General features: G+C 52.1%; 53 protein-coding genes, 1 tRNA gene and 2 pseudogenes (2 of these 56 running past the window's edge). 26 read left to right on the forward strand and 30 right to left on the reverse strand.

Translation table 11 applies throughout. The annotated features are described in order from the left end of the window. From ABLV12_RS00280 to ABLV12_RS00300, 5 genes and pseudogenes are all read left to right on the forward strand, one after another. Positions 1–21: the 3' end of a LysR family transcriptional regulator gene (locus ABLV12_RS00280; RefSeq protein WP_016809684.1), read on the forward strand. It extends 876 nt beyond the left edge of the window; the window shows 21 of its 897 coding nt (coding positions 877–897); its start codon lies off the left edge, out of view; the stop codon is at positions 19–21. Positions 22–110: 89 nt separating this feature from the next. Next, positions 111–836, forward strand: a complete 726-nt coding sequence (actS, locus tag ABLV12_RS00285; protein WP_004105542.1) for an amidase activator ActS — start codon at positions 111–113, stop codon at positions 834–836. Between the two features lie 80 nt (positions 837–916). Then, positions 917–990 (forward strand) — tRNA-Gly (locus ABLV12_RS00290). Between the two features lie 163 nt (positions 991–1153). Beyond that, a pseudogene (locus tag ABLV12_RS00295) lies at positions 1154–1219 on the forward strand (DUF4102 domain-containing protein); the annotation flags it as partial. A 26-nt stretch (positions 1220–1245) separates the two neighbouring features. After that, a complete protein-coding gene (locus tag ABLV12_RS00300; RefSeq protein ID WP_335269744.1) occupies positions 1246–2139 on the forward strand; it encodes a LysR family transcriptional regulator in 894 nt (297 codons plus the stop codon). A 68-nt stretch (positions 2140–2207) separates the two neighbouring features. Here the strand turns inward: ABLV12_RS00300 and tal are convergent, their stop codons facing one another. The 5 genes from tal to ptsP (ABLV12_RS00325) form a co-directional block, all read right to left on the reverse strand. Further along, entirely contained in the window at positions 2208–3158 is a 951-nt protein-coding gene (gene tal, locus ABLV12_RS00305) for a transaldolase (protein ID WP_064397413.1), read from the reverse strand. A gap of 84 nt (positions 3159–3242) precedes the next feature. After that, the gene (locus tag ABLV12_RS00310; protein ID WP_001515338.1) at positions 3243–4496 is read right to left on the reverse strand and encodes a class II D-tagatose-bisphosphate aldolase, non-catalytic subunit; all 1254 of its coding nucleotides are present in this window, start codon (positions 4494–4496) and stop codon (positions 3243–3245) included. A gap of 9 nt (positions 4497–4505) precedes the next feature. Beyond that, entirely contained in the window at positions 4506–5609 is a 1104-nt protein-coding gene (locus tag ABLV12_RS00315) for a PTS fructose transporter subunit IIC (protein WP_348866706.1), read from the reverse strand. Positions 5610–5776: 167 nt separating this feature from the next. Beyond that, positions 5777–6097: a fructose PTS transporter subunit IIB gene (locus tag ABLV12_RS00320; RefSeq protein ID WP_001515335.1), complete on the reverse strand. Its 321-nt coding sequence runs from the start codon at positions 6095–6097 to the stop codon at positions 5777–5779. Positions 6098–6157: 60 nt separating this feature from the next. Continuing rightward, positions 6158–8668 (reverse strand): phosphoenolpyruvate--protein phosphotransferase, encoded by a 2511-nt coding sequence (ptsP, locus tag ABLV12_RS00325; RefSeq protein WP_064397262.1) that lies wholly within the window; start codon positions 8666–8668, stop codon positions 6158–6160. Between the two features lie 362 nt (positions 8669–9030). Between ptsP (ABLV12_RS00325) and ABLV12_RS00330 the strand changes: the two genes are divergently transcribed. From ABLV12_RS00330 to ABLV12_RS00340, 3 genes are read left to right on the forward strand one after another with little or no spacing between them, the layout of a single operon-like run. Continuing rightward, complete coding sequence (locus ABLV12_RS00330) at positions 9031–9696, forward strand: HAD-IA family hydrolase (protein ID WP_064397264.1); 666 nt, start codon at positions 9031–9033, stop codon at positions 9694–9696. Next, positions 9697–11691 carry a transketolase gene (tkt, locus tag ABLV12_RS00335; RefSeq protein ID WP_064397266.1) on the forward strand — a complete coding sequence of 665 codons (1995 nt, stop codon included), beginning with the start codon at positions 9697–9699 and terminating at the stop codon, positions 11689–11691. It begins immediately after the preceding gene. 56 nt (positions 11692–11747) lie between these two features. Continuing rightward, positions 11748–12488, forward strand: coding sequence for a phosphatase (locus ABLV12_RS00340; RefSeq protein WP_004105529.1), 741 nt, complete (start codon positions 11748–11750; stop codon positions 12486–12488). A 97-nt stretch (positions 12489–12585) separates the two neighbouring features. Here ABLV12_RS00340 and ABLV12_RS00345 read toward each other — a convergent pair whose 3' ends face one another. The 6 genes from ABLV12_RS00345 to ABLV12_RS00370 all read right to left on the reverse strand — a co-directional run bounded on the left by ABLV12_RS00345 (position 12586) and on the right by ABLV12_RS00370 (position 19676). Beyond that, on the reverse strand, positions 12586–12975 hold the full coding sequence (locus tag ABLV12_RS00345; protein ID WP_001515329.1) for a fructose PTS transporter subunit IIB: 390 nt from the start codon (positions 12973–12975) through the stop codon (positions 12586–12588). After that, positions 12972–13826, reverse strand: a complete 855-nt coding sequence (locus tag ABLV12_RS00350) for an AraC family transcriptional regulator (RefSeq protein WP_032729062.1) — start codon at positions 13824–13826, stop codon at positions 12972–12974. The genes ABLV12_RS00345 and ABLV12_RS00350 overlap by 4 nt, the downstream gene beginning before the upstream one ends. 1 nt (position 13827) lies before the next feature. Beyond that, on the reverse strand, positions 13828–14847 hold the full coding sequence (locus ABLV12_RS00355) for a fructose-specific PTS transporter subunit EIIC (protein WP_049591598.1): 1020 nt from the start codon (positions 14845–14847) through the stop codon (positions 13828–13830). A gap of 23 nt (positions 14848–14870) precedes the next feature. Further along, entirely contained in the window at positions 14871–17372 is a 2502-nt protein-coding gene (gene ptsP, locus ABLV12_RS00360) for a phosphoenolpyruvate--protein phosphotransferase (protein WP_063444333.1), read from the reverse strand. Positions 17373–17808: 436 nt separating this feature from the next. Beyond that, positions 17809–18798 carry an aldo/keto reductase gene (locus tag ABLV12_RS00365; RefSeq protein WP_064397271.1) on the reverse strand — a complete coding sequence of 330 codons (990 nt, stop codon included), beginning with the start codon at positions 18796–18798 and terminating at the stop codon, positions 17809–17811. A gap of 26 nt (positions 18799–18824) precedes the next feature. Then, positions 18825–19676: an aldo/keto reductase gene (locus ABLV12_RS00370; protein ID WP_049095056.1), complete on the reverse strand. Its 852-nt coding sequence runs from the start codon at positions 19674–19676 to the stop codon at positions 18825–18827. Between the two features lie 427 nt (positions 19677–20103). Between ABLV12_RS00370 and ABLV12_RS00375 the strand changes: the two genes are divergently transcribed. The 11 genes from ABLV12_RS00375 (at position 20104) to ABLV12_RS00425 (ending at position 29403) form a co-directional block, all read left to right on the forward strand. Next, the gene (locus tag ABLV12_RS00375) at positions 20104–20568 is read left to right on the forward strand and encodes a PTS sugar transporter subunit IIA (RefSeq protein ID WP_064397274.1); all 465 of its coding nucleotides are present in this window, start codon (positions 20104–20106) and stop codon (positions 20566–20568) included. A gap of 59 nt (positions 20569–20627) precedes the next feature. Further along, on the forward strand, positions 20628–20909 hold the full coding sequence (locus tag ABLV12_RS00380; protein WP_064372026.1) for a PTS sugar transporter subunit IIB: 282 nt from the start codon (positions 20628–20630) through the stop codon (positions 20907–20909). Between the two features lie 11 nt (positions 20910–20920). Beyond that, a complete protein-coding gene (locus ABLV12_RS00385) occupies positions 20921–22312 on the forward strand; it encodes a PTS galactitol transporter subunit IIC (RefSeq protein WP_148720823.1) in 1392 nt (463 codons plus the stop codon). A gap of 78 nt (positions 22313–22390) precedes the next feature. Then, entirely contained in the window at positions 22391–23902 is a 1512-nt protein-coding gene (locus tag ABLV12_RS00390) for an FGGY family carbohydrate kinase (RefSeq protein ID WP_064397276.1), read from the forward strand. Continuing rightward, positions 23902–24936 (forward strand): zinc-dependent dehydrogenase, encoded by a 1035-nt coding sequence (locus ABLV12_RS00395; protein WP_196551369.1) that lies wholly within the window; start codon positions 23902–23904, stop codon positions 24934–24936. Before ABLV12_RS00390 ends, ABLV12_RS00395 begins: the two co-directional genes overlap by 1 nt. A 180-nt stretch (positions 24937–25116) precedes the next feature. After that, on the forward strand, positions 25117–25860 hold the full coding sequence (locus ABLV12_RS00400; protein ID WP_064372022.1) for a GntR family transcriptional regulator: 744 nt from the start codon (positions 25117–25119) through the stop codon (positions 25858–25860). A gap of 5 nt (positions 25861–25865) precedes the next feature. Further along, positions 25866–26705: a class II aldolase gene (locus ABLV12_RS00405; protein ID WP_064397280.1), complete on the forward strand. Its 840-nt coding sequence runs from the start codon at positions 25866–25868 to the stop codon at positions 26703–26705. Between the two features lie 43 nt (positions 26706–26748). Further along, complete coding sequence (locus ABLV12_RS00410; protein ID WP_064372020.1) at positions 26749–27021, forward strand: HPr family phosphocarrier protein; 273 nt, start codon at positions 26749–26751, stop codon at positions 27019–27021. Positions 27022–27091: 70 nt separating this feature from the next. Further along, a complete protein-coding gene (surE, locus tag ABLV12_RS00415; protein ID WP_064397282.1) occupies positions 27092–27877 on the forward strand; it encodes a 5'/3'-nucleotidase SurE in 786 nt (261 codons plus the stop codon). Between the two features lie 57 nt (positions 27878–27934). Continuing rightward, complete coding sequence (locus tag ABLV12_RS00420) at positions 27935–28990, forward strand: galactitol-1-phosphate 5-dehydrogenase (RefSeq protein WP_064397415.1); 1056 nt, start codon at positions 27935–27937, stop codon at positions 28988–28990. Positions 28991–29046: 56 nt separating this feature from the next. Next, positions 29047–29403: a hypothetical protein gene (locus ABLV12_RS00425; RefSeq protein WP_148720820.1), complete on the forward strand. Its 357-nt coding sequence runs from the start codon at positions 29047–29049 to the stop codon at positions 29401–29403. 175 nt (positions 29404–29578) lie between these two features. On the opposite strand, the pseudogene ABLV12_RS00430 reads toward ABLV12_RS00425, so the two are convergent. Together ABLV12_RS00430 and ABLV12_RS00435 are read right to left on the reverse strand one after the other, a co-directional pair. Beyond that, positions 29579–29749, reverse strand: a pseudogene (locus tag ABLV12_RS00430) (alpha/beta hydrolase); the annotation flags it as partial. Positions 29750–30055: 306 nt separating this feature from the next. Next, entirely contained in the window at positions 30056–31426 is a 1371-nt protein-coding gene (locus ABLV12_RS00435; RefSeq protein WP_064397285.1) for a P-loop NTPase fold protein, read from the reverse strand. 123 nt (positions 31427–31549) lie between these two features. Between ABLV12_RS00435 and ABLV12_RS00440 the strand changes: the two genes are divergently transcribed. From ABLV12_RS00440 to arsC, 6 genes are all read left to right on the forward strand, one after another. Further along, positions 31550–31771, forward strand: coding sequence for a hypothetical protein (locus tag ABLV12_RS00440; protein WP_064397287.1), 222 nt, complete (start codon positions 31550–31552; stop codon positions 31769–31771). A 1157-nt stretch (positions 31772–32928) separates the two neighbouring features. After that, positions 32929–33807 (forward strand): DUF4041 domain-containing protein, encoded by an 879-nt coding sequence (locus ABLV12_RS00445; RefSeq protein WP_348866707.1) that lies wholly within the window; start codon positions 32929–32931, stop codon positions 33805–33807. Between the two features lie 78 nt (positions 33808–33885). After that, entirely contained in the window at positions 33886–34458 is a 573-nt protein-coding gene (locus tag ABLV12_RS00450) for a GIY-YIG nuclease family protein (RefSeq protein ID WP_348866708.1), read from the forward strand. Between the two features lie 563 nt (positions 34459–35021). Continuing rightward, positions 35022–35372 carry a transcriptional regulator gene (locus ABLV12_RS00455; protein WP_064397295.1) on the forward strand — a complete coding sequence of 117 codons (351 nt, stop codon included), beginning with the start codon at positions 35022–35024 and terminating at the stop codon, positions 35370–35372. A gap of 51 nt (positions 35373–35423) precedes the next feature. After that, positions 35424–36716, forward strand: coding sequence for an arsenite efflux transporter membrane subunit ArsB (arsB, locus tag ABLV12_RS00460; RefSeq protein ID WP_064397297.1), 1293 nt, complete (start codon positions 35424–35426; stop codon positions 36714–36716). A gap of 13 nt (positions 36717–36729) precedes the next feature. Beyond that, positions 36730–37155: a glutaredoxin-dependent arsenate reductase gene (gene arsC / locus ABLV12_RS00465; RefSeq protein WP_064397299.1), complete on the forward strand. Its 426-nt coding sequence runs from the start codon at positions 36730–36732 to the stop codon at positions 37153–37155. Between the two features lie 34 nt (positions 37156–37189). On the opposite strand, the gene ABLV12_RS00470 is transcribed toward arsC, so the two are convergent. Both ABLV12_RS00470 and ABLV12_RS00475 read right to left on the reverse strand, forming a co-directional pair. Further along, complete coding sequence (locus ABLV12_RS00470) at positions 37190–37726, reverse strand: N-acetyltransferase family protein (protein ID WP_348866709.1); 537 nt, start codon at positions 37724–37726, stop codon at positions 37190–37192. A gap of 176 nt (positions 37727–37902) precedes the next feature. Continuing rightward, the gene (locus ABLV12_RS00475) at positions 37903–39162 is read right to left on the reverse strand and encodes an MFS transporter (protein WP_348866710.1); all 1260 of its coding nucleotides are present in this window, start codon (positions 39160–39162) and stop codon (positions 37903–37905) included. A 214-nt stretch (positions 39163–39376) separates the two neighbouring features. Between ABLV12_RS00475 and ABLV12_RS00480 the strand changes: the two genes are divergently transcribed. Then, the gene (locus tag ABLV12_RS00480) at positions 39377–39889 is read left to right on the forward strand and encodes an AAA family ATPase (protein ID WP_004105449.1); all 513 of its coding nucleotides are present in this window, start codon (positions 39377–39379) and stop codon (positions 39887–39889) included. A 58-nt stretch (positions 39890–39947) separates the two neighbouring features. Here the strand turns inward: ABLV12_RS00480 and ABLV12_RS00485 are convergent, their stop codons facing one another. The 15 genes from ABLV12_RS00485 to alsE form a co-directional block, all read right to left on the reverse strand. Next, positions 39948–40388 (reverse strand): nucleoside 2-deoxyribosyltransferase, encoded by a 441-nt coding sequence (locus tag ABLV12_RS00485; protein ID WP_348866711.1) that lies wholly within the window; start codon positions 40386–40388, stop codon positions 39948–39950. Positions 40389–40588: 200 nt separating this feature from the next. After that, positions 40589–42238 carry an OFA family MFS transporter gene (locus ABLV12_RS00490; RefSeq protein ID WP_016809697.1) on the reverse strand — a complete coding sequence of 550 codons (1650 nt, stop codon included), beginning with the start codon at positions 42236–42238 and terminating at the stop codon, positions 40589–40591. A gap of 374 nt (positions 42239–42612) precedes the next feature. Next, the gene (locus ABLV12_RS00495; RefSeq protein ID WP_004105443.1) at positions 42613–43770 is read right to left on the reverse strand and encodes a sugar diacid recognition domain-containing protein; all 1158 of its coding nucleotides are present in this window, start codon (positions 43768–43770) and stop codon (positions 42613–42615) included. Then, positions 43767–44942, reverse strand: a complete 1176-nt coding sequence (locus ABLV12_RS00500) for a glycerate kinase (protein WP_160887150.1) — start codon at positions 44940–44942, stop codon at positions 43767–43769. The genes ABLV12_RS00495 and ABLV12_RS00500 overlap by 4 nt, the downstream gene beginning before the upstream one ends. A 13-nt stretch (positions 44943–44955) precedes the next feature. Continuing rightward, positions 44956–46326 (reverse strand): MFS transporter, encoded by a 1371-nt coding sequence (locus tag ABLV12_RS00505; RefSeq protein WP_023321586.1) that lies wholly within the window; start codon positions 46324–46326, stop codon positions 44956–44958. 76 nt (positions 46327–46402) lie between these two features. After that, positions 46403–47281 carry an SMP-30/gluconolactonase/LRE family protein gene (locus ABLV12_RS00510; protein WP_004115225.1) on the reverse strand — a complete coding sequence of 293 codons (879 nt, stop codon included), beginning with the start codon at positions 47279–47281 and terminating at the stop codon, positions 46403–46405. 13 nt (positions 47282–47294) lie between these two features. Then, positions 47295–48632 (reverse strand): MFS transporter, encoded by a 1338-nt coding sequence (locus ABLV12_RS00515; protein ID WP_016809701.1) that lies wholly within the window; start codon positions 48630–48632, stop codon positions 47295–47297. Positions 48633–48767: 135 nt separating this feature from the next. Next, entirely contained in the window at positions 48768–49958 is a 1191-nt protein-coding gene (locus ABLV12_RS00520; RefSeq protein WP_004105426.1) for a thiolase family protein, read from the reverse strand. An 11-nt stretch (positions 49959–49969) separates the two neighbouring features. Then, positions 49970–50704: a 3-oxoacyl-ACP reductase FabG gene (gene fabG / locus ABLV12_RS00525; protein ID WP_004105424.1), complete on the reverse strand. Its 735-nt coding sequence runs from the start codon at positions 50702–50704 to the stop codon at positions 49970–49972. A gap of 2 nt (positions 50705–50706) precedes the next feature. Then, a complete protein-coding gene (locus ABLV12_RS00530) occupies positions 50707–52308 on the reverse strand; it encodes a CoA-transferase (protein WP_348866712.1) in 1602 nt (533 codons plus the stop codon). Then, a complete protein-coding gene (locus ABLV12_RS00535) occupies positions 52305–53861 on the reverse strand; it encodes a class I adenylate-forming enzyme family protein (protein WP_160887156.1) in 1557 nt (518 codons plus the stop codon). The genes ABLV12_RS00530 and ABLV12_RS00535 overlap by 4 nt, the downstream gene beginning before the upstream one ends. Positions 53862–54110: 249 nt before the next feature. Next, a complete protein-coding gene (locus ABLV12_RS00540) occupies positions 54111–54500 on the reverse strand; it encodes a VOC family protein (protein WP_004105420.1) in 390 nt (129 codons plus the stop codon). 1 nt (position 54501) lies between these two features. Then, positions 54502–55836: an L-fucose:H+ symporter permease gene (gene fucP / locus ABLV12_RS00545; RefSeq protein WP_004105419.1), complete on the reverse strand. Its 1335-nt coding sequence runs from the start codon at positions 55834–55836 to the stop codon at positions 54502–54504. 36 nt (positions 55837–55872) lie between these two features. Beyond that, the gene (locus ABLV12_RS00550; protein ID WP_016809705.1) at positions 55873–56814 is read right to left on the reverse strand and encodes a ribokinase; all 942 of its coding nucleotides are present in this window, start codon (positions 56812–56814) and stop codon (positions 55873–55875) included. Between the two features lie 11 nt (positions 56815–56825). After that, on the reverse strand, positions 56826–57140 hold the final stretch of the coding sequence (gene alsE, locus ABLV12_RS00555) for a D-allulose 6-phosphate 3-epimerase (protein WP_004115216.1). The gene runs 375 nt beyond the window's last position; 315 of the gene's 690 nt are visible here — the last part of the coding sequence; its start codon lies beyond the right edge, outside the window — the gene reads right to left on this strand; the stop codon is at positions 56826–56828.

A 57140-nucleotide genomic window follows, 5' to 3' on the forward strand; every position in this document is an offset into this window, starting at 1 on the left:
CCGTTTAATACTTCTGTATGAAGGGTAGCGATTGGGGATTGCCTTAGGGACTGGTATGATAATCGCCTCTGGTTGAGAGGTGAATGTACGTGTTAAGCGCAGGACGCCTGATGAGAAAACGCTTTGTTATTGCAATAATGTTGCTGAGCAGCCTGATCGTCGCGGGGTGTTCCAGCTCATCCGATTCCGGGTCCACCTACACCGTGAAGCGCGGCGATACGCTGTACGCTATTTCACGTTCCACTGGCACCAGCGTCAGGGATCTCGCCCGTCTCAATAATATTTCACCTCCCTATACCATCGAGGTTGGGCAAAAGCTGAAGCTGAACAGTGGTTCAGGGGCCACGGCGAAGGCGGGGGCATCCGGCAAGAAATCCTCCGCGAAGCGCACCGCTGCCGTGACGCCATCTTCGGCGGTGCCGCAATCCTCCTGGCCGCCGGTCGGGCAACGCTGCTGGCGCTGGCCGACCAGCGGCAAAGTTATACTGCCGTACTCCACCAGCGATGGCGGCAATAAAGGTATCGATATTGCCGGTAAGCGCGGCCAGCCGGTGTATGCGGCAGGGGCGGGCAAAGTGGTGTACGTGGGTAACCAGCTGCGCGGCTACGGCAACCTGATTATGATTAAACATAATGAGGACTATATCAGCGCCTATGCACACAACGACAAGCTGATGGTGAATAACGGCCAGAGCGTGAAGATCGGCCAGCAGATTGCCACCATGGGCAGCTCGGATGCGGATTCCGTGCGCCTGCACTTCCAGATTCGCTACCGGGCGACGGCGATCGACCCGCTGCGCTATTTGCCGCCGCAGGGCAGTAAGCCTAAGTGCTAAAAGGTTATTTTATCGACAGTTAGCCTGTTATGGGCTTGTCAGCGGGTGCGTAAGGTCTATAATGACCCTCGCACCTCCTCGCGGGCGTAGTTCAATGGTAGAACGAGAGCTTCCCAAGCTCTATACGAGGGTTCGATTCCCTTCGCCCGCTCCAGACTCAAGTCTCCTGAAGTCCACTCAACTCAATTTTCCCTTGATAAATCAGCAGTTATAGCATTCTATTAGTCTATTGAACTCAATTGTACTCCCCCAGGGTCAAGCTCAATGTGGGGGTATGGATGGGGGTATAATTGTACCCCCTGCTGAGAGGTACCCCAATGAAGCTGACTGCTCGTCAGGTTGAAACTGCTAAACCCAAAGAGAACCCCTGGAAACTGGCCGATAGCGTTGGTTTTTAAGGAAATCGCCGATGCTCAAAGAAAATTTCAACGAACTGCAAATCTTTCTTGTAGTAGCAAGGGAGCGAAGTTTCACCAAAGCGGCGGGTAAACTGGGCGTTTCTCAGTCTGCACTCAGCCACGCGATGAAGGCCCTGGAGGAAAGGCTGAATATACGCCTTCTGACCCGTACGACCCGAAGCGTTGCCCCTACAGAAGCCGGTGAGAGAATTATTGCCTGCCTTGAACCGCGTATTGCCGATCTCGAGCAGGAGCTGGAATCGCTGGTTCAACTGAACGGCACCGCCTCTGGCAATATCCGTTTATCTGCCGGGGAGCATGCTGCGCGAAGTCTGGTATGGCCGAAGCTAAAACCCTTCCTCAGGGAATATCCGGAAATCAATGTTGAACTGGTGGTTGATAACGGCTTTGTCGATATTGTTGAGGGGCGTTTTGACGCCGGGATCCGCCTGGGCGAAAGCGTGGATAAGGACATGATTGCGGTAAGAATTGGGCCGGATATGAGAATGGCTGTGGTAGGAGCGCCGTTTTATTTCGCTGCAAATCCTGCACCTGAAACGCCGCACGAGCTGCAAAATCATCGGTGTATCAATATGCGCCTGCCGACAGCCGGTGGGCTTTACCACTGGGAGTTTGAGAAGGAAGGGAAACCGCTACGGGTCAGAGTGGAAGGGCAGGTCACGTTTAATCTGCAGGCAGAAAGGATTGATGCGGCGTTATCTGGTTTTGGCATTGCCTGCATACCTGAAGACAGGGTGCAGGATTATATAAAGTCAGGAGAGCTTATTCAGGTTCTGCAGGACTGGTGCCCATCTTTCCCCGGATACTATCTTTACTACCCGAGCCGTAAGCAGCATCCGCCCGCTTTTGCGCTGATGATCGATGCACTTCGCTATGTGGAATAATGGGTCCGATATTTACTGCGGACCCGTCTAAGAATCAACTACCTGCATAGGATATTTGCAAGGGGAGCTTACAGATATTGACTCAGCAGTGCCTCAAGACTGTTCTGGTCCACGGCAAACAGGCGAATACCTTCGGCGAGCTTTTCCACTGCCATCGCATCCTGATTATGAGCCCAGTAGAACTCAGCCTCGGTCATCGCTGTGGGCTTCGCCTGGATTTCACCTTCATACGTCAGCGGCATTGGTACCGCCCCCTGAGTTTGCTGCAACTGCGCCAGCAACGCCGGGGAAACGGTCAGACGATCGCATCCGTTAAGCGCCAGCACCTGTTCCGGCGTACGGAAACTGGCCCCCATCACCACGGTGCGGTAGCCGTGCATTTTATAAAAGCGATAGATCTTCTGCACTGATTCGACACCCGGATCGTTCTCGACGGTGAAGGTGGTATCAGGGTTGTTTTTCTTGTACCAGTCGTAGATACGGCCCACAAACGGGGAAATCAGGAAAACATTGGCATCGGCACAGGCTCTGGCCTGGGCAAAGGAGAACAGTAGCGTGAGGTTACACTGGATACCCTCTTTTTCCAGCGTTTCTGCGGCACGGATCCCTTGCCAGGTGGCAGCAAGCTTAATCAAAACCCGATCTTTACCAATACTTTTCTCTTCATACAGTGCAATAATTTCCCGCGCTTTAGCAATACTGGCCTGGGTATCAAACGAGAGGCGAGCATCCACTTCAGTTGAAATACGACCCGGAACGTTTTTCAGGATCAGCACCCCGATACTCACCGCCAGGTAATCGGCAATATCCGCAGGCTGTACCGGCTTTCCATTCTGGCGGGACTTCACCGCCGCGACGGCATCTTTCACCAGTTTCTGGTATTGCGGAAGCTGCGCCGCTTTATAAATAAGCGAAGGGTTGGTGGTCGCATCTTCAGGCTGGTAAGCCATAATGCTGTCAATATCCCCGCTGTCGGCAACAATTGTGGTTCGCTGCTTTAGTTGTTCAAGCTGATTCATGGCATAAACCTGTATTTCATAATTGGGCAGCAAATAGCAAGGAGGGGCCAGAGCCCGCTCCTTATTGCTAAGCTGGATAGGTGGTTATTTTGCCTGCGCGACGCGGGTGGTCAGGCCTGGCATATTGAAGCACTCTGCTTCGTTCTGGATCATATCTTTAATTTTATTAACCACATAACGCTCGGGTTCGACACCAAACGACTTCAGATTAGCAAACATGGTCTGCATCTCTTTGACTACCGCTGGTTTTTCGTAGTTGTAGTGGCCGCTGAGTTCGAGAATCTCTTTCAACAATTCCGGCTCGTTAAAGATCTGTTCCTCGGACTTATTTTTGTGCTCATCGGTCATCCATTTTTCCCATTTGTGGCTCAGCACGCACTCGCGGGTCAGGACGGTTTTTAAATCAGATGCTGACTTGATAAAGCCTTTCGCTGCCAGATCTTTCTCGACTTCCGCCAGCTTCAGATAAGCGCGGGTTTCAATGGTGCCGTAGGCTGGGGCGACGTTCATTGCCGTGATGCCCAGACCTGGATGTTTCAACAGGATCTCATCCGGAAGATAGTCACCATTATGCTCTTTCAGACCGACGCCGTGACGGGTGCTGATAGCCGAAAGCTCTGCGGACTGCTTATCATTAAAATGGCCAACGTTTTTGGTCAGGCGGGTCAGGGTTCCGGTCTGACCAACGATAAACAGCGGCTGCGGTAGCGATTCGGCAGCAAGACGCTTATTCAGCTCGATAATAAACCCTTCATAGGCGCTTACGTCGGTCAGGCCGCCATTGGTCTCTTCAGTTCCGACTTCATAGAAGAACTCCTTCAGGTTATTTGCCTTACGGTACTCTTCGCAGAAGCGGATCAGCTCAACGGTACGACTCAGCACCAGTTCGATATCAATGACTTTACCGACGACATACGGGTCTTTTGTCGGGTCGATATGCAACAGGTCGAAACCGGCGTCCATATCTACCTGATAAGAGCGGCGCGCCAGCGCCATCGCTTCGGCTTCCGGAATATGGTCTTTACGTTCTTTATCACGCTGCCATGGGCCACCATGGTCACGACAGAGGAAGTAATCACCGTCGAAGCCGACTTTTTCCGCCATCGCTTTCAGGTCGGCGGCAAAGCGAAATTGATCCCAGTTGTTAACGTAACCCGCGCCAAACTCATCTGCATCAACCTGGTTGCGGCTGGCAATAAACATCAGCGGCAGGTCTTTTTCTTTACCCAGCTCAAAACAGGCCTGAATTAATGCCGGAGACATGGGGCCAATTCCCAGCATTGTTGATTTTCCACCGTTAACAATATAATCGACGTACTGTTTCATTGTGTTTTTCATGATGACTCCTCAGACTTTATTCATATCAGAAGTGATTGTTTTTTTAGCCGACTCTTTTTTTACCGGCTCGCTTATGTTGGGGCGCAGAATATATAGGCAGATTGCGGTGACAATAACGCCGATAACCATATCGATGGCATACCATACAGGTGCTTTATTGACGCCTGCGATAGCAATTAACCCGCCGTGGGGAACCATAGATTCAACGCCGTGAACCATTGCCAGGCCGGCACCGACAGCGCTGCCGATAATTATTGATGGCAGAACGGTCTTCAGGTTTTTAACGGCGAAAGGAATGGCGCCCTCGGTAATGCCAATTAACCCCATAAAGGCAGCAGAGGTTCCCATTCGTCTTTCATCTTCAGCCCATTTACGTGGTGAAATAAAAGTAGAGAGAGCAATGCCCAGTGGCGGAATAGCGCAGGCAACACGGTAAGCGCCGTTAGGACCATAAATACCTTCAGCCATTAATGCGAGAGTAAATGCCGTTGCGGTTTTATTTACCGGGCCACCCATATCAAAGGCTGCCATGGCACCGACAATCAGACCAAGTACCAGTCCACTGCTTCCCTGCATATGGGAGAGCATGGAAACCAGCCATTTCATGGCAAAACCGATGGGTCCAATCAGTACATACAGATAGAGCATGCCGACGATGACGCTTGAGACGATAGGAATAATCATGATCGGCATAACCGGCATCAGCACCTTACCGACTTTCCAGCCTTTTACCCATTTAGCCACGTAGCCGCTGAGAATACCGAGCAGCATCGCCCCCAGAAAACCGGTTACCACGTGGTCTGTGCCCAGCGGCGTGCTGGCCATAAAACCGGTGATTAAACCCGGAGTCAGCCCCGGTTTACCGGCGATAGAGTAGGAGATATAAGCCGCCAGCACCGGGATCATCATTCCGAGGCCCGCGCTGCCGATAGCGCCGAGGTTTAATAAGAATGGGTTGGTCACCACCATGCCTTTACCCGCGACCGGCTCACCCCCAATCAAGGAGAGTGCCAGGCAGATACCGCCGACCACCACCACCGGCATCATATATGACACCCCGGTACTGAATGCTTTAACTAAATCATCCTTGATGACTTTCATTTTTTCCGACATTTTCATCCTCCAGGACCCTTTATTTTTATGATGACTGCGATATTCAGGCACAATCATCCCCGGACGCGTTTGCGTCGTAATTTAAATAAAGAGTTCGCAGAAATTTAATTAACGTTATTATTCACCGGTACCGAATGTCGAAAGTAAATAAGGACCGGTGGGTTGTTTTATTGCACCAGTTTTTCAGCCCGGTCAATAATCGCTGCTGGATCGCGAACCACTTCTGCCGGGTTCAGCGAAATAACCAGTCCGGCGTCTTCTTTTTCTTCAAAACGCTCGACGCCTTCTATACCAATAGCAATCGCCAGAATAACCACGTCCGCTTCGGCAATCTCATCTTCGCTTAATTCATTTTCAATTCCCATGCCGCCCTGAGTTTCGACCTTGACGTCATAACCTCTTTTTTTGCACTCCTGCTCGATAGCTTCCTGTGCCATATAGGTGTGGGCGACACCGGTAATGCATGCTGCGACTCCGACAATCTTCATGAGTGACTCCTGATTTTTTATTTGGCTGTGGTTTTAAACATTGCTTAATAAATCCTGATTTCATACGGCCAAAGTATTGGCCATCAGGTTGTAGAGTACGTTGACGTTTTCGGCCTGTTTTATTTCATTGCGGAAATCCTCTTTCATTAGCTTTCGGGCAAGCGTGGAGAAATATTTCATATGCTCATTAGGGTCGGCGGATTTACTCACCGTCAGCATGAATACGGTTTCGACTTCCTGATCGCCCCACATAATGGGCGACGCAAGGGTTGCCATACTGATGGTGGAGTAGTGAATATGGTCTGACTTGGTGTGCGGAATGGCGAAGCCATAGCCCACGGCGGTGGAGAATGAGTCTTCGCGGGCCCAGATATCATCGGTTAATTGATCCCGATTATCGGTGCGATGGTGCAGCCACAGATTGTCGGTCATCTTTTTGATAACTTCGTTTTTATCGCTGGCCTGTAGTCCGCAGAGAATAAACTCTGGAGCGAGGATCGGCATTTTGCTGACCGCTTTTACGTCCGGTGAACTCAGCGCGACTTTGACATCAGCGGAACGTTTTAACGCCACAATATCCTGTACCAGCCCCTGGCATTTGGCAAAACTCAGCTCCCGCAGCGCATGTTTTACACCCGGAATAGAGGTGCCACTCATGCTGAGTTCGTCAAAGCCCATGCCAACGAACAGCGGCAGAAAATCTTTGCTGGCACCCAGCTCTCCGCAGATACCTATCCACTTGCCCGCGCGGTGGACTTCGGCGGCGGCATACTGCATGGCGCGCAGGAATGCCGGAGCATAGTTATCGTATACCGCCTCAACCTGCGTATTTCCACGGTCGGCGGCAAAAAAGTACTGCGTCAGGTCGTTGCTGCCCACGCTGAAGAAATCCGCGTATTCCGCTATTTCGCTAATCGCGAAGATAACGGAGGGGATCTCCAGCATCACGCCGAGCGAGATGCTGTCGTTGAATGCCAGCCCTTCATCACGCATCGTACTTTTGACCTCTTCGAGGACTTCACGGCACCAGATAACTTCATCAACGTTGGCGATCATCGGGATCATGATTTTGGCATCGCCAAAAGCCGAGGCGCTGAGGATAGCCTTGAGCTGCATGGCGAAAAGGTCGCGATAACGCGGATAAGTTCGCACCGCCCGGAAGCCGAGAAACGGGTTTTCTTCTTCGCCGATGCTCATATAGTCGACAGGCTTATCACCGCCAATGTCGAAGGTGCGGAAGATAACCGGCTTCCCTTGTGCAATCTGTATCACCTGGCTGTAGAGCTCAGCCAGTTCGTGGTAGTCCGGTGCGGATTCGCGGTCCATGAATGACATTTCGGTACGAAATAGTCCGATGCCTTCAGCGCCGTTACTGAAGGCTGCCTCGGCTTCCGCCAGGCTGGCAATATTGGCGGCTATCTCAACGCTATGATGATCGCTGGTGGTTGCTGCCTGATAGACGTTAGCCAGCATTTGCTGCTGCATACTCTGCTGAACGGCAATTTCATTCTGGTAATAGCGCAGAACTTTCTCATCCGGTGCGATAATTAAAATACCCGGATTGCCATCGATAATAATGTCCATGTCTGCATTCAGCTGCAGGGTGGAAAAATCAATATCTGTCAGAGTCGGGATACCGAGCGAACGTGCAAGGATTGCGGTGTGCGACGTTTTACCCGTGGCGGATAATACCATCCCGGCAAGAAACTCTTTATTGATCCCGAGAAACTGACTTGGTGTCAGACTGTTGGCCAGAATAATCGATGGTTGCGTTAATTCAAGACTGTTCTGCGGTAATATACCCGGGCCATAGATCGCAGAAAGTAATTGTCCGGTAATATCGAGAACATCCAGGGTCCGCTCTTTAATGTATTTGCTTGATGAGCGAGTAAGAATTTCACAGAATTCCATTGCAGCTTTAATCACCGCATCCCAGGTATTGTCACCACCGGAAATCGCCGAGGAGATATGGCTTTGAAAGGTCGCATCGGTGATAATGGAAAAATGCGCCTGTAAAATATCGTGTTCAACGCCTTTTTTAATTTCCAGCGCAGCCTGCTTCTCTTGCTTAAGCGCCTCTAAACCCGCCAGAAAAATACGCTGCTGATGCTCCGTGGAATACTCACCGCCCGGGTTACGCGCCAGCATTTCGTCCAGAGACAGACTCTGAATACGAACGGGTTTGGCAATGGCAACACCGCCGCTGATGCGTGAACCCTGAATAAAACTGAGCTGAGTCTCCCGCAGCGAACGCGGGAGATAGCCCGCAGGCTCTGCGGCTTCATCTGCATGGCTAACCTCGAAGGAGGGCAGTTTTTTAAGCAGCGCACTCAGCTGCTGAGCCGCGTTTGCAGCATCTTTACCGCTGATGGTAATTTCACAGGCGTCGTTGAGTAAGGTATCGGTGGCGACAATCGAGAGAGCGCTTTTACCATTACCCTGAATGCCGCTGCGAATATTATTCCAGCACACCTCAGATTGAAAGGTATTACACAATCGTTCGATATGTCCCGCCGGTCTGGCGTGAATACCATCCTTCAGCTCACATTGATACGTAATTATCTGTGACATCATTGCTCCCGATAATCTTTTAGCCCTGGCTAATTAATTTTTTCTGCAGGTTTGAGTGCCTGCCTTTCATGTTTTATATCCTTCATCGTTCTCAGCTAGCTTTGAATAGAAAAAAAGTGACCTTTGCTTGAATAAAAAAGTCTGATTATTATTTTGTGATCGAGGTCATGAAATTATATAGAATTACTGTGATGTGTGTATTGCGAGATGATTTAAGTAATTGTGATGGCAGCCGCACTATTATTAACGGGTGAGCAGTGGTCACGTAATTGCTATTAAAGTGACTTTCTTTCTATTCAATGGTCATGGGTAATGGAGTACAAAATAATACACACTCTATTTATTTCGTTGTGGTAATTACGATGCATTTTCGTGGAATATTACTGGATTTAGACGGGACGCTGGTGAACTCGCTGAATTTCGTTGAGGCCTCCTGGCGTTTATGGGCCACTACAAAAGAGCTGGATCCGAGGGCGGTATGCCATTATCTCCACGGTAAACCCGCTTTGAGTACGCTGCGCCACTTTATGCCCGATGCCAGCGAACAGATCATCATCGACGAATTTCTCGCGCTGGAAGAGTTTGAAGCGAGCAATACTGACGGCATCACTGCGGTTAACGGGGCTGTTGATTTTCTCCGCCAGCTTGAGCAGTTGCAGGTCCCCTGGGCCATTGTGACTTCCGGGTCGCTGAAGGTTGCCTCAGCACGGATCCGACAAGCCGGTTTCCCCGTTCCGCCGGTGCTGGTGACCAGCGAAGATATTCATCATGGCAAGCCGCATCCGGAGCCGTTCCTGACGGGTGCAGCCCGACTCGGTCTTTCTCCCGCTAATTGCCTCGCTTTTGAAGACTCCACTGCCGGTCTGCTTTCTGCCACCCAGGCAGGGTGCGTGGTGGTTGAAGTCCTGACCCGCCAGTCTGTAGTTCACGATATCGATACCTGGAAAACCATTGATAACTACCTCGACCTGCGCGTAATGCGCAAGGGCGAGGCAGATTTTTTACTTAAGATTCAGAGGGAGTTTTAAATGTCATCACGAAAAACCCTGGCCAATGCCATCCGTATGCTGAGTGTCGATGCCGTTCAGCGGGCAAATTCCGGTCATCCGGGCGCACCGATGGGAATGGCGGATATTGCCGAAGTCCTGTGGCGGGATTTTCTCAACCATAACCCGAATAACCCCGCGTGGGCCAACCGCGACCGTTTTGTACTCTCCAACGGTCACGGCTCAATGCTGCTCTACAGCCTGCTGCACCTTACCGGCTACGATTTGCCGATTGATGAGCTGAAAAACTTCCGTCAGCTGCATTCGAAAACGCCGGGGCACCCGGAAGTGGGTTACACCGCGGGCATCGAAACCACCACCGGGCCGCTGGGGCAGGGGATAGCCAATGCGGTCGGCATGGCTATCGCCGAGAAAACTCTCGCGGCGCAATTTAACCGCCCGGGCCACGACATTGTCGATCACTTCACATATACCTTTATGGGCGACGGTTGCATGATGGAGGGCATTTCTCATGAAGTTTGCTCCCTGGCCGGGACGCTGAAGCTCGGTAAGCTGGTGGCGTTCTACGACGATAACGGCATCTCTATCGATGGTCACGTCGAGGGATGGTTCACCGACGACACCGCCAAACGCTTTGAGGCTTACGGCTGGCATGTGGTACGCGGAGTCGATGGGCATGATCCTGAATCCATCCGTGCCGCGATTGATGTTGCAAAGTCGATTACCACCATGCCGACGTTAATTATCTGCAAAACGGTGATTGGTTTTGGCTCTCCGCATAAAGCGGGTACTCATGATGTCCACGGCGCGCCGCTGGGCGAGGTTGAAGTGGCGGCAACGCGTGAAGCGCTGGACTGGCCGTATCCACCGTTTGTTATCCCCACTGAGATAGCTTCGCAGTGGGACGCCCGCAAATCAGGGCAGGCTAAGGAGGCTGCGTGGAACCAGCAGTTTGCCACATACGCGAAAGCGTTCCCCGAGCTGGCAGATGAATTTACCCGTCGGGTGAATGGGCAACTGCCTGCAGATTTTGCCAGCAAGGCGCAGGCGTTTATTGAAAAATTGCAGGCCAAACCGGCGAAAATCGCCAGCCGTAAAGCGTCGCAGAATGCGATTGAAGCCTTTGGTCCGCTGTTGCCGGAATTCCTCGGCGGATCTGCGGATCTGGCTCCATCGAACCTGACCTTGTGGTCCGGCTCTAAAGCGATTAACGAAGACAGCGCCGGGAACTACATTCACTACGGCGTGCGTGAGTTCGGTATGACCGCTATCGCCAACGGTATTGCGCTGCACGGTGGCTTCCTGCCGTACACCTCGACGTTCCTGATGTTTGTCGAATACGCACGCAACGCGGTGCGCATGGCGGCGCTGATGAAGCAGCGTCAGGTGATGGTTTATACCCATGACTCCATTGGCCTGGGCGAAGATGGCCCGACCCATCAGCCGGTCGAGCAGATTGCCTCACTACGCATGACGCCGAACCTCAGCACCTGGCGTCCCTGCGATCAGGTTGAATCGGCGGTGGCGTGGAAATATGGTGTTGAGCGACAGGACGGTCCGACTGCGCTCATTTTTTCCCGGCAAAACCTGACCCAGCAGGAACGGACCTGGCAGCAGGTGCAGGATATCGCGCGCGGCGGCTATGTACTGAAGAATTGCGAGGGGCAACCGCAGCTGATCCTTATCTCGACCGGCTCGGAGGTGGAGCTGGCGGTAGCCGCATGGCAGCAACTGACGGCTGAAGGTGTGAAGGCACGGGTGGTCTCCATGCCGTCCACCGATGTCTTCGACAAGCAGGATGCGGCGTATCGTGAAGCGGTGTTGCCGCAGGCGGTTTCTGCGCGTATTGCCGTGGAAGCGGGGATCGCGGATTACTGGTTTAAATATGTCGGGCTGAATGGCGCGATTATCGGTATGCAGACCTACGGCGAGTCCGCCCCGGCGGAACAGCTTTATCAGGAGTTTGGCATTACCGTTGAGGTGGTGTTGCAGCAGGCAAAAGCGCTTCTGGCTTAACCTTTAACGGCCCCTTACATGCTAAGGGGCCGCTTTTCATTAAAGGGAGAGATAACATGTATCCCGTTGACCTTCATATGCATACCCTGGCCAGCACCCACGCCTATAGCACGGTTCATGACTATATCGCCGCCGCGGTGCGTAAACATATTCGCCTGATCGCCATTACCGACCATGGCCCGGAAATGGTTGATGCGCCGCATCCGTTTCACTTTAATAATTTGCGTGTGCTGCCGCGCGTTGTCGATGGTGTGGGGATCCTGCGCGGTATTGAGGCCAATATCAAACCTGGTGGTGAGACCGACTGTAGCGACAAAATGCGTGCGTCGCTGGATTTAGTGATTGCTGGATTCCATAAGCAGGTGTTTGCGCCAGCGGACATTACCACCAATACCGATGCGCTGATTGCAGTAATAGCGAGCGGTAAGGTGCATATTATCAGCCACCCCGGTAACCCGGAGTATCCGATTGATATCCCGGCGGTGGTGGCCGTGGCTAAGGAGTGTCATGTGGCGTTGGAGGTCAATAACGCCTCTTTCGTCCATTCACGTAAGGGCAGTGAGGGGAACTGTCGCAAAATTGTAGCAGCCGTGCGCGACAGCGGCGGACTTCTCTCATTGGGTAGCGATTCACACAGCGCGTTTTCTCTGGGGGACTTTAGCGCCTGTCAGCATCTGCTGGTGGAGGCTGATTTTCCAGCATCAAGAGTGCTGAATACCTCTGTGCGACGAGTGCTGACGTTTCTGGAACAGCACGGCGGGGGGCGGATAGCCGAGCTTTATGCGCTTCCTGGCTAAAAATCTTGTGGGTTAAACCCTCTCCCAATAATGGGAGAGGAAGTTCGGCGTGTCTGTGCGGTTTTGAGACTGGACTGTTAGAGCCAGGGAAAACCACCTACAGGTCAATAACGTTGCCTCGCGGCAGATTTAAAGACTTACGAATGGCGGCGATAACCTCAGTTGGTTTGAGTAACAGCGAATTAATACAAACATTCAGAATACGGCAACCCTCAAAGCGTGAAGGATTATCGATAGTAATATCGGATGCGATGATGGTGAGCTCAGACTCGAAAATATCTTTATCGGTAATTGGATTCTTAAGCCCCAGTACGCCCTGAGTCTCAATTTTGATCGCAAAGTGATACTGCTTCGCCAGTTTTTCCAGCTGCTCTGCGGCCATGTACGTATGCGCCACGCCGGTCGCGCACGCGGTCACCGCCACAATATGCAGATGACGTTCGCTGGAGAAAGGCTGAATCTCATCTCTTGTTGCACGAGTGGTCATGATCTTGCTCCTTTATTTTTGCGGCGGTATTCAAGCGGCGTACAGTCGTTGATATCGCGAAACACCTTGCAGAAATAGTTAGTATCTGTGAAACCGCACTTTTCTGAAACTTCGTTTATTTTCAGATTGGTATTGGTCAGCAGCGTTTTTGAACGTGAAATGCGGGCTAACTTGAGATATTCGTTAAATTTCACGTCTGACTCCTTCGAAAACAGACGCGACAGATAGCCTGGGGAAATATTAAACGTTTCGGCGACGCTTTCCCGGCTAATGTCCGTGTGGTAGTGACTATCGATATGGCTCTTAATTTCGTCCAGCAGTGAGAAGGGAGCCCGCTGGTTATTCAGGCCATCGGTAATTTGATATAGCAGGTCGTTAAGCAGCGCATAGACCACGTGGGCAAAGGTCTCGCTGGTGGTATCTTGCGACCACGCCAGCGATTCAGCCAGGTCGAGAAGCCGATCGCGAACCGTACTGCTGGAGTTTTGCAGATTGTACTTCTCTACCTCTTTAAACTGCGTGCCATCCCAGTTGCTGATGCTGAAACCGACGTCCTGCTTCCAGAAGACTATCGACATGCAAATAACCGGGCTTTCCCACAGCGGCGAGTTCCAGCTATTGGCGGGGATATAGGTGATGGTGCCGACCGGACGTTCATATTTCACGATGCGGTCCACGCCTTTCGGCAGCAGCATGCGAAGTGTGCCCTTTACCGTCAACTCAATGCGCGGAACGTGCAGATGGTAGGCCATCGCCGGAGCCTGCGTATTGCCGTTAGCTACCATGACGCCTTTGTCTATCGAGCCCTGAGCGCTGAATTCACTGAGAATAGATTGAATAAATGTAGCCATATTATGCCCGAGGTTTGATAACTGTCTTCAGGACTTTCACCGCAAAGGCGGTGGTGATGCTCCCGGCGACCACCGAAACGATGTAGCCAAAATGGTTGCTGACTACCGGTAATACGATAAGTCCGCCCCACGGGGCGGCGTTGGTTGCGCCAAACCATAGTGAGAGGATCGCCGCAACCGCACTGCCAAGCATAATTGCCGGGATCACCCGTACCGGATCCGCCGCCGCAAACGGAATTGCCCCTTCTGTTATCCCCATAAAGCCCATAATTATCGCTGGCTTACCGGCTTCTCGCTCCACATCATTAAAGATGTCTTTAAACAGAAAGGTTGCCAGCGCCAGCCCCAGAGGCGGAGTACAGTCGGCGGCAGCGACTGCCGCCATCAGCTGCGGGTTCGTTGAGATCAGTGCAACAGCAAAGAAAAAAGCGGTTTTATTCATTGGGCCGCCCATGTCAACGGCGATCATGCAGCCCAGGATGGTACCGAGGATAATAAACGACGCGCCCTGCATATTGCCAAGCCAGACGCTAAGCCACTTCATCAGCCCGGCAATCGGGTCGCCAATGATGTAATACACCGCCATGCCGGTGAGGAAGGTCCCGATCAGCGGAATAATAAATATCGGTAATACCATGCGCAGGAAGTGGGGGATTTTAAGCCGGGCGATCAGGTTCAACAGAACATAGACGACCAGCCCGGCAATAATCCCGGAGAGCATGCCGCCTAAAAATCCGGCGCCCATCTGATAAGCCATCAGGCCGCCGATGGCACCCGGCGCGATGCCCGGTTTATCGACCATCGAATACGCGATAAATCCTGACAGGATGGGGATAAACAGGGTTAAGCCAGCCATACCAATTTGCGACATGGCCTTCAGGAAACCATGGTCCGGTAAGGCGGCTTCCCCGTTAAACATCACCGCGAGCGCCAACAGAACACCACCAGCGACGACAAACGGGATCATGTAGGAGACGCCGGTCATAAAATGTCGTTTAGTATTTTTTAATAGTTTTAACATGTCAGCCTCGTAACGTTTGCTGCTCAGAAGACCAGAGTTCTGGATATCAGCGTGTAAAGCGCTTCCGGGCTTTTTGCCGCTTTAATCTGGCTGACAAATTCATCATTCATGAGCATGCGCGCCAGGCTGGAGAAGTACTTCATATGCTCGTTATCCTGCGCGGATTTGCTAATCGTCAGCATGAACAGGGTATCCACCATGACGCCGCCCCAGGCGATAGGTTGCCTGAGCGTGGCAATACTGACGGAGGAATCCCTGACAGCGTCCGTTTGGGCATGGGGGATAGCAAAGCCCGAGCCAACGACGGTAGGAAAAGGCACTTCGCGAGCCCAGATATCACTGCAGAGCCTGTCACGTGTATTGGTGCGCTGCTGAAGCCACAGGTTATCAACCATCATTTTGATAGCCTCGTTTTTATCAGCGGCGTCAATTCCCCATAAAACCATCTCCGGCGACAGTAGCGGCTTTTGCGCCGCACTAACGCTCGAGTTTTGTAATGCGGCTTTGAACTGTTGTGCGTTGTGATTTTGCAAAAGATTCTGCGTCAGCGACCGGCAATCTCCGGCACTGAGTTGGCCCAGGGCGTGCTTAATCCCCGGAATCGCGGTGCAGTTCATACTCAATTCATCAAAGCCAATGCCGATAAGCAGTGGGAGAATGGTTTCGTCAGCAGCGAGTTCACCGCACAACCCGACAGGCTTACCGGCGCGATGAGCCTCTTTCACTGCGAATTGCAGGGCGCGTAAAAACGGTGGCGTGCAACTGTCATAAAGCGTTTTTACCTGTGCATTACCTCGGTCTGCGGCGAAAAAGTATTGCGTCAGGTCATTACTGCCCACGCTGAAGAAATCCGCATGTTCTGCCATCTCTGCCATAGAAAAGAGTACCGAAGGTACTTCCAGCATGATTCCGAGCGCTGTCTGTTCATCAAATGCCAGACCCTCGTGGCGCATCTCCTGTTTAACCGATTCCAGTACCTCACGACACCAGATAAGTTCTTCCACCCGAGAAATCATCGGCAGCATAATTTTGGCTTTACCTGATGTTGAGGCGCTCAGAATAGCCTTCAGTTGGGTGGAAAAAAGGTCGCGATATTGCGGATAAGTACGCACTGCCCGGAAACCAAGAAACGGGTTTTCTTCATTGTCGACGCTTAGGTATCCAACCGGTTTATCACCGCCGATATCGAAGGTGCGAAAGATAACGGGCTTCCCCCCTGCCAGAGTAACAACCTGTTTATACAGGTTTGTCAGTTCAGCGCAGGAGGGCGGGTAATCGCGGCCCATATATGTTATCTCGGTGCGAAACAGGCCGATGCTTTCCGCGCCGTTTTCAAAGGCCGCCTGCGCTTCGGCCAGGCTTGCAATATTAGCGGCTACCTCTACGCGATGCCCATCGCGGGTTCTTGCGGGCGCTAAAGCATTTTCCCGCAGCCGCTGCTGCATATCCTGCTGGACGGCAATTTCATGACGGTAGTAGCGCAGAACTTTCTCATCCGGATGGGTAATCAGGATCCCCGGCTCACCATCAATGATTATCAGCTGATCGACATCGAAATCCAGCGATGAAAAATCGATATCCGCCAGGGTTGGGATACCTGACGAACGAGCCAGTATGGCTGTATGGGAGGTTTTCCCCGTAGAGGAGAGCACCAGACCTGCAAGGTGTTTGCGGTTTAGCGCCAGAAACTGGTTGGGGGTCAGATGACTGGCGAAAACAATTGTCGGTTCATTTAGCAAAGGTGGGTGGTAAGCCAGAGCCTGTTCGCCATAGATCGCACTGATGAGCTGCGTCGCAATATCAAGAATATCCAGGGCGCGCTCCTGCAGATACTGGCTAGGCGAGCGCTCAAGCTGATGGCAAAAGTCAAGGGACGCCTGCGCGATGGCCGACCAGGCATTCATGTTGTTATTCAGATAACCGATCGCACTATCCTGAAATGCGATGTCGGTTATCAGAGATAGATGTGCCGCAATAAGATCGTGTTCAATACCCTGGTTTTTTCCGAGTGCGGCCTCTTGCTCTACGCGTAACGCATCTAATCCGGTAAGAAAGCGGGCTTTTTCACTTTCAATATTGCCGATATACCCTGGATTGCGGGCGATAATATCGGTGAAAGTCAGGCTCTGCATTATCTGTGGTCTGGCGATGGCTGCGCCTTTATTTATGCGAGTTCCCTGAATCACCTGTGGGTTCAACTCGCGCAGGCAGCGGGGCAGATACCCCTGCGTGGTTATTGGTTCCGGTTCAAGGCTAAAAGTCGGGAGATCGGAAAGCAGCGTGCGCAACTGGACTGCGGCCTGCGTTTCATCCTCTCCGCAAAGGGTGATGCGGCATGTATCGTTTACCAGCGTGTCACTGGCAATCAGCGAGAGGGCGCTTTTCGCATTTGCCAGTAGTCCCGTACGGGTGTTTTCCCAGTCGATATCTGCCCGGAACAGATTACATAGCCGCGCGATGTATCCGGCAGGCCGGGCATGAACACCTTCGTGAAGCTCACATACATAGGTTATAACCACCGCCATCTCGACTCCTGAATGCCTTCGCGCGTCAATGTGTTGCCGATCTCGCTATCTTTCCCTGTTCGCAACGGTGATGACATAGTAAAAAAGTGACCTTTTCTTAAAAATAGTAACCTGATTGTGATTTTGTGACTTTTGTCATATTTATGAATGATTAATTCTCAATTACTTGTTTGATTTAGTTTGTTTTTTTGTTTCTGGCTTTTGAACCGTTTTTGCAATATGGATCACAAATTTAAAGCTAATACAAACAGGTTCATGAAATGGTGCGGGGGTAGGCAGGATAATCTGTTTCCGGCATGTCTATTCACGACTTCTCCGGCGGCATCTATCACTATGGCGTTAGCAGATATGTATCTGATTCAAAACTATCTGAGTTATCTGCCTGATTAATCAAACGAAATAAGGGTCCGCAATAGAGCACGGACCCGTCCGGGTATTAACGGCCCACGCGAGCCTGATGTTCAGGGGAGTAACGTTCGCCGACGATTTTAATCGTTTCAAGCGCCTGGGTTATCTGCCGTGAGTCATCCTGAGAAAGGATGATGTCGGCGGCCCCCAGGTTTTCCTTCAGCCGGTGCAGTTTCGTGGTGCCAGGGATAGGCACAATCCACGGCTTTTGTGCCAGCAGCCACGCCAGCGCGATTTGTGCAGACGTCACGCCTTTCTCTGCCGCCAGTTCACCCAGCAATGAAACCAGCTTTTCATTGGCTTCAATCGCCTGCCCGGCGAAACGCGGCACTGTACTGCGGTAGTCATCCTTGCCAAAAGTGGTTCCTGGCCTAATCGATCCTGTCAGGAAGCCCTTACCTAATGGACTGAAGGGTACAAAACCAATACCCAATTCCTCCAGCAACGGCAGGATCTCCCGCTCAGGCTCGCGCCACCACATTGAGTATTCGCTTTGTAGGGCAGTGACAGGTTGTACGGCATGCGCACGACGAATAGTTTGCGCACCCGCTTCGGACAGACCGAAATGTTTAACTTTGCCTTCAGCGATCAGGTCTTTCACCGTTCCCGCAACATCTTCAATCGGGACATCTGGATCGACACGGTGTTGATACAGCAGATCAATGACATCAGTCTTTAGACGGCGTAATGATCCTTCCACAGCTTCTCGGATATGCTCCGGGCGGCTGTTTAAAATCTGCTGCTTGTTGTCGTCGCCAAAAGTAAAACCAAACTTAGTGGCGATGACCACGCGGTCACGAAATGGTTTTAAGGCTTCACCGACCACCTCTTCATTAAGAAAGGGGCCATACACTTCAGCGGTATCGAAGAAGGTGACGCCACGTTCAACTGCTGCGCGAATGAGCTCGATAGCCTGATGAGTATCGGTCGCCGGGCCGTAGCCGTGGCTTAATCCCATGCAACCGAGCCCAAGTGCGGAGACTTCGAGTCGGGATTGACCCAAATAACGTTTTTGCATTGAATGAATACCTCTTTTATCGCGACTTAAACGTCCAGTTTGCGGCTGGCCAACCATTCAACTCTGGCAGGATCGCGGTGGGAGAAGAAAGCGCTGGTGGCGGTATCGATAGCGGTAATCAGCAGCATATCTTCAGCGCTGAGTTCAAAATCGAGAATGCTGATGTTCTCTGCCATACGTTCTTTTCGCACCGACTTCGCCAGTGAAACGATGCCTCGCTGGAAAATCCAACGCAGCACAACCTGGCCCACGCTTTTACCGTATTTCTGGCCAATCGCCGTTAACATGGGATGCTCAAACAGACCATTTTTTCCTTCTGCAAACGGAGCCCAGGCTTCTGGCTGAATGCCACGGCTTTGCATCCATGGCACGGCATGCAGCTGCTGGTTGAAGGGGTTAACTTCAACCTGGTTTACCGCCGGGGAAACGTTGTTGAAGGCGATAAGATCGGCCAGTCGGTCAGGATGGAAGTTGCTGACGCCAATGGCGCGAATTTTGCCTGCCTGCTGCAATTCTTCCATAGCACGCCATGCCCCATGGACATCGCCATAAGGCTGGTGAATCAGATACAGGTCGACGTAATCAAGTTGTAGCCGATTCAGAGAGCGTTCGAACTGGGCTTTAGCGCCTTCGTAATTCGTATCCTGCAGCCACAGTTTGGTCGTGACAAAGAGCTCGTTACGGGCGATACCGCTCTGTTTCAGCGCGTTCCCGACCTGGGTTTCATTCTGGTAAGACGCGGCGGTATCGATCAGGCGGTATCCCGTATCGATGGCATCAATAACGGCTCTTTCGCATTCAGCAGCATCCGTCATCTGGAAGACACCAAAGCCCAGCAGGGGCATTTCAATACCATTGTTCAGTTTTACAGTTGGCATGACGTTATCCTTCAGCTGTTGTGTTGAAAAAGCATAACGCAAAGTGATTTATTCGATTAGATGGGGTAATTAGCTAGGGCTTATTAGATGTGTTCATTAATTTGGAGGGAGGTTGATGGTCGGCTTTGTGCAAAGAACGGAATTTAGACTCTTTGTATGGACTCAAGTCCATGGAAAATGAATAAGGTTACCAACATAATGTAACTTATTGATTTTTATTTAGTATTTTTTTGTTTTGGCCATCCATGTTAGAAAACAGGTAGATACTTTTTTGTGAACTCAGGCTCAAATTTTAACGACACAGGTTGCGTTATTTATGTGGTTAGGAGTAACTTTCAGACAAGTTGAATATAGTTGTACATAGACAAGTATACCTGTCATCTGTTTGCAAATTTAAACATTGACAGCCATTATGAGGCCAACTGTTATGTCTTTGAATTCTAGACTTGAACCTGAACTCGTTCTCCTGAATGAGCCCCCCCTGGATAGAAACATTCTTTTCAATTCTGTCAGTAAGTTATTGCTTTCAAAAAACTATGTAGAACAGAGCTACCCGGAGGCATTGATCGCCCGCGAAGAAAATCATCCCACGGCAATGCAGTTGGAAAAAATGGGGGTCGCGATCCCTCATGTCGATGTTGAGCATGTCCGGGAAGAGAAACTGGTTGTGGTCACCTGCCCTGAAGGGATCGTATTTAATCAAGCTGAAGATCCCGACTCCACCATGAAAGTGAATGTCATTTTCTTTTTACTGCTGAAGGAAAAATATGCGCATCTTGAATTTCTGATGAAGCTCATTTCGCTTTTTCAGCGTAGCAATGAAATGGACCAAATCCTTTGGGCGAAATCAAAGGATGACGTTATGGAACTTCTGGCAAAGAATCTTTATTAAAAACCCTAAGCATGAGTATTGTATTACTTCATTATCCTAATAAATATCTGGAGTCTGAAATGAACAAAAAAATTATCTTCGCCTGTACCAGTGGTATTGCAACTTCTGCGGTAGCAACTGAAAAAGTAGTTCAGTATTGCAAAAGCCAGGGTATTAACGTTGAACCCATTCAGTCCAATATCGGCACCATTGGCAAACAGGATGGCATGGCTGATTTAATTATCGTGACATCAGCGGTTAAGACGGAACTGAAAACCCCGGTCCTGAATGGCCTTCCTTTGCTGACCGGATTTGGCGAAGAAGAATTACTGGAAAAAATCGTAGCCATCCTTAAACAATAAAGGTGAGCATGATGGATAAAGTATTTGCCGCCGTCCAGTACATTCTGGGGCTCGGACCGACGATCATGTTGCCGATAATTATATTTATCATGGCAATGTGTCTTCAGACAGGTTTCAGCCGGGCATTACGCTCGGCACTGACCATCGGTATGGGTTTCATCGGCATCTTTCTGGTCTTTGGTTTACTGGTCGACAGCCTGGGGCCGGCTGCCAAAGAAATGGTCAGCCACACCGGGATCGATTTACCGGTTGTTGACCTGGGCTGGACTCCGCTGGCTGCCATTGCATGGGCCTCGCAGGTCGCACCATTTGTTGTACCGATGACGATCGGTATTAACGTACTGATGCTAACCCTGAACTGGACCAAGACGGTCGATATCGATGTCTGGAACTTCTGGCATTTTTCGATGGTCGGCGCCATGGTTTACGGGGTGACGGGCAACTTCTTCTTTGGCCTGCTGATTGCCGGTGTCACCGCAGCGATTACCTTTGTGATGGCTGACTGGTGTGCTCCGATGATCCAGAAGTACTTCAACCTGCCCGGGATTTCGCTACCCACACTGTCATCGGTTATTTTCTTCCCGATCGGCGTGCTGGGGAATATGGTGCTCGATAAAATCCCGGGCATTAACAAACTGAATGCCGATCCGGATCAGATCCAAAAGCGCTTTGGCGTCTTTGGTGAGCCGATGATGCTGGGGGTGATTCTGGGGGCAGGGATTGGCCTGCTTGCAGAATATGATGTCAAAGGTGTCCTCAACCTGGCGATGAGCCTCGGTGCGGTAATGCTGATTATGCCCCGCATGGTTAAGCTGCTGATGGAAGGCCTGCTGCCGCTGTCTGACGCCGTGCGTAGCTTTCTCAAAAAACGTTACCCTGACCGTCACGATCTGTATATCGGTCTGGATATCGCGGTTGCGGTGGGGCATCCGTCAGTACTGTCTACTGCGCTGCTGCTTATCCCCGTCGGGGTATTGCTGGCGGTGGTTCTACCAGGTAACCGTTTGCTGCCACTGGGTGACCTGGCGAACATCTGGGTACCGATTTCCATGGTGGTACTGGCCTGTCGAGGCAATATTGTCAGGGCGTTCATCATTGGCATTCCATGCCTGGCTGTGAACCTGTATGTGGCTTCGGCCGCAGCACCAATCCTGACCAAAATTGCAAGGGATATGAATTTCCCGATGAAAACGGACGGTGAAATTTCCAGCCTGCTGGATGGTGGTAACCCGTATCGTTTCTGGGCAGTCAAAATCTTTGAAGGCAATACCATTGCTCTGGTTCTTATTCCTGTCATCTTCCTTCTGTGCCTGTGGTTATATCGTGTAACTAAAAAACAGCTGAAAGCGGAAGAGGCAGCAGAAAACGAAGCAGCCTCGGCTGATATTCCGGCAGCAAAATAATCCTGTCTATTCAGAAGCAGAGGGAACCTGCTTCTGAATAAAAACAAACGTTGTCCCTTGCAAAAAAAGGGGAGAGTGATGTATACGATCGGAATCGATATTGGCACGACTAATTGTAAGGTGTGTTTGTTCGCAATTCCTTCTCTGGAATTAATTAATCAGTATAGTTTCAGAACGCCCAAAATTGTGGACGGAGAAAATACTGATTTTGATGTTCGCCTCATCTGGGACGGGGTTCTCCATGGACTCAGAACGATAACAAATAATCTGGATAATGCTGAGCAAATCAGCGCAGTGGCGGTTGCCAGCGTGGGAGAATCTGGTGTCCTGCTTGATAATAATGATAATGTCGTTGGCCCAGTTCTAACCTGGTATGACACGCGCCCCAAACAGCAGTTGGAAAATATTATTTCCGCAATGGATATTGAACATATCTATGAAATAACCGGTATTCCTGCTCATTCTAATTACAGCGTCAATAAAATTAAGTGGTTGCAGGATAATAACAGTAATGCCCGTGAAGGTTGTAAATGGTTATGCCTTGCGGAATTCATTGCCTTCAAATTATCCGGCGTGAAACGCTCAGAATATTCTCTGGCATCACGGACGATGGCATTAAACATCGCTGAGATGGACTGGGATGAGCAGCTCATACATGCGGCTGAGCTTTCTCCATCTTTGTTCAGTCCGCTGGTTCAGGCCGGTGTTGCGATTGGTACCGTTACGTCTGATGTTTCTGAACGGACCGGATTGACAAAGGATACCCGTGTCGCCATTGCTGGGCATGATCATATGTGCGGTTCCGTGGCTGTCGGTCTGACCCGTGAAGATCAGATCCTGAATTCCACAGGAACGACCGAAGGATTACTGGTAGTGACCGAAGCGGTCAATAACACCGGGCGTTTTTTCCGGGCCAGAGTGTCAAATGGCGTGCATGTGCTTCCGGGGCTTCATTCCCTTTATGCCTCACTGCCTTCTGCCGGGTATGCCATCGAATGGTTCAGAAACCTCTTTGAACTCGATATGCCTGCATTTCTGCGAATGGTGGATACCCTGCGTAACGAGCGAGACATGGCAGTGGCCAGTGAGCTTGACGGCATCTTCATTCCCCATCTGCGGGGTAGTGGCCCTCCGGACAGAAATACCTGGTCCCGTGCATTAATTTACGGTCTTGATGATAAGTCACGACCGGAGGATGTTCTGCGCTTTGTGTTCCAGGGATTGTGTTTCGAACTTCGCAATCTGCTGGATTTATACGAAACGCTGACAGGGAATAATTATCCGGTTGTGAATGTGATTGGTGCTGCCTGCAAAAACCCATACTGGTTACAGCTTAAGGCCAATATTCTTAACCGGGAAATCGTGGCATGTAATGTCAATGAGGCCGTGAGCAAAGGGGCCGCCATGCTGGCTGCGAAAGCTGCCGGTGTGGAAGTGGAGTGTCTGTCCGGAACAAGTGAAGAACAGACCCGACGCTACCTGCCGGAGAGTGATGCCGTGACTCACTATCAGGCAATTTACACTCAGGTCTACAAACCGCTTTATGAATCCAAGATGCGTACAGAGCGTCTCTGCAATGGAGTTAACTAATGAAAGCCAGCGTTTACTACAGTAAAAATGATATCCGATATGAAGATGTTGAGGAGCCAGAAATTGGCGACGGTGACATGCTCATCAAAATGCATTCCTGTGGCCTGTGCGGTACTGACATTCATAAAGCGCAGCACCAGACGGTGACCGGCCCGATAATCCTCGGCCATGAAGTGTCGGGGGAAGTGGTGAAAGTTGGCAAGGATGTTACCCGCTACCGGGTTGGTGAGCGTGTGGTAACCGCTATTCATGTTCCCTGCTTTAACTGCCATTACTGTGACCGGGGGTTCTTCACCCTGTGCGATCAGTTCAAGAAAACAAATCTGGAACCCGGCGGGTTCAGTGAGTTTATTCGTATCCCTCGCCAGCATGTTGAACATCTGACGCACCGAATTATTGACAGTCTTGATTGGGACCGAGCGGCAATGATTGAGCCTGTCGCCTGCTGTTTACATGGACTGAAATCATCCAATATTCACCCAAAAGATACGGTACTGGTTCTGGGTTCCGGAACTATTGGTCTGGTTAGTGCACAGTTGGCGGCGCTAAAAGGTGCTTCAACGGTGATTGTTTCCGACCTTTCCCGGTTCAAGCGTGAACTGGCGCTGAAGGTAGGGGTAACCCACGCAATCGACCCGGCAAACGAAGATGTTGAAACCCGCGTGGCAGAAATCACGCAGGGGAAAGGACCTGATGTGGTGATCATTGCCGCAGGGGTCTCGTCCCTGGTTTCTCAAGCCGTCGATGTTGTACGTCGTGGGGGGAGAATTGTTGTGTTCTCGCCATTTGATAAAAACCCGGTGGTGGAAATTGATGCAGGCAGACTGTTCCGGGATGAAATTTCAATCGTTGGCACCTACTCATTGACCCCCTATGACATGAAGGAAGCGATTGAGATTGTGGAAAAAGACAAAATCAATACGAAGGACATGATCACTCATACCTGGCCGCTGTCTCGGATGGCTGAAGCGATTGATTTTGCTTCCAATCCAGATAATGACGTACTGAAAGTTATCATTAAATCTGACGTATAAATGTTGTGCCCCCGTTATCTGTGCGGGGGCCGTCTGCAGCATGGGGAGCGGTGCCGTACGAGCATCAGTATGTGGGGCTGAAACTGTGAAGTTGGTCATATAGTTTAATTTTTGAAAACGCTGTATTATCAAGAGTTGTTCATACTTGTATACAGATGATCTACACAGGAGAAGCATCACATGAGTACCATACTGCAAGACTCTGAAATTCCTTTATATATGCAAGTTTCTGAGTGGGTTCGCGGAAAAATTTATAAAGGTGAACTGAGTAAAGGAGACAGGATCCCCTCTGAAAATCAGATCATGGAAATCCTACAGGTCAGTCGTGGCACGGTAAAGAAAGGTGTCACCATGCTGGTAAATGAGGGTTTGCTGGTTCAGGTTCAGGGAAAGGGGACCTTTGTGAAAAAAGAGAATATCTCTTACTCACTGGGGGAAGGATTGCTTTCTTTCGCAGAGTCGCTTGAAAGTCAGCACTTATCTTTTACAACCGAGGTGATTGACTCCTATATCGAGAAGGCCTCAAAAGGAGTGGCGGAAAAGTTGCAGATCGATCCCGGTACACCCATTTTTTTCCTTAAACGGATCCGTAGTGTGGATGGGGAAAGGGTCATGTTAATTGAAAACAGAATCAATATGGCGCTGTGTCCGGGAATAACCGAGGTTGATTTTAATAAGCATAACCTGTTTCAGACCGTCGAAACCATGACGGGAAGAACAATTGAATACTCTGAAAGTCGCTATGCCGCGAAAATTGTGGGTAGTGAACGGGGACACTATCTGGAAGTAAATGAAGAAGCACCGGTGCTTCATCTGGAACAACTGGTTTTCCTCGATAATCATATGCCATTTGATTTTGGCAATGTCTGGCTGAAATCAGATAAATATTATTTGGGTACAGTACTTCAACGAAGAAAGAGGTAAATATCATGCCATTAGTAAACGGTAATATCCTGCTCGATCGTATCCGTGAAAAACGTGTCCTGGCTGGTGCTTTCAACACCACTAACCTGGAAACCACTATTTCGATTCTGGACGCGATTGAGCGTTCAGGATTGCCTAACTTTATTCAGATAGCACCGACAAACGCAAAACTGTCGGGTTATGACTATATCTATGAAATCGTGCGTAAACGCGCTGCGACCATGGATGTGCCGGTCAGTCTCCATCTTGATCATGGTAAAGAGCTGGATGATGTTAAGCGAGCTGTTCGTGCAGGCTTCACCTCAGTGATGATTGACGGTGCAGAGTTGCCGTATGAAGAAAATATTGCGTTTACTAAAGAAGCTGTAGATTTCTGTAAATCGTTTGGCGTACCTGTAGAAGCGGAACTTGGCGCGATTCTGGGTAAAGAAGATGACCATGTCAGTGAGGCTGACTGTAAGACGGATGTCAATCAGGTGCGTCGTTTTGTGGAAGAGACTGGATGTAGCATGCTGGCAGTTTCCGTCGGCAACGTTCACGGCCTTGAAGATATTCCGCGCATTGACATCCCTTTATTACAAGAGATCGCTAAAGTATGTCCGTGTCCGCTGGTTATTCATGGAGGGTCCGGGATCGATGAAGCTATCATCCGCAGTTTTGTGAACTATAACGTCGTGAAACTTAATATTGCCAGCGACTTGCGTAAGGCATTTATTACTACTGTCGGCCAGGCATGGACTAAAAATAACAATGAAGCAAACCTGGCAAAAGTAATGTCGGGAGCGAAAGATGCGGTGGAAGCTGACGTCTATAGTAAAATTCTGATGATGAACAAGGTATCCTGATATATCTTTTACTTTTATTCAGTATTCAGAGTTGGATATAAAAATGATTCGAGAAAATATTCGTGTTGTAAATAGCACAGGCCTGCACGCACGTCCTGCAGCCACGTTTATTAAAACGCTAAAAAAATATGAGTCTTCTGTTACGCTTATCAATAATGGCAAAGAGACTGCTGTTAAAGGCCTGATGAGTGTATTGGGAGCTGGCGTTAAAGGTAAGTCCAGTATTGAAATCATCTGTGAAGGCCCTGATGAACAGGCTCTGATGGATGAGATTAAAGGGTTATTTGCCAGCGGCTTTGGCGAGAAAGAAGAATAATCCATTTTATTCCCGGTAAGTTATATATCCTGGACTGGTCTTTATTTATCCCTGAAAGGGAGGTAATCCTGTGGCTCAAAAATGGTTACAACGAATCTTACTTGTCAATGATGACGGTATTGACGCGCCGGGAATTAAATTGCTTGAGGATGTGGCACAACAGCTTGCCGATGAAGTCTGGGTCGTGGCGCCTGCAACTGATAAAAGCGGCGTGGCTAACTCTGTTAGCCTCAGAGAACCGGTTCGAGTGGAACCGCGGGGTGAGAGCCGATATGCCGTGCATGGTACTCCGGCTGATTGTGTAACGATGGCTGTCCAGCATTTGATGAAGGAGCAACTTCCGCAACTGATACTGTCAGGCATTAACAATGGTTCCAATATCGGTTTTGAAACCGTTCTTTCTGGAACTGTCGGAGCGGCCATCACCGGCCTCTTGCTTGGCGTTCCGTCGGTCGCCCTGAGTCAGGACAAACGACCTGAAGATGCGGTGAACTGGCGTACCGCAGAAACATTTTGCCTGCCCGTCCTGGACTCGTTAATCAGTCGAGGATTACCAACTGATTGCTGCCTTAGCATTAATTTTCCTGACTTGCCTGCGGACAAGATTAAGGGAATTAAAGCCACGCGTCAGGGTATTGGCAAAGTGAAGGGATTACAGGTTATTCCAGCAATAGACCCATACGGAGAAGATTATTACTGGATCCGCGTGGAGCATGGAGTCGCCGAGTTTCCTGAGCATAGTGAGGCAGGTGCGGTTACAGCAGGATATATCTCTGTCACGCCTTTAATGTTTGAAAGAACGGCCACGGAAAGCTGGCATCAGCTTTCCGTGGATTTGAGTGCGTCGCCCTTGTGAGGGCGACATTTTTTCACATTCGAGTTTTCAACCCTGATGCCGAAGAGTGAGGTTACGATGAAGGCACTGAATTTGTATGGTGTACAGGATGTCCGCTATGAAGATGTGCAGAAGCCTGAAATTGAAAATGCAAATGATGTTCTGATTAAAGTACATACTGCGGGTATATGTGGGTCGGATATATCGCGCTTTGGTAAAATTGGATCATATAACCCCGGTCTGACCTGGGGGCACGAGTTTTCCGGCACCGTAGAGAATACGGGGAGTGGGGTCACCTCGGTAAGTAAAGGCGATCGCGTCACGGCCTGTAACTGCTTCCCCTGTTTTCATTGTGACTACTGTAAACAGGGAAATTATGCCCGATGTACGCATATGAAGGTGTTGGGAGGCCAGGTCAACGGTGCTTTTGCTGAATACATTCGGATGCCAGCTGAGAATGTCCTCAAGTTACCCGACTCTATGGACTTTGCGACAGCAAGCTTTGTTGAGCCATCCAGCGTGGTTGTGCATGGCATGCGGCAAGTTGATATCAAGCCTGGTAGCAGTGTGGCCATTGTTGGGTGCGGTACTATTGGCTTACTTGCCGTTCAATGGGCAAAAATCTGCGGAGCGGGGGACGTATTTGCTTTTGATACCGACGAAGATAAACTCGCTGTAGCGACGAAAACAGGGGCAACGGCAACCTTCTGCGTCAAAGATGAAAACTATTTATCCCGGTTCCATGAAATCACCTATGACAAAGGTGTCGATATCGTTTTTGAATCATCTGGTAATGCTGCAGGGATCGGCTCATCCCTGCTTCTGGCGGCGAAAGGCGGCGCGGTGGTTCTCATGGGTATCCCGTACGGTGATGTCGCTTTACCCCGGTTGAATTTTGAAAAAATTGTGCGTAATGAATTGAACGTCATTGGTTCCTGGAACTCGATTTCTGCACCGTTTCCTGGAAAAGAATGGCAGACATCCATCCATTATCTCAGTTCTGGAAAGATTGATGTCTCTCCACTGATAACCCGGCAGGTTCGAATGGAAGATGTTCCGTCGCTTTTGCCAGATCTTTATAACCGAAAAGCGTTTTTCGTTAAGGTTCTGATCAACGTCGAAGCGTTGCCCTGAGGAATGTATGGAAGATTGTGTTTCTTATCATCACTCTTGTTTTACCTGGGAGTATCATGAAATCGTTGCATGAACTTCTTATTCTGAATCATTTTTATTACTGCTTTCTTCTGGCTATTAAACTTAACAAATGCAATCTTCCCTCTGTGAATAGTATCAATCAGAAAGTATTTATAAAACAGTGGCTTTGCTCTGCGCAGAAAAAAAGACTATTTGACAAATTGGTCTATGAAGAAATTCAGTGGTTACTTGAAATCCTTTCGGATAAGGCAACAACCCTTCAACAATTCGAGTTTAATATTGAGCTGATTTACCATCGCTCTTTCGAAATGATTAAAGAAAAGGAAGTTATGGTGCCCTCTGTTAGTTGTATTAGTGCTAACCGAACGGAGTTGCCATTTTTACCTTCATAAAATTGATAAATCTCTGCACTTTCTCTGGTAACAAGCTACCTTCGGCCACTGTTCATACATACTGAAGGCATCATGCCATTCCAGGGACGCTTCAACTACTTCATATTAGAGAATGTCTTTATAAATAAGATATTGGATCTGAGCCCTCAGTATTGAGGGCCCACATTTTCTTATGCTACTGTAGATTCTTATCTTTCAAAAATGGACTCACCAAATCTGCAATCTGCACATTATTTAAATCAGAGAACGGGAAGCGGGTCTTCCCTTTGATTCCCACTTCAGGCAGATGCGTCACAGTCACATCCCCGCCATGCTTGTTCACCACATCATGCCACTCGCGAGCCATCGTTATTGGTGAACGGGAAGGATGGCGAAAGCTAAAAGCGGGTGGGGTGAACGTAACTACCAAACAGGCCTGCGCGCCACCCTGGCTGACTGGCTACAGCGCTCCGGTAACGGTGAGGTCTGGCACCGGAGGAACCATCAATCAGACAAACCACTACAACATAACTGCTGGTGGCGTGGATGCCGATGGACTGGTGAGGCGTATCAGGCAGGAACAGTCTGAAGATATACATCAGGCGCTGGGCATAACCTTGACCGATAAATTTTATTAGGGTAAAAAGGAGCTATGTAGCTCCCTTTATGTAATCTAATAATTAGAAATGCGCATATTATTGAATGAGTTATATATATTTTGAATGTATTCAATTCGTTCGTTTCGGCTGCCTTCTATCTCTTGAAGTAATAAATCTTTAGGTTGTGAGTTCTCTCTTCTGTTTCTCATTTCAGAATCACTCAGGAGATGGTAGTTAATAATAGAGTTTAATTTATAAATATTTTCATCTGTATCGATTTCATGCTGCTTAATGTGTAGGTTTTCCAACATGTTTTCAGTCGTGATACTCTTATAAATTAAATCCTCTAGAAGCTTCGGATTGCATACCTTTAAATAACATATTAATGCTAGTGAAACCTGGAAGTTTTTACCGCTCAATTCACGTATCATATGTCTGTTATCAATGACAGAGAGCACTGAATAGCATCTTTCAGCTTCCCTAAGTGAACAACCATTAACTTCTAATAACATAGCCAACGTTTTTACAAGTGCTCCCCCACGAGATAATAATCTTTGCTTCGCATCAATTGAGAGTAAGTATGTTTCTAGTGTGGACTGATAAAAACCATTCCTCACATCTTCGGTAGTTCGAGTCAATTTTGGCAAAGTAAACCAATAATGTATGAATTTATTAAGATATAGCCTTGAATCAATTTGTCCGTAGCGGCACTCAATACTTTTTTCGAACTGCTCACGATTAACTACAAGGAGAAAAATAAAACCTTTCACAGAAAATAGATGCTTGATTTTTTCAAGCAGGTCCAATGCATAATCAGGCCTTGCTCTATCAAGTTCGTCAATAATGATGAGGGTTTTCTTCTGAGTGGTTGTGTGAATTTCTTCCAGTGTTTCTTTAAAATGAATTATATTGTTTTTTTCATTTTTTGCTGATTTTATTTTGTCAGCGATATACTCCTCGATAGGGTTAGAAAATGACTCTGCTAGTGCTCCCGATGCCTGTTCAATTGTAGTGGCGGTTAAGAGGTTTGCTGTTGCGGTAGAGATAGCAAATTTTGCTGTATGGGAAAGCACAGAGAGACCGATTTTTTTGCTTGCAATTAAAAGCTTTTCGCCAAATTTTGAGGTCAGTTTCTTTTCATTTTCGACCATTTCATATATCACTGAAGATAATGATATGAATGGGTCTGATTGATAATCGCTTTCGTAAGCGTCGAAATAAATAACATTAAGATCTTCATGGTTCAATTTTATTTCTGACGTCATCATTTTTACAAATGTTGATTTGCCGTTCCCCCATTTATCCTCTAACGCTAACACTAAGTTTTCATCTGGTGCCTGGAGAGTAACTCTCATTATTTGCTCAAATAATGGTTTTCTTTTGAATAAATCTAAGTCGTCGGTGAAACCTTCGCTTAAGTTATTATCTAGGGTAGTAAGTATCATAAATAATCCTTTTCGGTTATAATGATTAAGCTAAACAATAGCAAAATTAAAGGGTTAGGCAGTAATGTTCAACTTTTTTGTCCATTTTGTGTGATTGAATCAATATTCTGACGTGAGGTTTACATGGCTGTAATGAGCAAATCGGCCTATGCCCGTCATTGTGTAGTGAGTCGACAGACGGTTTATGACTGGGTAGCCAAGGGTGAAGTAGTGATGTCCGGTAACAAGATTGACGTTGAAGCTACTGAACAAATGCAGCATGGCAACGAACATTCTGAGAGAAAGGACTACATGGTCCTGTGGGCTTCACAGGTAATTGAATGGATTCATACCAATCAGTATTAGTTTCCTGCGGCGCAAAGCCAGGAAGAAGCGAAACAGCTGCTGGAAGCCGCCACCCAGCTAATGTCATATGATATTGAGTACCTATGCGATGAAGGCGGAGAAGAAGTTGTCAGGCTTTATCACGAGCCTGACGATTGCGAACATTATTTCCATGGATTCCACCAACTGGGCAACGTTATAGACTTCATACAAGATTTTATCCTGGCGGATTGCCTAAGAATGAAATTACGCGGGAAAGGAAACCATATAGATCCAGAGTGGGACTGATGGTCTGTGAAGGGGCTCGAAGCATTGTGCACGCCTACTAAAACAGATGAAGCTCGTTTAAAGCGCTTCCACGAATACATGGGTGAGGATGAAAATTAGTGTTGAAATGTACGCTGTAAGCCATTGCCCAAGGGGAAAAGTTTCAACTCAGAGTCGCCTCAATCAAAACGCCCAACCAAAGTGTCAACCCGCCCTCTGACTCTTGCTATCGCGGCCTCCTGGCAAAATACGAGCCGAAATATACAGAATTATTAAGGTCAAAGACGGCTTCTGGAGAAAAGTGTCAAGCTGGCATGCTAAGAAATGCTAAGGTTTTAGGGCAAATAAAAGAAAAGTGTAAACCAGCCTACAGACCTTGTGAATACTGGGTTTTCGTTATGAATAGCTTCGGTTTTAGTCAGAAAACCCCGTAATTTGGGGTAAAAAGTGCCAACCTGCGATGCTTAGAAATGACAGGGTTTTTGCGTAAAAAAATGGAAAGTGTTAACTATGCTGAAAGCCGCATTAAGTCAGGACTTAGTGGAAAAGTGTAAAGTGGTGATGTTAAGGAATGTTAAGGTTTTAGCGGGGAAAAATGCAAAAGTGTGTGGTGACCAGGCAGGCCTATGGCAGCGGTCAATTAGCCAGGTTGGTCTGAAGCTCCTGCTACCCCCACAAAGGCAGAATGAGTGGGAGGAACGGAGCAGGGGAGTCTAAGTTACAGTTGCTTCAAACTAAAACTGGCATTTATATGGATAAACTTTAAAAAGTCGGCTTTGTGCCAGGAGGGGACGTTGCCTGCTCGTTGTACTTCGTGTTTTCAGGATAGAATACATGAGCTTATCACCATGATAATCATGGCAACATTTGGTACTATTCCCTTACTTTTATAAAGGAAGAGGATTTTTTAAATGGTCCTGGGACTAGCAATAGCGGTAGGTGTTCTTGCTGTTTTATTCGTGGTTATGGTTACGATGCATATTTTATTGAAGAAAAAGCATGCAATCGATCTTTTACGTTACAGCAAGATTGTTGATCTTGAAGAAGAAGCGCGAAAAATAAAAAAGGCTATGGATGATGAAGAAAAGTCCAGCCGCAATGCTATTGATAAAGAAGTGAAAGACAAGCGTACTGAGATAGATAGTGAAGTGAATGCAAAACGCCAAGCGATAGATAAAGAGGTTAAAGATAAAGATACAGATATACAGAGGCGTGAAAAAATAGCGAGAGAGCTTATTGCGTCTCAGGAGCAAGAGCTAACCGACTTAAAAAAATCATATAATGAAAAACGCCAACTTTTGTTGGATCTCTCTGCAAAATTAGCTGAAGTGAGTGACTCTGTTGATATGATTGATTATGGTATGTATAAACCGCGTTTCGACTATCATGATTCCAAAGCTTTCCAAGAGGCCATTAGTTACAATAAAGAAAGACAGAAAAGTCTAATTCGACAAGATGCTGCTTGTGACTTTAATACTAGTTGGGAGGTAAATGGTAGCAAGTCGGAAGGTAAAAAAATGATCAAGCGTTATGTGAAATTACTTGTCAGAGCATTCAATAGCGAGTGTGATGCCGCGATAGGAAAAATTAAGGCAGGCAATGTTGAGCAACTTAAAAAACGTATTGAAAGCGCTTTTGATGCACTCAATAAATTTGGACAATCAATGAATATAAGTATCACTTATGATTATCTGAATTTGCGATTGGAGGAATTACTGCTTTGCCACGAAAAAGAACTTAAAATTCAGGATGAGAAAGATATCCTTAGAGAAGAACGTGAATTGCAATGAGAGGAAGAGAAAGCACAGCGTGAATACGAGAAAGCTATTCGCGATGAACAAAAGGCGGAGAAAGACTTCCAGAAGGCAATGGAAAGAGCAAGAAAAGAGCTTGAAAAGGCAAATGCTGAAGAAAAATCCCGTATTGAAGCCAAAATTGCTGAACTCGAACTTCAGGTTGAAGAGGCAAGGGCTTTGTCTGAGCGCGCAAAATCTCAGGCTCAGTTAACTCGAAGCGGCCATGTCTATGTGATTTCTAATATTGGAGCGTTTGGGGAGAATGTCTATAAAATTGGTTTAACTAGACGACTTGAACCTGAAGATCGTGTTAATGAACTGGGGTCTGCATCAGTGCCGTTTAAATTTGATATCCATGCGTTGATTTACTCCGATGATGCTCCAGCACTTGAAACTAGCCTGCATAATGAATTTTCTTCGCACCGGATAAATATGGTGAATAATCGCAAGGAATTCTTTAAAATTAATCTGTCAGATATTGAGGGCAAGGTTAAGTCACTTGGTTTTGATGCGTCATTTACGGAGTATGCACTTGCTCCCGAATATCGTAGCACGCTATCTATTTTGAATGCAAAAGACAAAGCAAAATCAATTGCAGATGCAGTAGAGAATAAAGTTGAAGAGTTATTCCCCGAAATGGCTTAAAGAAGTTTAAAATTTATATTAAAGACTAGACAAACCCGCTTCGGCGAGTTTGTCCAGGTAATTTAGTTTGTGCCATTATAGCGTTGCTATAATAATTGAGATTAAACATGAGTTTTTCAGGTTTCATCGATACAGCTGCTGCATCACGCTCACGTGATTGCTTCTTTTGAATGTAAGCATCCAGCTTAACCAAACCGTTCGCTTATAAAGAATTTCCAGAGAACGGTTCAGGTATGATCTAAGGCCAATGTCAGCTCATCGCTCTTAACGGACTGACGGTGTCATAGGTCAACTAAAGCGTAAGGCAATGTTGAATGTGTATAGAAATGTGTATAGTTAATTTTTCATAACACAAAAAGTCTACGTTTTAACTGAGTTTGTCCATTGTTGTTTTATTCCCTTCGCCCTTCTAAATTCTTTTCTTCCCCTATAAATTGATCTGGTTAACTTGCCAGGCATACTTTTCTCTTGTTTTTAGTCACTAAACATATCCGTTTTTTCATATTTGATATTGAACTTATATCTCCGTGGAGTATCCTGTCCGTCAACAATCGGGAGGAATGATGTCATTAACATCCTTACAGCTTTTCAAAAATCTGTCCGATGAAACCCGTCTGGGTATTGTGCTGATACTTAAGGAGATGGGGGAACTGTGCGTGTGCGATCTCTGCACGGCGCTGGATCAGTCGCAGCCCAAGATCTCCCGCCATCTGGCAATGCTTCGGGCAAGCGGACTGTTGTTGGATCGCAAGCAGGGGAAGTGGGTGCACTATCGTTTATCACCGCATATGCCTGTATGGGCAGCACAGGTCATTGAACAGGCCTGGTTAAGCCAGCGAGAGATCGTACAGGTCATCGCCCGCAAGCTGGCATCAGCAAACTGTTCGGAAAGCGGTAAAGCGGTTTGTCTTTAAAATTTGCCGTAACATATATGTTTTTTCAAATGTGATTTTCAGGGAGGGGGTATGCTACTGGCTGGTGCTATTTTTATCCTGACCATTATTCTGGTTATCTGGCAGCCGAAGGGGCTGGGCATCGGCTGGAGCGCGACGCTTGGCGCAGTACTGGCTTTGATATCTGGCGTTGTGCATGTGGGGGATATTCCGGTGGTGTGGAATATCGTCTGGAACGCGACGGCGACCTTTATTGCGGTGATTATTATCAGCCTGTTGCTCGACGAGTCCGGCTTTTTTGAATGGGCGGCGCTGCATGTCTCTCGTTGGGGAAACGGTCGTGGCCGTTTGCTGTTTACCTGGATCGTTTTGCTCGGCGCTGCGGTGGCGGCGCTGTTTGCTAACGATGGTGCGGCACTGATTCTGACTCCCATTGTCATCGCCATGCTGCTGGCATTAGGGTTCAGCAAAGGCACCACGCTGGCATTCGTCATGGCTGCCGGTTTTATTGCCGATACGGCCAGCCTGCCGCTTATCGTGTCGAACCTGGTGAATATAGTCTCGGCGGACTTCTTTGGACTGGGCTTCACTGAGTATGCGTCGGTAATGGTGCCGGTGGATATTGCTGCTATTATCGCCACGCTGGTTATGCTGCATCTGTTCTTCCGCAAAGATATCCCGCCGACTTACGATCTGGCTCTCCTGAAGGCACCTGAAAAAGCAGTAAAAGATCCGGCTACGTTCCGCACCGGCTGGATTGTTTTGATTCTTCTGCTGGTAGGTTTTTTCGTCCTCGAGCCTCTCGGGATTCCCGTTAGCGCAATTGCGGCAGTTGGGGCGGTAATACTGTTTACCGTGGCGAAACGAGGTCATGCCATTAACACAGGCAAAGTGCTGCGTGGCGCACCCTGGCAGATCGTTATCTTCTCATTGGGGATGTACCTGGTGGTCTACGGTCTGCGTAACGCCGGGCTAACCGAATACCTTTCAGGGGGGCTAAACGTACTGGCGGATAAAGGACTCTGGGCCGCGACGCTGGGTACTGGCTTCCTGATGGCTTTCCTGTCTTCGATCATGAACAACATGCCTTCCGTGCTGGTTGGTGCGCTCTCTATCGATGAAAGCACCGCAACCGGCGTTATTAAAGAGGCGATGATCTACGCCAACGTGATTGGCTGCGATCTGGGTCCGAAAATTACACCTATTGGTAGCCTGGCAACGCTGCTCTGGCTGCATGTACTTTCACAGAAGAATATGACCATCACCTGGGGCTACTATTTTCGCACCGGGATCGTTATGACTCTGCCTGTGCTGTTTGTCACGCTGGCCGCGCTGGCGCTACGTCTCTCTTTCACTTTGTCATGAGATACTGCTATCTATGAGCAACATCACCATTTATCACAACCCGGCCTGCGGCACCTCGCGTAATACGCTGGAGATGATCCGCAATAGCGGTACTGAACCCACCGTTATTCATTACCTTGAAAATCCACCGTCACGCGATGAGCTGGTCAAACTCATTGCCGACATGGGGATCGCGGTGCGGGCGCTGCTGCGTAAAAATGTTGAGCCTTATGAAGAACTGGACCTCGCAGAAGATAGATTTACTGACGATCGGTTAATCGACTTTATGCTGCAGCATCCGATCCTGATTAACCGCCCGATTGTGGTGACACCGTTGGGGACGCGTCTGTGCCGTCCTTCTGAAGTTGTTCTGGATATTCTTCCCGATGCCCAGCAAGGCGCTTTCGCTAAGGAAGATGGCGAGAAAGTTGTTGATGATGCGGGTAAACGGGTGAAATAAATATCAAGGGGGTGAATGCCCCCTTATTCCTGCCTCAGAGCGTAAGGTCTGAATCTTCTGGCTGAGTACTGTTCCCTTCACCCAGAATGCGCTGCAGGAAAACCGTGTCCAGCCAGCGGCCATGTTTGAAACCAATATCTTTCAGAGTGCCTATTTCAGTAAATCCTGCGCGGACATGCAGCGCAATGGAAGCCACATTAGCGCTGTCACCCACAACCGCAATCATCTGACGATATCCCTGGGACTGTGCCCAGGTGACGGCTCGATCGAGCAGCGCTTTTCCGATGCCCTGTCGCTGATAACGCGGATCAATGTATATCGAGTTTTCAACCGTAAACCGGTAGGCATGGCGTTCGCGGTAACGAGAAAGATAACAGTAGCCGATGACCGTATCGCCCTTGAGGGCGATATACCATGGAAACCCATGAGACTGAACGCGACTCAGTCGGTTCAGCATCTCCTGCGCATCCGGAGGTTCGGTTTCAAAGCTACCTGTACCTTGCAGAACATGGTGAGCATAAATATTGCGTATCGCGGTAATGTGCTGTTCTTCAGCATGAATAATGTGCATCGTATCGCTCCGTTAACTCTGGTTGACAGTGTACCGGAGTGAGTCATGAGCGGATCGAGACTTAATTTATAGATTGTATAAGAGAAACTTAGAGGAGCGAAGTTGCACCGCCGCCCTGCGGGGTCTTCGTTGCTCTGGACATGAATGCCACCACCACTGATGAGAGAGGGCTATCTCTAAACGTTGTCATGGAGGTGACGATTATCTGTTGATGCCTCCTGATGCCGCTTACGCAGTTTCAGCAACCGGGAAACCAGTATTACCACGGCGAGACTGGCCATCAGCGCCGCGCAGTGGAAGGCGATTCTGCCACCAGCATGGAAGTAGATCCAACGGGTTGCCTCAATGGAAGCGGCAAACGCGCTCAGGGCCAGAATATTCAGCGTGGCGGACACGGTGCCTTTTGGCAGATGATGGGAAAAGAGCGTGAAGCGGAACAGCACCGGGTAAAGTAGCCCAATCCCCAGCGCATAAATGCTGGTACCCAGCACCGACCAGAACCAGACATGCGGCCACATAAGATTACCGACCAGCAGGATCAGCAGGCCGGTCAGCTGTATCGGAACGGTACGCCAGATAAAGCGCGGCGAAGTGGGGTCTTTTACCACGTTCGCCACGATCGCGCTGGCGATAATCAGCCCACTGAACACCGGCACCTGAGTCCAGGCATATGCCGCGGGAGACATGCCGCCGTGCTCAATCAGAATCACCGGAGAGAGCGCCACCCAGGTGATCATCGGCACGTTGCCAAAGGCCACCGCCAGCGAACCTGTCAGCACCACGGGATGACGAAACGCCGCGATGAAATCAGCCAGCACTTCCCCCGGTTTAAATCCCAGCCCCTGAGAGATAACGGTTTCCGGCATCTTAAAAAGCAGCAGGGCCCAGGCCACCAGGCCCAGCGCGCCAATAATGGCAAACAGCAGTTTCCAGTGCATCACCGTCATTAGCGCCGCGCCGGCCAGCGGTCCGATAACCGGCGCAAGCAGGACGATAGAGGTCAGCGCAGCCATGATTCTGATTGAATCGGTTTCCCCAAACGCTTCCTGAATCGACACATAGCCCACGGTCGAGATAAAACAGATGCTGGTTCCCTGGATAAAGCGGGCGACGAAGTATTGCGCGATCGAAGCGACAAACAGCATGCTCAGGCAGGAGAGAGCAAAAACCAGGGCGCCGGTGAGCAGAACGGGGCGGCGGCCGATACGATCTGACAAAGGGCCCAGCAGCCACTGCAGCGCCAGGCCTCCAGCCATATACAGGCTGACCGATGCCGGAGCAAGGGTGACATCAGCCTGAAGCTCGTTGATGATATGAATAATGCCTGGCTGAATAAGATCCGTGGTCAGGTAAGCCGAAAAATCATAAATAATCATCGCCAGCGGAAACAACATGACGCTGCCGTACTGGATTAAACGCCGTGGCGGGGTATTCATGCGGGCTCCGGGGAATCTGCCATCCTGCATCTTAGTATCTGTAAACCAACTCAACCGACCCTAAACGGAGATAAAATAATCCTGTTTTTTGTGTGGTTTTTGGGCCTTGTACCACGTGCGCGCATCAGCGCTGGACGTGAGGCAATCGGCGCTCTATTGTCATCAACGTGCGGAAATTGTCATCCATTAAAGGCTCTTGAATAACGGGATATCTATGTTACTGATCTTTGGCGGCCTGCCCGGTACCGGGAAATCAACCATTGCTCGCCTGCTGGCCGCCAGGCTGGGGGCCGTCTGGTTACGAATCGATTCGATTGAGCAGGCGCTGATCCGCGCCGAAACCGTCACCCGGCACGATATAGGACCGGCCGGATATCTGGCGGCGTACGCCATTGCTGCGGATAACCTCAGGCTGGGCAACGTGGTGATTGCCGATGCGGTGAATCCCATCGCCATTACCCGCCAGGCCTGGAGAGAGGTCGCGACCGAGAATGCCGCGCCTTATCTGGAGATAGAAGTGACCTGCTCCGACCAAACGCAGCATCGGTATCGCGTGGAAAACCGCGCAGCGGACATTCGCGGCCATATCCTGCCGGACTGGCAAAAGGTCATCACCCGTGATTACGAACCCTGGCATTCTGCCAGCCTGGTGCTGGATACCTCAGTACTGAGCGCCGAAGAGGCGGTAGAGCGGATCGTTGCGCATATTGGGTCGCACCGCCGGTAAGCCTATGAACACTCCCCAGGCGAGGGAAAAAAGCGGTCGCTCAGACGACCGCGTGGTATCAGAAAACGTCGCCGGTAAAGATATTCTTTTTCAGTTGAGTAAAGTCGTAAGTCGCCAGCTCTTCAGCGCTTTGGGTATAGTAAGTCAGACTTTCTGAAATCATCAGGTTTAGCTTATTCCCTTTTTCCTGAACGATAATCAACGGCTTTTTAAACGCGTGGGCATAGCCGATTTCGTACGCCGTACCGCTATCGACGTGACCGTCAAAGAAATCAACAACGGCAACCACCACCGTGGCTTCGTCGAGATGCTTGATATCGTTCTTAAAGATGAAATCGCGCCAGGGTAAAGTGCCGTATTCCAGATTCTCCGCATCGGCCAGGCGCGGTGAGAAAAATTTATCTACCGTTTTATTGGCGGTCAGCGCCTGTTCGACGCGCTGGACGCGATCAACCTGGTCGTCGCTGAAAAAAGGACTCGCAATATAAATATTTACCATCAATCGATTCTCCTGAAGATTCATTGAAGGCTGCAGTCGACCGGTAAAAGTTCGACGGACAGTCTTCTTCCCTGATAGGCAGTTAGTCTATTCACCTGAGTCGTTAGAATAACTTTATCGATGGATGCTGACTATGTTACGTGCTGCAAAGTGCGCTTTCTCTCGTCTGGCCGATGCCGCCCGGCATCGGCGGCAAGACTTTACATAAAGAACTTCACGGCCTGCTGGAGGGTGGTGCCGACGCCCCATAAAAGCGGCACGCTCACCGCTAACCAGCTTACGGTTAACAGCAGCGTGGACGGGCGGGCCTCCCACGTGAGCTGAGCATCCTTATTGATGGTATACAGACCTTTCGCCTGCTGCTGCTGTTCCGCGGTCATCGCATGCTCTTCCGTCAGCGGACGCACCAGCTGATTACAGATAAAACCCATCACCAGCAGGCCGGTCAGGACCATCAGCGTTATATCGTAGACGCGCTCGGGCGGGACTCCGTGCGTCAGCTGATACTCGCGCAGATAGTTCACCAGAACCGGGCCGCTGATCCCGGCCGCCGACCAGGCGGTTAACAAGCGTCCATGAATCGCGCCCACCATTTGTGAGCCAAAGACATCAGCCAGATAGGCGGGAATACTGGCAAAGCCTCCGCCGTACATCGAAATGATAATGCACATCGCGCAGACATAAAGCGCGATATAGCCGCCGTGATTCACCAGCGGCAACGTCCCGTACAGCACGGCGCCCAGGCAGAAAATGATCGCAAAGGTCATTTTTCGCCCGCACAGATCGGATACCGATGCCCAGAAAAACCGTCCCAGGATGTTAAACAGGCTGAGCAGGCCGGTAAATCCTGCGGCCATGGTAGCAATGCGTTTCAGCTGCTCGCCGTTCAGCTCATGCCAGCTGAGATCGAGCGACAGCAGTTTGCCGGCAAAGATCTCCTGCAGCATCGGCGAAGCCATACCGAGAATACCGATCCCCGCGGTGACGTTGAGCCATAGCACCATCCACAGCAGCCAGAACTGTGGGGTACGGCAGGCGACGCGGACGTGCACCTGGATCGTGGGATTATTGCGGATCGTTTTTTGCGCCTTCTCGCCCGAAGGGTGCCAGCCCATGGGCGGCAGGCGATAGCCAAAGGTACCGGCAAGCATAAATAGCGCATAAATCGCCGCCAGCGCCAGAATGCTTTGCCATACCCCGTTGCCGGTCGGACCGGCGAAGTAATTCATCAGACCATTTGCCAGCGGCGCCCCCACCAGCGCTCCCCCGCCAAAACCCATGATCGCCATCCCGGCCGCCATTCCGCGCTTGTCAGGGAACCAGCGCAACAGCGTCGAAACCGGTGAAATATAGCCCAGTCCGAGACCGATTCCGCCGATGACCCCGGCCCCCAGCCACAGCAACCATAGCTGATGGAAATAGATGGCGACGCTGGATAGCAGCAGGCCGCCGCACCAGCATAAGGTGGCAATAAAGCTCACCAGCCGCGGTCCAACCTTCTCAAGCCAGCTGCCCCACAGCGCCGCCGAACAGCCGAGAAAAACAAAAAACAGCGTGTAGGTCCAGCCGAGCATGGAGATTTTCCAGTCGCAATCGCGGGTAAACAGCTGCTGCCAGAACGACATATTGACGGGGCATTGAAGGGACTCGCTTCCTCCTATGAGCTGCGACATAGGCAGCCAGTAAACGGAAAACCCATAGGCCATACCTATGCAGAGATGAACGGCCAGTGCGGCCGGTGGCACCAGCCAGCGGTTAAAACCGGGCCTGGCGATGATACGTGGTTTCGCGAAAAAATCGCGTAGGGGAGAGACCGGTGCGGTCGCGATGTTTTCATTCATTTGCGCCATTTTCCTGTCCTTTTTATCTACATTGGCCGACGAATGCTGCGGTCGGGGAACGTAGATAAAAGGCAAGAAAGGTGCCATTTGATTAATTTGTGTACAAAAATGGCGACTGAAGCGAGCAAGCTTCGCTGAAGGGATGAGGCGAAAAGCCAGCCCTCGGCGACGAAGGCGCCTGTCGGGATAAAATCGCCGGGCGCGCTATTATTTTGATAAACGTCGATCTCAGAGTGATACGCGGTGCGAGGTGGCGATGGCGCGCGGCGCTGAGCGTCTTTGACGTCAGCGCTCTCCTCTGCTGGCCAGCAGAACGCGACCGGCACGGTGTTTGCTGTGAAGGGCGGGCGAGGGCGCGTACCGGCCTGCTCGCCCGGCGCACGTTAGCTTAAGGTATCAATCCATTCGCTCTGGCGCGGGTTCTGCCGACGATAGCAGTGTACCGACACCGCCAGCTGCGTCAGGTCGGTGAAGACCATCGGATCGAGCTGAATATGCTTTTTAATCTGCTGCAGCCGGTAGGTGAGCGTATTGCGATGAATCCCCAACAGCAGCGACGTTTTGCCCGGCTCGGCGTTATTGGCAATAAAGCTGCTGAGGGTATCCAGCAGCACTTCGCCGGAATCATGCTCAAGCAGCTGGCGTACGTTATTGATAAAAAAATTGACCATATAGCTGTCTTCCAGCACCCGGAACAGGCAGAGCATCGCCATTTCGCGAAAGTAGTAGATCTGCCGCTGCGGCTGTACTTTGCTCCCGACCTCAATCACCGAACGGGCGAATCGGATGGCCTCGCGAATATCCGGAGCGCTGTCAGCCTGCACGCCAATGCCGATATGGTAATGGCTGATCTGATTGCTGAGGACAAACTCGATGCCCCGCAGCAGCGTTTCCTGGGATTCGCTCAGCGTATTGAGGATCAGGATCTCATTGCTGCCCAGCAAAATGACGTCTCTTACCCCGGCCAACTGCGAGAATTCTCGCAGCAGCGTACTCAGTATTTCGCTTAGCTGATGCTGTTCAACCTGCACGGTCACCACGACCGGCACCAGCGGCGCATCAAAAGCGAAGCCAAGCTCAACCAGGCGATGAAGCGCTTCCTGTCCGGCGGGCGAAGCGCCTTGATCAAGATATTGACCAAACAGGGTATCGCGCAGACGCTGTCGCCAGTTGGTTTCCCGCATCTCTATGGCCTGGCGGACCAGCAGCTCGGCGGTGAGTACCGCCAGTTCAGCATAGCGGCTGATCGCTGCGGGATCGCCGCTGATGCCCACCACCATCACCACGCGATCGTCATAGATAATGGGATGATTAATACCGGGATGCACATTCTGGAAACGCGCGGCTTCCGCGGTGTTGTTAATACAAATGCGTTTACCGGTGCGTATCACCTCACGGGCGATCTCATGCTGCTCGCCGATACGATGCCGTTCACCTGAGGCAATGATCTGTCCATGATGGTCAATCACGTTCACGTTATGATGAATTATCGCCATTGCCCGGGCGACAATTTCATTAGCCAGCGCCGTCGTAATAATCATACAGTTATCCGCTTATGTGCCTCTCCGCGCCGCCCGCTCAGAAAGGTTCGTAGAACATTCTCCGCTGCGTCGGCGAGGAGCTGTTCGCATGTGTTCATCGACTCCGCCAGCGGCATAGGGCGCTGGCAAATAGACCACATCGCGTCAATATGGTGTTGATACAATTGCCGACTGCTCTCATCGCGTCCGCCGCAAAGGGCCACAACCGGTACGCCGTGGCGCGCCGCTTTGCCCGCCACGCCCACCGGGGCTTTACCAAAGGCGCTCTGACGATCGAGCCAGCCTTCCCCGACGATGGTCAGCGAGGCATCGCTAAGATGGCGGTCGGCGTTAAGCAGTTCCAGCACCAGGTCAATGCCCGGGCGCAGCGTGGCGCCCGCATAGGCGATCAGCGCGGCCCCCATACCGCCCGCGGCCCCGGCGCCGGGCCGTTCGCTGATGTCGTAGCCGAGCGTTTGCGTAATCTGCCGACTGTAGTGCGCCATACCCGCCTCCAGTTCCCTGAGCGCGGCCTCGTCCGCGCCTTTCTGCGCGCCATACACCCAGGTGGCGCCATCTTCCCCAAGCAGAGGATTCGTGACGTCGCAGGAGGCCTGTATTTCGGCCTGTCGTAAGCGCGGATCCATGGCGCTTAAATCGATGCGCTGAATATGCGCAAGATCCTGACCCGCCGCGGGAACCGGCAGCAGCGTGCCGTCCTCGCGCCAGAAGCGGGCGCCAAGCGCCTGGGCAAAACCGATACCGCCATCGTTGGTCGCGCTGCCGCCCAGCCCGATAATCAAACGCCGACAACCGGCATCCAGCGCCGCTTTTACCTGCTCGCCCAGCCCAAAGCTGCTGGCCAGACGCACATCCCGCTGCGCTTTCGGCGTGAGCTCCAGCCCACAGCTTTGCGCCATCTCGATAATGGCCCGTTCGCCGGGCAGGATCAGAAACGCGGCCTCTACGGAGAGACCGTAAGGCGAGGTGCAATGCTGCTGCTGCCACCTTGCGCCCTTCAGCTGCGGACTTTCCGCAAGGGCCGAGAGCAGCCCCTCTCCGCCGTCCGACACGGGCATTTCGACCAGCTCCAGCCCCTCGTCAACCCGGCGCAACCCCTGTGCTACCGCTGCGCAAGCGGCCTGCGCGCTACAGCTACCCTTAAACGAATCCAGCGCGATAACAATCTTCATGCGTTCTCCTGCGTTAATGCGCTTTGCGCGGCGTTTTATCGGTGGTCATGAGCTGCAATAACATCCCCAGCAGCGCGCATCCCGCCATGGTAAAGAAGGCGTAGATATAACCCGCCGGATTTTCCCATCCCCCACCGAACTGGATGAGCCAGCCCATAAGCAATGGCGAAATGCCGCCGCCGATAAACATCGCCGTGGTGATAATGCCGTTGGCGGTAGAGGTGGCGCGTTCTTCGGCGGAGTCCGAAGCCATTGCGTAGTAGATAGGCCACACGGCGTTGGCCACCAGGCCAAAAAATAGCTGAATGGCGATAAGACGCGGCATATTGGTGGCGAAATAGAACAGCGCAATGCCGATACTCATCCACAGACCGCAGACGATCAGAGTACGTTTACGGCCAAAGCTATCGGACAGCCAGGGCCAAATTATCTGGCCCAGGGTACCGGTAAGCGTGAAGATAATACTTAGCCCGGCGGATGCTGCCAGCGACAGGCCGGAGACGTGATAAAGATACGGCGGCAGCACAACGTTAATGCCCATATAGACAATTTGCGTCAGCAGGGTATTGCCCGCCGTTAGCGAAATATTGCGGTTGCGCAGGGTGCGTAAAAAGGTCTTCATCCCTTCGCCTTTGGCAACATGGCTGCTTTCCTGGGTCGCCGGGCGCGTCATCCCCTGGCTATCGATATGCAGATAAAGCGTGTTGATGCGATCGGCGGTGGAATATTTCGCCCAGAAAATCATCAGCGGGATGGCGACGATCAGCGCCAGCAGGAAGCAGTAGCGCCAGCTGCCTTCGCCAAATGCGGAAAGCACCAGACTTGCCACCACGCCGCTCAGCAGCGCGCCAATCGGATAGCCGGTATGATGCACCCCCAGCGCGAAGCCGCGTTTCTCTTTCGGCCACCACTCTGCGGTGTTGCTGACGCCGACGGGCTCGCCCCAGCCGGCCCCGAGGTTGACGCCAACGCGCAGCAGCACAAAGGCCGTCAGCCCGTGGCTGATCGCTTTAATACCGGAAAGAAAAGAGAGGGCGGTATAGCCCAGCACCAGCGGTACCTGAAAGCGCGCTCGTTTCCAGCCTGAACCGTAGCGATCGCTCCAGATGGAGCCGGGGATATCCAGCACCGCGAGGGCAACCATAATCAGGGCGACGACGTTGCCCCACTGTTCCGGCGAGAGCGAAAACTCTTTAGAGATGACCGGGCCAAGGCGCAGGATCATCTCGCGATCGTAGGCGTTAAGCACCCAGATTAGCCAGCAAACCAGCAGCGAAACCCAGGAGAAACGATGTATCAGCCGCTTTTTTCCACCTTGTTCGCCGGCAGGTGTGTGATTGATTGTTGTCATAGTCGTGTTTACTCCGCGGCGTCGCGACAGCATGATGCGCGCCGCCTGGTGTCAGGGTCAGAGTCAGTTCGCCGGGTATTATTGTTATCGCGGCGAGCCGGAGGTTCGCTTAGCCGGCAAAACGCCGTTCCGCTACGCCGGTCACGCCCAGGTCGTACAGGGCGAACAGGCTGCCGCGCAGCTGATTATCTTCCGGGAAGCGCGGGAGGGGCGGCTGCGCCATTGAGGTGACGTACAGCACGTCGAGGTTTTCGCCGCCGAACATAACGCTGGTCACTTTTTTCACCGGCATCTCAATGATGCGATCGACCTTGCCCTCCGGCGTGTAGCGCACCAGCTTGCCCGCGTAGACCAGCGCGTTCCACAGATAGCCTTCGCTGTCCACGGTGGCGCCATCCGCCGCGCCGCCTTCGCTGCTATCGACACGGCAAAAGACTCGTTCTCCGGAGAGATCGCCGGTCGCGGTGTTGTAGTCCCAGGCGCAGATTTCGCCCGTCCAGGTATCGGCAAAATAGAACGTCTCGCCGGAGGGGCTCCAGCAGGGGGCGTTAGAGACGATGATATTTTTCTTCAGCACGTGTAGTGACAGATCGGCGTCCAGGCGATATAGCGCGCCGCTCGGCTCCTCTTCACGCATATCCATCGATCCGAACAGAAAACGTCCCTGACGATCGACTTTGCCGTCGTTGAGCCGGTTAAAGGGCCGGTCCGCTTCCGGATGGTGCAGCAGCGTCAGCTCGCCGCTGGCGAAGTCGAGCAGATGTACGCCATTCTGTAGCGCCACCACCGCGCCTTCGCCGTTCTGGCGCAGGGCGAACGAGCCAATTTTCTGCCGCACGTCCCAGCTCTTAATCGCGCCGCCCTGCGCGTTACAGGCGAACAGGCGCCCGTCGAGGCTGTCCACCCACCAAAGACGCTGCTGTTCGACATCCCAGACCGGGCTTTCGCCAAGTCGAGTTTTTAAATCCAGTAAGACTTCGATGCGCATAAGGACCTCCTGATTACGCTTTTTCGCCGCCGGCTTGTTTTGCCGATGCTCTGCCAGGGGATGACGAACTTTTGATGAACAGAGACACCAGCGCGCCGATGATCAGTAGCGCGACGGCGAACCATAAGCCGGACGTTGCCGCGCCGGTGCGATCCTCAAACGCGCCGAGAATAAACGGCCCGAGAAAGCCCCCGCACAGCCCGAGGCAGTTAAGCAGGCCGAAGCTGCCCGCCAGCATATGCCCGCTCATGATCGAGGGGAGCCAGTTAAAAATGATGGATTGCATGGCGAAGAACATGAAGGCGGCCAGCGAGAAGCCAAGCAGCGCCACGCCGTGGCCGGCAATCGCGCCAATCGCCATGCCGGTCGCCATGACCAGATATCCGGCCATCAGCATGCTGCGCGAACGCTGTTCCGTCCGGGCGAAACGCGGCAGCAGGATCCCGCCAGCGGCGGCTGCGATCCACGGGATGGCGGTCAGCAGACCGATCTGCAGCGGAGTAAGCTGGCCCCAGCTACCGATGATCCCCGGCAGGAAATAACTCAGGCCGTAAACCGAAAACTGATGGGTAAAGTAAATCAGCACCAGTAACAAAAACACCCGGGTGGTGAGCGCGGTTTTCAGGGAAAATCGGCTTGGCGTATGGCGCGTCTCCTCGGCTTCTTTCTCCAGTACTGCGTTGATTGCCTGCACGTCGTCGCTGTCCAGCCAGCGGGCGTCGGCCGGTTTATCCGGCAGTCTGCGCCAGACGACGAAAGCCAGCGCTATCGCGGGCAGCCCTTCGATAAAGAACATCCACTGCCAGCCGTGCCAGCCGGACATTCCATCAAGGCTTAATAACAAACCGCCCAGCGGCGCGCCGATAATGTTGGCCAGGCAGACCCCCAGCAGGAACAGACCGGTGGCTTTAGCGCGCTCTTCGCGGCCAAACCAAAGGGTCAGGTAGTAAATAATGCCCGGATAGAGCCCCGCTTCGGCAGCGCCGAGCAAAAGGCGCATCACGTAAAAGGACGTAGGCCCGGTGACAAACGCCATACCGCAGGAGATGATCCCCCAGGTGATCATGATGCGGGCGATCCAGCGCCGCGCGCCAATCCGGGTTAAAAACAGGTTGCTGGGGATCTCCAGCACCGCGTAAGTGAGAAAAAACAACCCGGCCCCGAGGCCGAATGCGGTTGCGGAAAGGCCGATATCCACCGACATGGTCGCTTTCGCCATGCCAATATTGGTGCGATCAATAAAGCTGATGATGTACGCCACGATAAGCAGCGGCATCAAATGGCGGTAGATCTTTTTATGGGTGCGCTGTAGCTGCGTCCCGTTTACCGCCTTTTCATTTATTGCGGACATGGTTATTATTTCCCCGTATTCGTGGTCAGAAGCCTTGCCGGGATCGAGACGATCCCGTTCGTCAGCTCACAGGTTGTCGCCGGGTGCTGACCCGAACGACGCCCGGCCCGAAGCCCCACTTCGGGCCGTCTTTTCCTAAGCGCCTTCGCGCTCGAACAGCATAGAAATCCCCTGGCCGCCGCCGATGCACATGGTGACCAGACCGGTGCGCGCGCCGCTGCGCGCCATTTCATACATCAGTTTGACCGGCAGGATCGCACCGCTGGCGCCCACCGGGTGGCCGAGGGCGATCGCGCCGCCGTTGACGTTAACGCGGGCTGGATCGAGACGCAGATCGTTCATCACCGCCAGCGCCTGGGCGGCGAAGGCCTCATTGAGTTCAATTAAATCGATGGCGTGAACATCCATATTGAGACGGTCCATCAGGCGTCGGGTCGCGGGAGAGGGGCCAAACCCCATAATCTCCGCGCCGCAGCCGGCGACCGCCCAGCCGCGAATGCGCATGCGCGGAGTTAAGCCGCGCTGTTCCGCCTGCTGGCGGGTCATCATCACCAGCGCGGCCGCGCCGTCGTTAATGCCGGAGGAGTTAGCCGCCGTCACCACGCCGTCGGCTTTAAATGCCGGACGCAGCGCGGCGAGCTTTTCGCGCGGGGTGTCGCGCGGGTGTTCATCGGTCGCGAACAGGCGGGTCGCTTTTTTGCCGTCCGGCACCTCAAGGGCCAGAATCTGCTCGCGGAAGCGATCCTCAGCGATCGCCTTCAGCGCCTTCTGCTGGCTCGACCAGGCGAAATCGTCCATCGCTTCACGGGTAATACCGAAGCGTTGCGCAACGTTTTCCGCCGTGATGCCGTTGTGATAAGGCCCTTCCGGCCAGGTGAGGATGGAGATCAGTCCATCTTCCAGCTCGCCGTGGCCCATGCGATAGCCATCGCGCGCTTTGCGCAGGTAGTAGGGCAGCTGGGTCATATTTTCCGTTCCGCAGGCGACGACCACCTCGGCCTGGCCGCTTTGCAGCTGCATCATGCCGTCCGCCAGGGCCTGAAGTCCGGAGCCGCACTGGCGGTTAACCGAATACGCGGTGCTCTCCTGCGGGATCCCCGCCCGCAGCTGGCAGATACGGGCGATAAAACCGCTTTCGGCGATTTGCCCGACGTTGCCGACGATCGTTTCGTCGATATCCTGCGGCGCAAGTCCGGCGCGGGCGATCGCTTCGCGAATGACCGCTGCTCCGAGGTCATGCTGGTGGGTATGCTTAAGACTGCCGTTAAATGTGCCAATAGCGGTACGGACGCCGCTGACAACCACAATATCATTAGCCTGTGTCATCGTTTTTCTCCTTACAGCACCATGCCGCCGCCGACGTTAATCACTTCACCGTTGATATAGCGCGCGCCGTCAGACGCCAGAAACGCCACGCACTCGCCAACGTCTTTCGCCTCCCCGGCGTAGCCCGCAGGGATTTTGTTGATCATGATTTGCCAGACGTTTTCCGGGACGCCGCGCGTCATATCGGTATCGATAAAGCCCGGGCAGATGGCGTTAACCGTGACGCCTTTTTTCGCCAGTTCGCGGCAGGCGGTTTTGGTCATTCCCACCACGCCGGCTTTTGACGCCGAATAGTTGGTTTGTCCGACGTTGCCAAGCCAGCTGGCGGAAGCGATATTGATAATGCGGCCCGCGCCGCGCTCGCGCATGCGGACGGCGGCCTGCTGCATACAGAGAAAAGTGCCCTTCAGATTGACATCGATCACCGTGTCCCAGTCCGCTTCGGAGAGTTTGTGCAGCATGGCGTCGCGGTTGATTCCGGCGTTATTCACCACAATATCCACCGGGCCAAACGCCTCTTCGGCCTGGGAAAACAGCGCTTCGACCTGCGCTTTTTCACCGATATTGCAGCTGATAAACAGCGCCTGTGCGCCCGATTCGCGCAGGGACGCGGCGGCGGCTTCGCCGTGCGCGTCGCGATCGGCGATGATCACTCGCGCGCCTTCCCGCGCAAGCACCTGAGCAATGCCAAAGCCGATACCGCGCGCGGCGCCGGTAACAATGGCGGTTTTACTGGCAAGTTTCATAGCTAATTTCCTTGTGAGTCAGAGGATGAATTCCGGGACAGATGTTCCGCGAGGCCGCAGGGCTGCGGGGTGAACAAGCGACTGTCCATAACCTGAAGATCCGCGGCGATCGCCGGACGAAAATCCATATGCGCCAGGATGTCGCGCTCAAGATCGATACCGGGGGCGATTTCCGTCAGCACCGGCCCCTCCGGGCGTAGTTCGAAAACCGCCCGCTCAGTGACGTAATGCATAGTTTGTCCTTTGGCGCGGGCCAGCTCGCCGTTGTAAGAAATCTGATTAACCCCGGCGACGAATTTACGTACCTCGCCTTCGCGCCGGATATGCAGGGCCCCTTGTTCACAGGCGATCTCCAGCCCTTTGGCGGTAAAAGAGGAGCAGAACACGACGTGGCGGGCATTCTGGGTGATATCGATAAAACCGCCCGCGCCGGGGCAGGATGCGCCGAGCCGCGTGGCGTTGACGTGGCCGTGCGGGTCCATCTCGCCGGCGCCCATAAAGGTGATATCGACCCCTGCGCCGTTGTAATAAAGCATTTGATCCTGGTGGCTTATCATCGCGCTCAGGTTACGACCAATGCCGAAATCAACGCCGCCCGCCTGCTGCCCGCCGTAGATCCCTGATTCCACGGTGATGGTGACCTGCTCGCCGAGCCGTTCTTCGTGAATGATGGCGCCAATAACATCGTTGGGAATGCCGGTGCCGAGATTGATGACGCAGCCTGGCGTCAGGTAGCGGCAGGCAATTCGCCCGATAAGCTTGCGCAGGTCGAGCGGCAGCGGCGCGTTCTGCGCGGCGGGTAGCTGGATATCGCCGCACAGCGCCGGATCGAAGTCCCAGCTGGAGGTCTGGCGATGATCCGCTTGCGGCTCTTCGCACACCACAATGGCGTCGATCAGGTTGCCGGGAACGGTGATGCTTTTCGGATGCAGCGAGCCTTTCGCCACGCGATATTTCACCTGCGCCAGCACCTTCGCCCCATAGCGTCTGGCGGCGAGAACCGCGTGCAGAACTTCCAGCTTCATCACCTCTTCATCGGTCGTGAGGTTGCCCTCTTCATCAGCATGGGTGCCGCGCACAATGACCACGTCCAGCGGAATGGCCGGGTAGAACAGATATTCGTCGCCGCGAAACGTCACGTGCTCGATCAGATCGGACCGTTCGCGGGTGCGGGCGTTCATCCGCCCGCCTTCCATGCGCGGATCGACAAAGGTACCGAGCCCGACGGGGGAAAGCCGCCCGGTAAGCCCGGCGGCCATCGCGCTATAGAGATGGACGATCTGCCCCTGCGGCAGGCACCAGGCTTCCACTTCGTTGTTGTTGATTATCGCCATCCAGCGCGGCGCCAGGCCCCAGTGCGAGCCGATAAGCCGCGTCACCATACCCGGATGGGCGAAGTGCTGGATGCCGCGCTGGCGATCGCTTTGCCCAGCGGCATGCAGCAGCGTCAGGTCGCGCGGTTCGCCCGCGGTCAGAAAGCGCGCTTCGATAGCGCTTAAAATGGACTCCGCCGCGCCGATAAGCGTCATCCCGACGGTGCAGACGGTGTCGCCGCTGGCGACCCACTGCGCCGCTTGATGGGCGTCGATAAATTTGTTGCTCACTTTTTATCCTCCGTTGATAGCGTGATGATGGATTCCGCGAGACGCGTTTTGAGCTGCTGTTTGCTCACTTTGCCGTTGTGGGTACGCGGTAAAACGCGGGTGAAAATAATGCGTGCCGGCAGCTTAAAGCGGGCGATTTTGACCTTCAGCCAGCCGAGGATCTCTTCGCTGGTCAGGTGGTGCTGGCCGTCCGGCACGATAAACGCCACCGGCTCTTCGCCATAGACCGGGCTGGGGGTCGGGATCACGGCAACTTCCCGCACTCCCCGATAGGTAGAGAGGATGTTCTCCAGCTCCAGCGAGTAGATCTTCTCTCCGCCGCGATTGATCATGTCCTTGCTGCGGTCTTTGATGTACAGCCAGCCTTCGTCGTCGAGATAGCCCAGATCGCCGGTACAAAACCAGCCCTGCGCATCGCAGCTCGGGCGTCGTTCGCTGTGCTGCCAGTACTCGCGGATCACCACATCGCCTTTTAGCCAGATATGCCCGATTTGCCCGGCGGGGAGGGGCTGCAGGCGATCGTTGCGGATCGTAATGGCGAGGCCGGGGATCGCCTGGCCCGAACTGCCGCATTTATCGCTGCCCCAGACGTCGCCCGGAAAAATCGTCGCGGGCGAGGTCGTTTCGGTGAGACCGTAGATCGGCTGAATCGCCGTATGCGGAAACAGGGTTTTTAACTCGTTGATCAGTCCGTCGCTCAGGTGGCCCGCGCCGCAGGCAATCGTGCGTAGCGCGGGAAAATCGCCCGGATGGCTGGCGCTCTGCTCGCGCGCGGCCTGACACAGGAGGATAAAAATGGTTGGCGAGCCGTGCAGAAAGGTAATGTTCTTCTCGCGCAGGGTGTTGATCACCTGCGGGGCGTTGAACCGGTGCTGAAGCCAGATGCTCGCGCCGAGGCTAATAAACAGCGCCAGCAGCGCCGACAGGCCGGTGATGTGATAGATAGGTACCGCCAGAATGGTGCTATCCGCGGCGGTGAGATTCAGTTTTTGCGTATAGGCGTCAATCGCGCAGAGCAGGTTATTGTGCGTGATAATCGCCCCTTTCGGCTCTCCGGTGGTACCGGAGGTGAACATCATCACCGCCGTATCGTCGCGGTTAACCGGGACCGGCTGGCGGGTCAGCGGTTCGGGAAGTGAGAGCGCCTGCCATTCGCTGAGTGAAACCGCGCGCGCGTTGGGGGTGTGTTTCAGCCAGTCCTGTAAGGTCGCATCGAACAGCACGACCCGCGGGGCGATATGGCCCACCAGCTCCTCGCTCTCGGCCTGCTTAAGCTTAGTGCTGAAAGGCACCACTTCGATGCCCAGACCAAGCGCGGCAAAAAGGACTTCGCAAAAAGCGGGATGATTCCCCCAGGCCAGCAGGATTCGGTCGCCTTTGCGCAGCGACCAGATGCGGTCAAGCTGCGCCATCGCTCGCTGTACCCGCAGGTGAAAATCGCGGTACAGATAGCGCCGATCCTCAAACGCCAGCGCCAGGGCATCCGGGCTACGGGCGGCGCTGTGGCTCAGGGCCTGGTACAGATTCTGGAAGTCGGCGGAGGTGCTGCTCATTTGTCTCTCCTGATATTACGTATTGACTGGAAGTAGTCTGGGGAAATTCAGGAGAGGAAATTGCCGAATGGCTCACAATAGAAAATCAACAAAACAGAAGCAATTTTGTAACATTGCACAATAGGCAGGAGAGGCCGGGTGGGGGGGAGAAAATCTGGAATCAGGCAGGCTTTTGTAAAGCCTGAGGAAGCCCGCTTTTAGACCCGTATTAACCGGGCCTAAAAGGGAGAAGGGGATCAGGCCGGCCGCTTAGCGCTTAAAGGCATCGAACTCGAGCCGTTCGCCATCGGGGCCGCGAATAAGCAGGAAGCGCACGTTGTCTTCTTCTATCGGCCCTTCATCGAGCGGATAACCGAGCGCCGCCAGCCGCTGCTGCACCGCATCCAGGTCGCGGACTTCCAGCGCCAGATGATCGATACCGCAGCGAGGAGCGTCAAAGGGCGTTCCTGCGGGAAGCTGATACAGCTCGAGGACGGCGCCCGCCATTTCCAGGAACGCGACTTCAATAGTGCCCTGCGGCGACGGCTTGCTAAACCGCTGCTGGCGCTGAAAGCCCAGCGGTTCATAGAAGGCAAGCGAACGCGTTAAGTCACTGACCTGATAGCCAATATGAGCAATCGTGTTGATAAGTTCGCGCATGTTATACCCCCTTACGCACGCACCAGAAACCATAGAAAGCGACATACACAAAGCACAGGAGCGGAGCGATAAAGGCGATTTGCATATTGCCGCCGTTCATATCCGAGATAATGCCCATCACCAGCGGAATAACGGCCCCGCCGATAATCGACATCACCACGATCGAGCCTGCGGTCTGGGTATCTTTCCCCATCCCTTTGATGACCAGACCAAAGTTCGTCGGCCAGCATGGCGCCATACAGAAGCTGACCAGAATGAGCGCATAGACCGCCAGCATTGAACTGCTGAATACGGCAACCAATAAAAGGACAGTGGCGGCCAGGGCAAAGCTACCGAGCAGCAGCGCCGGGTTCAGGCGGTTCATCAACCAGGTGGCCACGGTTTTACCCACCGCGTAAATCACCAGAGAAGCCAGCAGCCAGTAGGTCGCGGAGTGCTCGCTGGTGCCCTGCTGCACGAGCTGCACAAAGCGAATCGTGAAGCTCCATACGCCAACCTGGGCGCCGACGTACAAAAACTGCGACAGGATCCCGAGGCGAAAGCGCGGGATAGCAAACAGGCGTTTCAGCGTAGGTCCCATGCTTTCCGTCGGGAGTTGCTGCTGCTGAGAGGGCGTGCCCTTGCACGACGGGAATTTAATAAACACGAACACCAGCGCCAGCACCACCAGCACGGAGCCGATAATCAGATAGGGTCCGACCACCTGGCCGACCATTTGATGCCGCGCAGCGTCCGCGGCGGCGGCGGGCATCGCCAGCAGCTGTTCATGGCTCGGATCGTTCTCGCCAAACACCATCACCTGGCCAATCAGCACGCCGGAAATCACGCCCAGCGAGTTGAAGATCTGCGAAAAGTTAATGCGCTGGGTGGACGATTGAATCGGGCCCAGCAGGCTTGAATAGGTGTTTGCCGATGTTTCCAGAAAAGAGAGTCCGCAGGCGATCACCCCCAGGCAGGCGAGGAACGCGCCGTAGGTCATGATCTGCGCGGCCGGAACGAACAGGAAGCAGCCGAGGGCGTACAGGCACAGCCCAATAATGATCGCCGCTTTATAGGAATAACGCTTTATCAGCGCCGCCGCAGGCAGGGCGACAAAAAAGTAGCCGAGGAAAAAAATCGACTGCACCAGCGCCGTCTGGGTATCCGTTAAATCGAAGCCCTTTTTAAACTGGGCGATCAAAATATCATTCAGGTTGCCCGCCATCCCCCATAGCGCAAACAGGCAACAGACCAGTAAAAATTGCAGCCAGGGGGTATGCGGTAAATACGCGCTGGTGTCCAGTTTTTCATTGTGGACTGCCGCTTTATCGACCTTATCCGTGATTAGCGTACTCATTGAGCTATCCTCTTAATGGTTTTTATACAGTAGGGTTTATGCCATTTCATAATCAGAGGCGGCACGCAAAAGCCGTTCTCGTGCCTCCTGGTACTCAGGTAAAGATGATGCGCCCTGCTTTTCGACGCTGACGGCGGCGTAGGCCGCCGCAAATCGGGCTGCGGCATGCAGCGGCTCGCCGCAGGCCAGTCGCGCCGCCAGCGCGCCGTTGAAGGCATCGCCCGCGCCGGTGGTATCGCGGGGATGAGAAGGAAAGCACGGAATAGGGGATTTCACGCCCTGCTCGCTCAGCAGGGCGCCCTTTGCGCCGAGGGTGATAATGACGTTGCGCGCGCCCTGAGCATGCAGCGCATCGGCGGCCTCGGCCGCGGCCGCCAGAGAGTCAACCCGGCGCCCGGTCATTAACCCGGCCTCCGTGGCGTTCGGCGTGAGCAGATCCACTTTGCTTAGAAAGGCGTGCTCAACGGGCTGCCAGGGCGCAGGATTGAGCACCACGAAGGCCCCGGCCTCTTTGCCGGCGTCAACGACCTGCTCAATGGCGGAAAGATTGTTCTCCAGCTGAACCAGCACCACATCCGCGCAGCCGATAGCGGGAATGCAGCCGGCGATTTCATCATCGGTCACCGTCATATTCGCGCCGGGGTCGACGGCAATCATGTTTTCGGCATCATTGCCGGCCACATAAATCAGCGCGTTGCCGGTGGGGACGTCTTCGGCGACCAGCAGCGTCACGGCATTGAAGCCCACGCCTTTCAGATGACGGCGGGCAAAATGGCCGAAGGTATCATTGCCAATCTTGCCGATATAGTGGACATTCGCCCCCGCTTTTAGCGCGGCGGTGGCCTGGTTCGCCCCTTTCCCCCCGGCGCTGGTCATACTTCCGCAGGCCACTAACGACTCGCCCGGTACCGGAAAGCGCTCCACCCTGGCAACCATGTCGAAATTGAATGAACCAAAAACACAGACTTTTCCTGACATCATTCGCTCCTTTATACGAGCTCGGGGGAGTGCAGCGCGGCGGACAGATCGCGGGACATTTTTTCCCAGGCCTGCTCAAGCGGCATATCCGGGCGGAATAAACCGCTGCTGCCCATGACCAATATCTGCGCTCCGGCTCCCAGCAGCTCGCGGTAGGTGTTGCGATTGCATGAGCCGTCGACTTCCAGCAAGAAGCTGAGGTTGCCGCTCTCTTTTAGCTGATGAAGCTGCGCGATTTTGGCGAGCATTTCGGGAATAAAAGGCTGACCGGCATAGCCTGGATCGACGGTCATCACCGTCACCTTATCGAGCAGATGCAGATAGTG

The sequence above is a fragment of the Klebsiella sp. CN_Kp100 genome, assembly GCF_040065315.1.
Taxonomy (GTDB): domain Bacteria; phylum Pseudomonadota; class Gammaproteobacteria; order Enterobacterales; family Enterobacteriaceae; genus Klebsiella; species Klebsiella oxytoca.

Excerpts from the sequence above, each read along its gene's own strand:
- actS (WP_004105542.1), top strand. The coding sequence starts at position 111 with ATGAGAAAACGCTTTGTTATTGCAATAATGTTGCTGAGCAGCCTGATC.
- ABLV12_RS00365 (WP_064397271.1), bottom strand. The coding sequence starts at position 18,798 with ATGCAAAAACGTTATTTGGGTCAATCCCGACTCGAAGTCTCCGCACTT.
- ABLV12_RS00505 (WP_023321586.1), bottom strand. The coding sequence starts at position 46,326 with ATGCTGTCGCGACGCCGCGGAGTAAACACGACTATGACAACAATCAAT.
- ABLV12_RS00515 (WP_016809701.1), bottom strand. The coding sequence starts at position 48,632 with ATGTCCGCAATAAATGAAAAGGCGGTAAACGGGACGCAGCTACAGCGC.
- ABLV12_RS00330 (WP_064397264.1), top strand. The coding sequence starts at position 9,031 with ATGCATTTTCGTGGAATATTACTGGATTTAGACGGGACGCTGGTGAAC.
- ABLV12_RS00470 (WP_348866709.1), bottom strand. The coding sequence starts at position 37,726 with ATGCACATTATTCATGCTGAAGAACAGCACATTACCGCGATACGCAAT.
- ABLV12_RS00455 (WP_064397295.1), top strand. The coding sequence starts at position 35,022 with ATGTCATTAACATCCTTACAGCTTTTCAAAAATCTGTCCGATGAAACC.
- ABLV12_RS00300 (WP_335269744.1), top strand. The coding sequence starts at position 1,246 with ATGCTCAAAGAAAATTTCAACGAACTGCAAATCTTTCTTGTAGTAGCA.
- arsC (WP_064397299.1), top strand. The coding sequence starts at position 36,730 with ATGAGCAACATCACCATTTATCACAACCCGGCCTGCGGCACCTCGCGT.
- ABLV12_RS00520 (WP_004105426.1), bottom strand. The coding sequence starts at position 49,958 with ATGACACAGGCTAATGATATTGTGGTTGTCAGCGGCGTCCGTACCGCT.
- fabG (WP_004105424.1), bottom strand. The coding sequence starts at position 50,704 with ATGAAACTTGCCAGTAAAACCGCCATTGTTACCGGCGCCGCGCGCGGT.
- ABLV12_RS00500 (WP_160887150.1), bottom strand. The coding sequence starts at position 44,942 with ATGAAGATTGTTATCGCGCTGGATTCGTTTAAGGGTAGCTGTAGCGCG.
- ABLV12_RS00355 (WP_049591598.1), bottom strand. The coding sequence starts at position 14,847 with ATGTTAAAACTATTAAAAAATACTAAACGACATTTTATGACCGGCGTC.
- ABLV12_RS00345 (WP_001515329.1), bottom strand. The coding sequence starts at position 12,975 with ATGACCACTCGTGCAACAAGAGATGAGATTCAGCCTTTCTCCAGCGAA.
- ABLV12_RS00310 (WP_001515338.1), bottom strand. The coding sequence starts at position 4,496 with ATGAAAAACACAATGAAACAGTACGTCGATTATATTGTTAACGGTGGA.
- ABLV12_RS00380 (WP_064372026.1), top strand. The coding sequence starts at position 20,628 with ATGAACAAAAAAATTATCTTCGCCTGTACCAGTGGTATTGCAACTTCT.
- arsB (WP_064397297.1), top strand. The coding sequence starts at position 35,424 with ATGCTACTGGCTGGTGCTATTTTTATCCTGACCATTATTCTGGTTATC.
- ABLV12_RS00495 (WP_004105443.1), bottom strand. The coding sequence starts at position 43,770 with ATGATTATTACGACGGCGCTGGCTAATGAAATTGTCGCCCGGGCAATG.
- ABLV12_RS00375 (WP_064397274.1), top strand. The coding sequence starts at position 20,104 with ATGTCTTTGAATTCTAGACTTGAACCTGAACTCGTTCTCCTGAATGAG.
- ABLV12_RS00550 (WP_016809705.1), bottom strand. The coding sequence starts at position 56,814 with ATGTCAGGAAAAGTCTGTGTTTTTGGTTCATTCAATTTCGACATGGTT.
- fucP (WP_004105419.1), bottom strand. The coding sequence starts at position 55,836 with ATGAGTACGCTAATCACGGATAAGGTCGATAAAGCGGCAGTCCACAAT.
- ptsP (WP_063444333.1), bottom strand. The coding sequence starts at position 17,372 with ATGGCGGTGGTTATAACCTATGTATGTGAGCTTCACGAAGGTGTTCAT.
- ABLV12_RS00320 (WP_001515335.1), bottom strand. The coding sequence starts at position 6,097 with ATGAAGATTGTCGGAGTCGCAGCATGCATTACCGGTGTCGCCCACACC.
- ABLV12_RS00435 (WP_064397285.1), bottom strand. The coding sequence starts at position 31,426 with ATGATACTTACTACCCTAGATAATAACTTAAGCGAAGGTTTCACCGAC.
- ABLV12_RS00535 (WP_160887156.1), bottom strand. The coding sequence starts at position 53,861 with ATGAGCAGCACCTCCGCCGACTTCCAGAATCTGTACCAGGCCCTGAGC.
- ptsP (WP_064397262.1), bottom strand. The coding sequence starts at position 8,668 with ATGTCACAGATAATTACGTATCAATGTGAGCTGAAGGATGGTATTCAC.
- ABLV12_RS00350 (WP_032729062.1), bottom strand. The coding sequence starts at position 13,826 with ATGGCTACATTTATTCAATCTATTCTCAGTGAATTCAGCGCTCAGGGC.
- ABLV12_RS00425 (WP_148720820.1), top strand. The coding sequence starts at position 29,047 with ATGAAATCGTTGCATGAACTTCTTATTCTGAATCATTTTTATTACTGC.
- ABLV12_RS00480 (WP_004105449.1), top strand. The coding sequence starts at position 39,377 with ATGTTACTGATCTTTGGCGGCCTGCCCGGTACCGGGAAATCAACCATT.
- ABLV12_RS00445 (WP_348866707.1), top strand. The coding sequence starts at position 32,929 with ATGGTCCTGGGACTAGCAATAGCGGTAGGTGTTCTTGCTGTTTTATTC.
- ABLV12_RS00390 (WP_064397276.1), top strand. The coding sequence starts at position 22,391 with ATGTATACGATCGGAATCGATATTGGCACGACTAATTGTAAGGTGTGT.
- ABLV12_RS00370 (WP_049095056.1), bottom strand. The coding sequence starts at position 19,676 with ATGCCAACTGTAAAACTGAACAATGGTATTGAAATGCCCCTGCTGGGC.
- tal (WP_064397413.1), bottom strand. The coding sequence starts at position 3,158 with ATGAATCAGCTTGAACAACTAAAGCAGCGAACCACAATTGTTGCCGAC.
- ABLV12_RS00410 (WP_064372020.1), top strand. The coding sequence starts at position 26,749 with ATGATTCGAGAAAATATTCGTGTTGTAAATAGCACAGGCCTGCACGCA.
- ABLV12_RS00405 (WP_064397280.1), top strand. The coding sequence starts at position 25,866 with ATGCCATTAGTAAACGGTAATATCCTGCTCGATCGTATCCGTGAAAAA.
- ABLV12_RS00475 (WP_348866710.1), bottom strand. The coding sequence starts at position 39,162 with ATGAATACCCCGCCACGGCGTTTAATCCAGTACGGCAGCGTCATGTTG.
- ABLV12_RS00400 (WP_064372022.1), top strand. The coding sequence starts at position 25,117 with ATGAGTACCATACTGCAAGACTCTGAAATTCCTTTATATATGCAAGTT.
- ABLV12_RS00485 (WP_348866711.1), bottom strand. The coding sequence starts at position 40,388 with ATGGTAAATATTTATATTGCGAGTCCTTTTTTCAGCGACGACCAGGTT.
- ABLV12_RS00395 (WP_196551369.1), top strand. The coding sequence starts at position 23,902 with ATGAAAGCCAGCGTTTACTACAGTAAAAATGATATCCGATATGAAGAT.
- ABLV12_RS00385 (WP_148720823.1), top strand. The coding sequence starts at position 20,921 with ATGGATAAAGTATTTGCCGCCGTCCAGTACATTCTGGGGCTCGGACCG.
- ABLV12_RS00490 (WP_016809697.1), bottom strand. The coding sequence starts at position 42,238 with ATGGCGCAAATGAATGAAAACATCGCGACCGCACCGGTCTCTCCCCTA.
- tkt (WP_064397266.1), top strand. The coding sequence starts at position 9,697 with ATGTCATCACGAAAAACCCTGGCCAATGCCATCCGTATGCTGAGTGTC.
- ABLV12_RS00420 (WP_064397415.1), top strand. The coding sequence starts at position 27,935 with ATGAAGGCACTGAATTTGTATGGTGTACAGGATGTCCGCTATGAAGAT.
- ABLV12_RS00540 (WP_004105420.1), bottom strand. The coding sequence starts at position 54,500 with ATGCGCGAACTTATCAACACGATTGCTCATATTGGCTATCAGGTCAGT.
- ABLV12_RS00315 (WP_348866706.1), bottom strand. The coding sequence starts at position 5,609 with ATGTCGGAAAAAATGAAAGTCATCAAGGATGATTTAGTTAAAGCATTC.
- ABLV12_RS00510 (WP_004115225.1), bottom strand. The coding sequence starts at position 47,281 with ATGCGCATCGAAGTCTTACTGGATTTAAAAACTCGACTTGGCGAAAGC.
- ABLV12_RS00440 (WP_064397287.1), top strand. The coding sequence starts at position 31,550 with ATGGCTGTAATGAGCAAATCGGCCTATGCCCGTCATTGTGTAGTGAGT.
- ABLV12_RS00450 (WP_348866708.1), top strand. The coding sequence starts at position 33,886 with ATGGAAAGAGCAAGAAAAGAGCTTGAAAAGGCAAATGCTGAAGAAAAA.
- ABLV12_RS00340 (WP_004105529.1), top strand. The coding sequence starts at position 11,748 with ATGTATCCCGTTGACCTTCATATGCATACCCTGGCCAGCACCCACGCC.